The organism is Aquimarina sp. I32.4 (genome assembly GCF_002924285.1).
Classification (GTDB): domain Bacteria; phylum Bacteroidota; class Bacteroidia; order Flavobacteriales; family Flavobacteriaceae; genus Aquimarina.
In genome coordinates this window covers 1-40932 of the sequence record NZ_PGUB01000044.1, presented here as the reverse complement: position 1 = coordinate 40932, position 40932 = coordinate 1, and the positions used below count along the sequence as shown (strand labels likewise).

Here is a 40932-nt window from a genome sequence, read left to right as displayed (position 1 = left end):
GAAATTTAAAATACAGCATAAAGCTAGTAAGAATCAACCATATTGTCAATATTTAAAATCCTATTGCATAATTCAGGATAATTTTACTTTATCTTGTTTGGGTAATAAGTTAAACACCAATTTGGCAATCAAATCAGCTTCCAAAGTATACTCAGCGATAAAACGTTGAATACGTCTTAAAGAAGAACTAGTGTTAGCTGTAGTGTCAAAAGCATTTGCCAATTTATCAAAGGTTACAGATTGTACTTTACATAAGCTACTAATAAAAAGTGCTATTAGCTTTATGTGAGCTAGATTTATTTTTCCTTGAAAATGAGTGTTGAGAACAGAAGTTAATTCACTATTTTAGTAACAGCATTGGTTTTCTCCATTAGATAAATAGGTCGAATTATTTATTTAATATATTGAAAATCAATGCTTTATCTTAATAAAACCATGCATATTTTACTGATAATCAAGTAATTATATTTTTGTCATATACTGTGAAAAATCTTTCTTATTTAAAAAAGCCCTATCAACCTTGCTGATAGAGCTTTTTTACAATTAACACTACATTACTATGAAAAAAATTATTTATTACCTAGTACAACAACCTTGCTATATTTTGCATTAATTGTAATCATTTTATCTGTACTACGAGTTTTCTGAAAACCATTTATAAAAACATTTCCAAAATTATTTCTTGTATTTATTTCTAATGTTTTAGGTAAAGAAATTATACTTTGTGTTCCATTATAAGATAGATTTAAAGCCGATTTAGGTAACATGAACTTTAAATCGCTATTCTGAACTGCTAAATCAAGAGTAGAGAATGATTCTCCAAGACTGGCTATAGTAATCACTCCAAAGCTTCCTGATATTGCTCCATTCTCACCTAGTTGTTGAATATAAATATTACTAGAATCTGTATTAGCAAGGAGGTTTTTAGCTTTTTGTATCCTACAGTTCTTAACATAATTCAAAATCAACCTTCCGTCATTCCATTGTTTAATAAAAACAGGAGAATAAGCAGCCTTAATAAAAGTTTGTTTACCATCTATAACATTGCCCATAAGTTTGGTATGAGACAGAGATGCTTTTAAATTATTAGTCTTCTCTGCTAATTGCACATCTCCATGACGAATATTAAGCTTTAATTTAGCCTGTTTTGGCATATATACTTTTATTATCTTACTACTACTATTTGTAGTTGCTTTACTATTGCTATACCTATATACAGTAATATTAGCCGTTCTTGGTTGCTGTTCTCCTATATCCTGTATTAATTGTGATGCCCAAGCGTCCATTTGTTGGCCATATTGTTTACTCCATGTTTCTAAACGTATTTCTACTTGACCTGATGGAACATTTGATTCTTTTGCAAACTGCTTAGCCCATTTTTGTTTTTCTTTACTTATATCGTCTTTAAATTTTTCACGTATCTGGTTTTCCCATTGTGCGATATACTTTTCATTACTTTTATTAACTCTTTTATCCTTATAAGTAACATTAGATTGATTTTCAGAAAGAGCATTTGGCATAGGGTTTTTAGCCATATTTTTCATAATAGGCTCTAGCATACTGGTAATCATTGGTTCCAGCATTCTCAATTCTTGCAGATTTCTATTCGCTCTAGTATTACTAGAAGTCGTCACACTCCTACTCCATAAATTACCTGCTGTAGAATTAATTGTAACTTGTTGATCATCTCCTAATACACTTACTTGCCAACTATCTAGTATTCGTTTACTATTTTCATCAGAAAGATCTCCTTCTAAGTATGCCTCTACTACTATTGTATTTTTATTCCATGTTTCAAAAACAATATTAGTATGACTAGTATTAAGATTTACAGTGACATCATTATCAACTACAAGTTTTTTGCTCAACTTGTCTTGTCTGTCTTGCGCAAACAATCCTGTACAGCACAGCACCCCAATTGTAACAATATTAAGCTTGTATCTCATTGTAATTTTGGTTTTCAATTCGCTCTAATTCTTTTAGTTTATCTTTTAATCTATTCAAAAGGGATAATCGTATCGTTAAATTCTCCATCATTGCTTCTACACTCTGTACATTAGGGCCTACCTCTATCAATTCTTTATTGAGTTGTTGGTATTCTTTATCCAGATTGTTTAATCGTGTCATAAAACTTTCTACAAGCTCTCTATTAGAATCATCTATTGTTATCTGAGATAATTGAAATTTGATACTGGTAAGTATACTATTTTCGACTTCTTCATATTCTGGAGATATTTCTGCCAAAGGCGAAGTCTGTTTTGTTAATATAATTGACGAATTTTTTACTGATTCGTTATCAACATTTACTACCTCAGTTCCTTCAGTATTATTTATACTTAACTGATTATATGTTAATAATGACACAGAGAATATAACAACAATACTAGCAGCCATATTAAGCCAATGATATGTAAACTTTCTTGTCTTTTTAGGCAACTCTTTTTCTAATCTAGACAAAAAACGTTGTTCATGTCCTTCTTGTATGCGCTCAGAAGGGATATGTTTATCCTTTTTTAATAACTCTCTAATATCCTGTGCCATCTCTCAAATGTTTTAATTGTTCTTGCAATTGTTTTTTACCTCTATGTACTAACGTTCTTGAAGAAACGGGTGTTATATCTAATATTTCACTAATTTCATTATGGTCATACCCTTCTATCAAAAACAGCATGACTGCATATTTATATTTTTCTGGTAATGTTTCAATTGCTTTTTTCACCTCATCTACAGTAACAGAGTCAGACACAGACCAGTCATTCTGCTCCTCTACTGTTGACATAATCTGCTCATTAATTGCTACCATATTCATTTTTTTGGCTTTTAGCATATCTATGCTTTTATTAATTACAATTCGTTTCAGCCAAGCACCAAAAGTAACATCCCCTGTAAACTGATGAAGCCTTGTAAATGCTTTGATAAAAGACTCTTGCATAGCTTCCTCTGCCTCGAATGGATCTTTAAGAAACCGCAACGCTACATAATACATACCATCACAGTATTTATTATAGAGTTTCATTTGCGCTCTACGATCATTAGTCCTACATTGTTCTATTAGCTCGCTTTGTAACAAACTTTCTTAACTTTTGGTTAGTGATTATTTTTCAAAAAAATCGTCTTTTCAATGGTATTCATTTATATAGACGGAAACACATATTCTGTGTTGCAAAATTAAGTATAAAATTTACGTTTATTTAATAATTTAAGTCATCCCAAACTGTTAGCCATACAAAGTAAAGATCTCTCCTATAGGGTCTCCAGTTTTTTAAACATTAATAGTATCAAAGAGTCATAAGGTAGAGTTATACTTAATAAACCTGCCATAAAGGGAAAAATATTATTGTGTCCTATATACAATTCTATCTATAGAATATGTAAATTTTACCTTTAAAAATGTTATATTTAAGATTAAAAAGAAATCATGACAAAACTTCTAAAACAAACTGCATTTATTGTATTAGGGTTAGTGATAATTGGATTTGCAGGGATGTATTTTCTAAAACAAAATACTAAAAAACACAGTCCAGAAGAGACCATTACTCATACCGCAAAAGGAACTGATTTCACTGTTTTTTATAACCGTCCTTATAAAAAAGGTAGAGTAATTTTTGGCGATCTTGTTCCGTTTGATCAAGTGTGGAGAACTGGGGCTAATGAAGCAACTACTTTTACTACTAATAAAGATATACAGGTTGATGGCACTATCCTAAAATCAGGAACTTATACTTTATGGACCATCCCAAATCCAAAATCATGGAAAGTTATTTTCAATAGTAAAAAATATGATTGGGGAGTACATATGAATGGTACGGCAAAACGAGAAGCTGAATTTGATGTACTTACTGTCGAAGTGCCCGCGCACCCATTACTCAATATAGTAGAACAATTTTCTATATATTTTGAAGATATGAATGAATTTACAACTATGTATATTGCTTGGGATAGAACCGTTATTGCCGTTCCTATCAAAAGTTAACTTCTAGTAGATCTGTAAACCTTTATATCGAATATATGAGTTTACAAAAAGGAATGCATAACTTTGTCATAAATCTATCTATTCAGTGTCTAGTAATTCTGCCAAAAATACTACCCCTTTATCAAAAGTACCTTCTAGTACTAGTAATCTGTCTATTAACAGGTTTAAAAAACTACAGCAAAAAGAAATTTTAGTTGATTCAATTTTTAAATCGATTGTTACCAATGATACAGCAGCGTTAAGCAAAGGGATTACATTGATAGAAAGTACAAAAAAGAGTCATCTACAAAAGGGGCAACAACTTATAGAAATGTGCCTTCCTCATGCTAATAACTCTGTAAGAATAGGTATAACCGGAGTTCCTGGGGTAGGTAAAAGTACATTTATAGAAGCTTTGGGGAACTTATTACTAAAGAAAGGAAAAAAAGTTGCTGTTTTGGCAGTAGATCCTAGTAGTTCTATCTCACATGGAAGTATACTGGGTGATAAAACCAGAATGGAATCACTTGTGCAATCCCCTAATGCATTTATACGCCCTTCTCCTTCTGGAAAATCTTTGGGAGGTGTTGCCCAAAAAACCAGAGAATCTATTATTCTATGTGAAGCTGCTGGATATGATGTAATTATTATTGAAACTGTTGGCGTAGGACAAAGTGAAACCGCTGTACATAGCATGGTAGATTTTTTTCTATTACTAAAACTTGCTGGCGCAGGTGATGAACTACAGGGAATAAAAAGAGGAATTATAGAGATGGCAGATGCTCTTGTTATCAACAAAGCAGATGGAGATAACCTAATTCCTGCTAGAAAAGCCAAAAATCAATTTAGAAAAGCATTACACCTTTATCCACTTGCTCAAAGTAGTTGGTCTCCAGAAGTACTTACATGTAGCGCTATAGAAGGTACTGGTATCGCAGATATCTGGATAATGATTCTAAAATACCTTGATATTACTGCCAAAAATAGTTTTTTTGAAGAAAATAGAATCCAACAAAACAAATTTTGGCTATTACAAACTATAGAAGAACAATTGAAAACTTCTTTTTATAATCATCCAAAAGTTAAAGCCGTTTTAGATACTCAAACAACAGCTGTACAACAACATAAAATAACTCCTTTTGCCGCTGCTAGATATCTATTGGATATAAGTAAAAAATAACTCTCAAAATAAAATCGCTGTGTAGTGTGTCATTCTAATGCGACTAAAAGCTAAATTCACTTTATATACAGAGTAACAAATTGGTAATTTCTACCAACTCTCAATTGAAATTACCTCCTAAAATTATTTCTTTTCACTCCATACTTCAAAATAAAATTCAGATCACAGTCGTTTCAATTCAAAATTAGTATTACTTCTAATGAAAACGGTATACATACCCTAATCCTAGCTCAGAGAAATCAGCTTGCCCAAGGTTTGCATTAATATGTGCAGCCAGAAAAAAATTGTTTACAGGAGATTTATACGTATTAAACAAATAATACTTTATTCCTAATCTACTAGATATAGTACGTTTTACTTTATAATACCAATCTAACTCTCCTAACTTGGTATATTTATCATTATAAAACTCTCCTTGACTTAATTGCCAATCTATTTTATAAAAAGGTTTATAAATATTGAACCCAAAATCAAATTCTATTCCTACATGCCCCAGTAACAATTCACTAGTTACAAAAACCCCAAAATTGGTAGCATACCGATAAGGATGTTTTCTAAAACGTGGTACTTGCTCACTTATAAGTTCTTTATTATCATTTATATGATCATAATAATGCTCATAAAACCGATAATACCCTCCTACTCCAAATTTATAAGTTCTATTAATAATTTTACCCATAGATAGTGCTGTAGAATACACTTCTTTTTTATCATTAAAAATTCGAGAAAGTACATTTTGGCCAATTCCAGTTCTGAAAGAAAAATAGTACTCTGAAGATTTCTTTTTTGTTACATTTTGTTTCGCATTCTCATCATTAATATACTGAGGATTATTTCCTATCTGTGAAGATAAACTGAGCAAAAACGAATTAAGTCCTTGGTTAGGTAATCTTGTATGGCCATTAGAAAAATGAGTATATCCTAATCCTATGCGCCAATCCATCTTCTGTCTCTTTACAATATCGTAATATAAAAATGATCTAAAAGACCAATTAACATCTGTAGTAATAGCTCTGTTAAATGGATTTGTATCAGCGTCATATTTTGTATCTAAGTACGATACCCCCATTGCAATGTTAAAATTCCATCTTTCTGAATACTTTTTAAACAAATCTACTTCTACAAAAGGCATAATAGTATATGCAAATCCTATTTTTTTTGTATTTCCAAAATTAGTAACACCTAGTGAAACTCCTGTCTTTGGATATCCCAACTCAACAGCCCATTGCTGATCAGACCCCATACTATGCATCCCCATGCTAACAAAAAAAGAGGTTTGCAATTTAGTTTTAGGAAAATCAGTATTTGCTTCCATTGTTTTCCCTATAAGAACTTCGGGGGTTATAAAAAGTGACTTCTTGTTTTTTACAGTTGATGTTTGTCCTCGTAATTGTACTCCAATAAATAACAGAAATAGATAGTATCTCGTTTGCTTCATGTATATTTTGTATCAGGTATCTAGGTTATTTTTCTCTATATTCATTACCCGATTGTTTACATAATTACTCATTATACATACTAAAGTCTTATTTCTCATATTGATATAATCTACTATATAATTATTTGGATAGTTTTTCTTTTATGTGTCAATCAAGGGTAAATCACTACTCTTTAGTCTTTTCTTTTTAAGGAATAGTTCCTATTTCGTTAAATTTCCATTCTCCTTTTATTTTCTTAAACTGAAAACTATGTTGTCCTCCTTCATGATAAAGTGTAGGTTCTGTTGTAGTCACCAAAACTTCATAATGGGCTACCTCTTCTATTTCTCTTTTATAAAAAATTGTTTTCCTTTCTTTTAATATTTGTACAAATACTGTATTAAAAATTAAATCATAGTCATTTTTTATAAAATCATCTATCGAAATATAGATATCTTTTGTATAAAGAGTAGTATACCATTCAGGGTCTGTTTCCCTTTTTTTATCCAATTCTTCTTGTTCTATGATTGTATTTTCTAAACACAAATAACAGCGTATCGATTGATTAGAAAGAGTTTTAAACCCACTTTTATCTTGTCTGGCAATAATATTCAAAAACTTTTTCCAAACCTGAGTAATATCCTCTGTTTCATCAACATGTTGGCTCGCATCTTTTGATGGTATAAAAGATGAAATTAATAGTGATAAAAACAATACAGAAACTATTTTTTGAATTCTCATTAAGGTTTTTATAGATAATTGCAGGAAATCACGTTCAAATAATTGTAGATTAAAAAATATGCTGATCAAGTGTATTTTTTAATCTATACTTACTTTTAAGTTTTAAACTTATAAAAATTTGATGTTATTACAAAAAGAAAACAATATCAAAAAATCACCTACAACAATATTTTATGCAGATTTCAACCTATGAGGCAATTGAAGATCATAGCTACAAAAGTAGCTATCATAAAATTATAACAATATAACACAGCTTACCAATAAAGCATTATTTATCGCTTATATCACCGATTTCATCTTTACTCATTTCTTTGGGAATAGCACTTATTTTTGTGTCGTTTTCATCTTCTTCAAAACTCTGCATCGTATCTGCCAATCGTTTACTTATTTTTACCAAATAAATTGTATCCTCTGTTCTTACCTCAACAGCTTCGATAGCCTCATTATACTGATTTTTGAATAAAATAATATCCCTATCACTATATCCATCAGGAAATTTATCTACCAAAAGATTTAAAATATTTTTATTAAGTTTCTTGTAATCAACAATCATTCTTTTCATAGTTAGTAGGTTTAAGAATTAGTTTTATATCTTAAAATAATAGTGTCCTCTATTATAAACTTTGTAGTGTCTTATTTAAAACTTACTTCTAGCAATTTGAACTGACCGCACACCTATACTTATGCTATATGATTTCTTATTACAAGTCTAAATAAAAAAAATGAAACTTTCAGAAATATCATTCAAAAAAACCAATTATTTTTTTGGAATTTTACTTGTTAAAAATCATAATTTTCACACTAAAACCAAGTAATGTCAAAACTTTTCAGGACATTTATAATGGTATTCTATTATTACAAACACAAATAGACAATAATACACCAAACTTATACTTATGAAAAACAGCCTGTTATACATATCTTTGGGCATATTAATCTTCTTTTCTTTTTTTTATATTTCTATACTCTCGAAACTTACAATGTAATAGAGGTTTTCTCTATTTATATTCGTGAGCGATTTGGCAGATTCTACCTATGGCTAGGACTACTTTGTGTTTTATTACTTATTATTTTAGCTTTTTCACCTTGGGGAAAAAGACGATTAGGAAAACCTTCAGACCAACCTCAATTTTCCAGATTGGCTTGGATATCTATGCTATATAGTGCTGGTATGGGTGCAGGGATCTTATTACGCGCTGTGCAAGAACCTGTTTTTATGGCACATAACCCTCCTATTAACACAGAAACTAACCCCAAGATTATTGCATTAGAATACACTTTTTATCAATGGGGATTTACTGCTTGGGCATTCTATGCTGTATTTGCTATTATTATAGGATACTATCTATTTGTAAAATCTCAAAAGGTATTATCTAGTAGTGCATTTTTACCTATTCAACAACTGACTACTTCAAACAGATCTAGAAATATTATTTTTGGAAGTATTGATGTTCTAGCAATTCTTACCACAGTATTTGGTTTGGTAGCCGCTATTGGGCTAGGGACTACTCAAATACAAGGTGGATTAAATCATATTTTTGCGAAAGATTTTGGCCTCAATACCACTATTCTTATACTGGTCATTATCTCAGTATTAGCATTTATCTCTGCTTTTAGAGGAGTCAACAAAGGAATTAAAATCATCTCAACCTGGAATATCTATATTACACTAGGCTTATTGTTTTTTGTCTTTATACAAAGTGATATTGTATCAATCATCAATCATTTTTTTATTGCCTTGTATCATTATATAATTGATTTTATTCCTCTTAGCCTAGCTTATGGCCAATATGATCCAGGAGAAAAATTTCTTACAGACTGGACCTATTATTATTGGGCTTTTTGGTTGGCATGGGCTCCTTTTACAGGAATTTTTATTGCACGTATCTCCAAAGGCCGTACCATGAGAGAAGTTATTTTAGGAGTACTTCTTATACCGAGTTTGGGAACATTTTTTTGGTTTACCACTTTTGGGCATTCTGCTTTTGATATTATTGAGGATTTTGGAACGTATCAAGGACAATTTGACAATCTGTTTAGTTCTATTTTTGTCTTTTTTGAGCACTATCCTTTGCAAGGTTTCATCAATATACTCACCCTTTTATTATTAATGAGTTTTTTGGTAACCTCTCTAGATTCTGCAATTTTTGTATTGAGTATGTTTACAGATAATGGTAAACAAGAACCATCAAAAAAACACCGCCTTTTATGGAGTAGTATACTCACTATCCTATGTATTGGCATTCTTCTCTTAGGAAATGTAAAAACAGATATCAATGTATTAATCGCTATGCAAAAGTTACTTATTATTACCTCCTTGCCCTTTTCTTTATTAATGGTGATAATGATTGCATTATTTATATGGTATTATAGAAAAAACATAAGAAATTAGTAACCTCTAATAATATGTTATTTTCGACGTTATGTTATGTCGGTATACTACTATATGGTAAAGACAGTTTTACAAAAAAAATGGACCAAAAAGTTCTTATATCTATCATGTGGAATCGCTTTTTTGGCATTATGCTTTTACGCAAGTATCTATTTTGGATTATGGGGGGAATTACCCAACAAAGAACAGTTAAGCTCTTTGAAACAGGCAGAAGCCACTCAAATACTTGACAAGGACAATCACCTTATTGGTAAATATTACATCTATGATAGGCAACCAATAACGTATAACGACCTACCACAACATCTTATAGACGCCCTTATTGCAACAGAAGATGTACGCTTCTATGGGCATACTGGAGTAGACAATACAAGCCTATTACGTGTGTTTTTTAAAACTATATTACTCGGCAATAAATCCTCTGGAGGCGGAAGCACAATAACTTTACAATTAGCAAAAAATCTTTTCGGAAGAAAAAAACATCCAATACTTAGTACCGTAGTTAATAAAATTAAAGAAGCATTCATTGCCAAAAGAATTGAGAATATTTATTCTAAAAGTGAAATTATCACCCTATATTTTAACACAGTCCCTTTTCCTGATAATACGTATGGAATTGAAAGTGCTTCTCAAAAATTCTTTAATAAATCTACTTCTCAACTCACTTTATCTGAATCTGCTACACTTATTGGATCACTAAAAGCTAATCATAGTTTTAATCCTAGACTCTTTCCTGAAAGAAGTCAACTCAGAAGAGATGTTGTATTACAACAGATGGTAAAATACAATTATATAAGCGCCAATCGATCCAACAGAGCAATGAACCAACCTATCGTTTTGGATTATCAATATTTTAATCATGACCTTGGCCTAGCTCCTTATTACAGAGAAGAGGTGAAAAAAGAATTAACCAAGGCTTTAGAACATCGTAAAAAACCTGATGGTAGCGCATATGATATTTATAATGATGGATTAATTATACACACTACTTTAGATTATAAAATGCAATTTTTGGCAGAAAATGCTATGAAAGAGCATATGAAAACTTTACAGTATGATTATGAAAAATCATATGGTAGTGATGCTCCTTGGAAAAACAATCCTGATCTTATCAAAAATGCAGTAAAAAACCTTACCGCCTATACTACCTATAAAGAGCAAGGACTTACCGAAAATCAAATTAAGGATTCCCTTTCTGTAAAAAAAGATATTGAATTATTTGAGTGGGATGGTAATATTACTAAAAAAGCATCTTCTTTAGATAGTCTACAACACTATTTAAAATTTCTTAATACGGGTATGATTGCTATAGAGCCAACAACAGGTGCTGTAAGGGCATACCTTGGCGGAATTGATTACCGTTATTTCAAATATGATCATGTCTCACAAAGTGAACGGCAAGTAGGGTCAACTTTTAAACCTTTTGTATATACCACTGCTATAGAAAATGGTATCAAACCCTGTTCTTATTTCTCTACAAAAGAAATTACATATACAAATTTAGAAAACTGGACACCAAAAAATGCTTCTATAGAAAATGACCCGCATCTTAATTTTACCTTAGAAAAAGCACTAAGTAATTCTGTAAATACTATAGCGGTAAAAGTATTAAACAAAGTAGGCATACCCAATGTTATTGATCAAGTAAAAAAACTTGGTATTACAACTGCTTTATCTCAAAACCCTGCAATGGCCTTGGGTACAGATGTTATCAAACTTAAAGAGCTTGCGGGAGCATATTCCAGTTATATAAACCAAGGAAAAAATACAGTTCCTTTTTACATTTCTCGTATCGAGGATAAAAACGGGCATACCATTGCTTCTTTTACTCCTAAAATAGCAGATACTGTTGCGTATAGCGAGTATACAAGATTGGTCTTATTACAGATGATGAAATCAACAGTAAAACAAGGTACCGCAACCAGACTCAAAACTTATTACAACCTTGATAATGATATTGCGGGTAAAACAGGAACAACACAAGACAATAAAGATGGGTGGTTTGTTGCCATTACTCCAAATCTAATTATTGTTACTTGGGTAGGCAATGATAACAATATAGGTTTTAAAACTACTGCTTTGGGCCAAGGAGCCAATACCGCATTACCTATTTTTGCAAAATTGTATCAAAAAATGAATCAAGACCCATATTTTGATCCTATTACCAAAAGTAAATTTGAGGAAACCCCGCCAGAAATCATGAAAGATCTGTCATGCAAACCAGAAAAAAGAGATAGTTTTTTCAAAAGGATTTTTGGTAAAAAAAGGAAAAAGAAAAGGTTTTAAACTTTTTACCTAGCAGCACCAGTATCACCATATTTTTGGATTAAAAATGTATGTAGTTTATATGCTAAGGTTCCAAACAAAATTCCAAAAACCATTCCTGTAACTACATCACCAGGGTAATGAACTCCTAAATAGATTCTACTATAACTTACAACAATAGCCCATACTACCATAAATGGGAATATATATTTTAGATATTTACGTAAAGTTAATCCTGCAAAGAAAGCCAATGCCATAGAATTTGCTGCATGCCCAGAAAAATACCCATGTCTTCCACATCTTTCTGCTATTATACGTGTAAATTCTGACACCCCAGCTGCTCCACATGGTCGTGGTCTCATAACCAATACATTTTTAAACAAATTTGCCGTTTGATCAGCTACTGCGATTAATAATGCAACAACTACCAAAGTGATGATCGTACCTCTAATTCCAAAATATTTATAGAAAAAAACAAGAAGTATTAGGTACAAAGGAATTTGATAGAATTTTTCAGTCATAAATAACCAAAACCCATCCCACATAGGAGATCCAAGGTTATTGAGATATAAAAAAAGGTCTTTATCTAGTTGTATAAGGTCTTCCATTATAGCGTATTTATTTGTTTTTTATTCACCATATCGTTCTATCTCACGATCATAAAAATTATTGGCTTCTATAAACAAATTTTCTGCCTCACTCAATAATTCTTTCTCATCATCTTTATCAAACTCTTCTAGCCATTCAACTTCATCATTTTGCAGATTAATTATAAATCTTGGAAACTCGGTATGAATTACGAAGATGGCGTCTGGATAATCTGTATTATCACCTAATAAAAATTTTGGGAAGTCCATAATGAATACTTAAAATTACAAAACCTCAAAGGTACTTTTTTTGGGGAATCCAGAAAATTATTATGTAATTACTATTCAATTTTAATTTCTACTCTATTATTTGATTCTGGATCAAGATTTGGATCTTTATCAACTATAGGGCTTGTATTTCCTGCAGCAATGACTTCTATTATAGATTCATCTATTCCTTTTTCTATAAAATACTTTTTCACATTACTGGCTCTCATTCCAGACATAATTTCATTTTCAAAAGACGAACCTGCATCGTCTGCATGCCCAATAATCTTTACAGATTTCACTTTGAATATACTTACATATTGTATATAAGAATCTAATGCTTTCTTGATTTCTTTATATGCTTCGCTTTCACCTACCAAAAATTCTATAGGAGAAAAATCAAGTGCCATATCACATACTTGTCCAGAAGTTAGATTTTTGGTATCCCTCATTTCCATTAGCAATACATCATCGATAAAATAGTACGCTGTATCAAAACTACCTCCTTTTACAGATTTCCCTTTAGGGCTATCAGCAAAATATCCTAATGAAATATATTTTTCAGTTCCTTTTGCTCTATACACTCCACAAACCTTGGACCACCCTTTTGTATTACATACCATTTTTGATGATTGTACATGTAAAGGGTATTTTGAGGTTGTAGTAATTTTTGGGACTCTTGCTGTAAAATAAGAACCTATAGACGAAGTACATGAATTTGAGATCCCTTCTCCTAAGGAGACATACATGTGAAAATAATAATATTTTCCTTTTGATAAAGGTTTTTTTAGTTTGGCAGTTACTCCTTCTTTATAAGGCCCTCCTGCAATATACATCCCTACTTTTCCTTCTCCTGTTCTAGGTTCCTGCTCACCAAATTGTTTTAAAAAATTAGGAGATTTATGAATAAATCTAATCTCTTCTAATCTTGGGTGATAAGCATCTGGCGAATTGATTGCTGATTTCCAATCTTTAATAATTCCAAAATTCTGCATCTCCATTGCCATTCTAGAAATAGCTACATTGGTAGTTTCAAAACTGGGATTAGGAATAAGGTTCTGGGTTTTACTATGAGTAAAGTTTTGGCCTGTACTACTTTGAGCAATCAATAGAGTGAAGATAGCAAGCAGCAGACAAAATTTAGAATTTGGGACTCTCATCTTTTGTATTCTGTTTTTTTGGAAAGATAGTTAATTATTCGTTAATACCAAATAAACGTATTAAGTATAAAAAAGGTATTTCATCATCCTTTTTTTATTTAAAATTTCTATAAAAACATGCTGACATATACCTATAAACAGCAGAAATAACGCGTTATTTTTTGTGAATCAACTTCTTGGTTAATATATTAAATCTAGCATATAACAATACTGCAGAGGCTGAAAGACCTGCTAATAATCCTATCCAGATTCCTGAGCTTTTATATGTTGTATATAATCCTAAATAATAACTAATAGGAAATCCAACAACCCAGTAAGCGATAAATGTAATCAGCGTTGGTATTTTTACATCTTGTAATCCTCTTAATGCTCCCAAAACTGTTACTTGTATTCCATCAGAAATCTGAAACAAGGCAGCAATTACTAATAATTTGGCCGCAATCACGATGGTTTCTGTATTGTCTGTAAGGTTTTCTGCTTCTTTAATATCTAGATAAATTTGTGCTAGTGGCTCATTAAATAAAATAAAAATCAAAGCAAATACAACTTCTATCAAAAAAGTTAATAAAAATATAGAAATCGCAATTCTTCTTAAATCTTTGAAATGCCCAAGCGCTTTTTGATTTCCTACTCTTACCATAGCAGCTACATTTAATCCCATTGCTACCATAAAAGTCATAGACGCAAGATTTAATGCGATTTGATTTGCTGCTTGCGGTTTTTCTCCCAAAATTCCAGACAACCAAATAGCCGCAGTAAAAATAGCTACTTCAAAAAACATTTGTAATGCCGATGGAAAACCTAACGCTATAACCTTACGCATCATTTTACTTTCTAAAACAAAAATTTTGATCTGTGTAACATACGGTTTTGATTTCTCTTTATCTCTTAAGAAAATCCATAAAAAAATAACCATTACAAATCGCGACACTAATGTACCTACCGCTGCTCCTACAATTCCCATTTTTGGAAATCCAAACTTTCCAAAAATCAATAAATAATTTAAAATTATGTTTACCAAATTGGCTATCAATGTTGCATACATAGGTATTTTGGTCATTGATAATCCATCAGAAAATTGTTTTAATGCTTGAAAAACTATTAACGGAATTAAAGAAAATGCTACTAGATCTAAATAAGGTATCGCAAGCTCTACAACTTGTGCTGACTGTTTCATTGAATACATCAATGGTTTTGCCAACAAAATCAGTAAAAATAATATAGTACCTAGAGTAGTACACAAAACCAAACCATGTTTGAATGCAGATTTACCAGTATCAAAATTATTGTTACCATCTGCTTCTGCTACCAATGGAGTAATTGCAGTAGAAAAACCAATTCCCAAAGACATAGCAATAAACATAAAACTGTTCCCTAGAGATACTGCTGCCAATTCTGTGGTTCCTAATTGTCCCACCATTATATTATCAACCAAACCTACAAAAGTATGCCCAAGCATACCCAGCATTACTGGTGCTGCCAATTTTAAATTATATCTAAATTCTTTGGTGTATTGTTGTAGCATTTTACAATTTTGAGAATGCAAAGGTATCAGAACTCTAAGAATTCAAATTATTCTTATCGTATTTTTAACGTTACCTATGATTATTTAAATTTTTTCTAAAGAAGAAATCGAGGTTATCTTCTATAGATATCTAAACTTATTCTAAGACTTATATATTCTATACAATATCATCGACACGACTAGTAGAATTAGCTATTTATCTACTGTAAGCTCATTATCATTAGGGATATCATATTCATTACATGTTTCCTTTTTTTGTTCATATGTTTCTGGGGTGACTTCTACCCAATATTCATCTCCAAAAAAATTAAAGAAATAACGTTTATCGACATAGAGTTCAAACGCCTCTTCTACCTTAAAATAACTACTATCCAAAACTTGGTTACCTAGTGTATCTTTATGGGTAATAGAGGTATATTTTTCTTTGAGATAATGCACATACACCTCTTTATTACAAAAAAGAATATGTTTTGGTTCTCCTGCTCCTTCATCCCAATTAACATCTCCTCTATCTACAGTAAAACTATAGGTGTATTGATGTGTAGAATTATAGATATGCTTGGTCAAAACGCCTTTATAACTTGTATTTTTATTTATTTTCTCTACAACCAGATGCTTCCCGTTTTCTAATATTTTTTTGGTCTTATCTACTTTTGTAATCGTTTTTGAAGTACAGTTACCAAACAGTCCTAGAACTAATACAAAAAAAAGTACTTTATATACTTGGTATATCATTTTACTCCATATTTATCAAAAAGATATATTAGACTCGTCATGGTTGCAGCTCCTAATTCTAATTCTCTTTTATTCACAGCTTCAAAAGTATCATTCTTGGCGTGATGATAATCAAAGTATCGTTGTGAATCAGGCCGCAATCCTGCCAAGACCATTCCTTCTTTTTTTAAGGGCCCTATATCTGCTCCGCTTCCTCCTTTAGCAAAAAAGTGAATTAAATAGGGTTCAAAAAGAGGTTTCCAACCTTCTATTTGTATAAAATTTTCTTCATTACAATCAAAAGAGAACCCTCTTGGGGTAAACCCTCCTGCATCACTTTCTAAAGCAAAGACATGATTTTCTTTTTTGCTTTCAGCAACTTTTGCATATTTTTTACCACCACGTAATCCATTTTCTTCATTCATAAACATCACTACTCTAATAGACCTTTTTGGTTTGTATCCTATCTCTTTAAATAATCGTAACACCTCCATAGATTGTACAATTCCAGCTCCATCATCATGAGCCCCATCACCTAAATCCCAGGAATCCAGATGTCCTCCTACTACCATATATTCATTAGGGAATTTTGCACCTGTAATTTCGCCAATTACATTATAAGATTGTACATCTTTCCAGGTACGGCAATTCATATTTAAACTAAATTTAATCTTAGGGTTTAATTTAAGCATAGAGCTTAATAAATCTGCTCCATTGGTACTAATTGCGGCAGCAGGAATTTTATCAATGTCTTTAAGATCTCCATAACTCATTGCACCTGTATGCGGGAAATCATCTAATCTCAGGTTCATAGAGCGTACAATCACCCCTACTGCTCCAAACTTTGCTGCTTCTGCCGCTCCAGAGTAACGTTGATCCACGCATCCTCCATATGCTCTGAATGTTTCTATAAGATCTGCCTGCATTGGTCGGTTATAAAATACTATTTTACCTTCTATCGCGGCTGTTCCTAGTTTTCTAAGTTCTTCTACACCTTGTACTTCTACTACGGTTGCTTTTATTCCACCTATCAATGTAGGTACAGATCCTCCCAATGCACATATAGGTACATTTGTTGTTTTACCTGGCTCTGTTTCAATATAGGCAAATTCTGTTACTCCTCTAGTCCATTTGGGTACCATGACTGGTTGTAACCACACTTTATCAATGCCTAGCTTTTTTAATTCTTTTTCTCCCCATTCTACCGCTAATTGCGCATTTACAGATCCAGATAATCTTCCGCCTATCTGATTTGATAAATAATCTAGCCATGCATAACTCTTTCCGTTAAGCAGAGAGGTCGTATATATTTTTTTTAATATAACCGAATCTTCTTTGGCATCATTTTGCGCATATCCATTTAATGATAAGATAACAAAGACAATGGGGATGATTATTTTTAACATACTATGTGTTTTATCTTTTTTATTCGTTTTCTAATTGTTGTTTATACAGACCCAGATTTGCTTTTGTTTTATCATCTAATTCTGGTTCTTGTATATCATCGTATTCTCGCAATGTATCATATAGCGTTTTTGCTACAATATATCTTGCAACAGGTTTATCATCTGCTGGAATTACATACCATGGTGCATGGGGCAATGATGTTCTATTAATAGCATCCTGATAGCAAAACTGATATTGATCCCAAAGTTTACGTTCTTCTAAATCTCCTGCAGAAAATTTCCAGTTTTTCTCTTTTTTTTCTAACCTGCGAAGCAATCTATTTTTTTGTTCTTCTTTTGATAAATGCAGGTAAAATTTATAGATCAATGTACCATTATCGGCAATATGCTTCTCAAAACTCCTGATCTGTTCAAAACGTTGATCCCAAAAATCATCATTTATATCGTCAACTGTATCTATCTGAGGGATGTTTTCTCCCATTATATATTCTGGATGTACTCTTGTTACCAACACATTCTCATAATGTGTTCTATTAAAAACTCCAAATTTACCACGTTGTGGCAGAGCTATATAATGTCGCCATAAATAATCATGCCCTAATTCTCGTTCTGTTGGAACCTTGAAACTATGTACAATTATACCTCGAGTGTTGAAATCCTTAAACACTTCTCTTATCAGGCTGTCTTTTCCTGCTGTATCCATTCCTTGAAGGCATATTAGCACAGCATATTTACCATGAGCATAGAGGGTATCTTGAAGTTCTCCTAGTTTCTCTCTAGTTTTTTCAAGTTCTTTTTCTATTTTTTTTTCGTTCTCTCCTAGGTCTAAAGTAGTCGGTATTTTGGATAATTCTACGGTTTTTGATACCTTAAAATCTTCGTGCGCTATCTTCTTCATATCATGATTTGTGTTTGCCTCCGAAAGATACTAAAGTTTTAGATTTGTAGGAAAATAGTTTCGTATTCTATCAATTTATAGGATTAAACTTACTCCTCAATATATTTATCTGGCATTAAAATCATAGCTAAAACCTATAAGGAATGTGTCATACCTTCTGCCTAAACTTTTGATATTAAGCTCTGCAAAAATATGTACTGGTATTGTTATTTGATGTAAAGCTCTTAATTTGATCTGTCCGCCATGATTAAAATTGCCTGTTCTAATCCCTAAAAAGGCTTTATCTTCTATGGTCTCAAAAAAGCTAGAATCATTACCTATATACCCCATCCCTGCGGTAATCGTAGTTGGATACCAATTAAATAAGATTAAATTTACTCCTACTGCCAATTCATTATACCCCTCATACGCATCAGTTGCATTTATGGCAAATGAGCGATTATACTCTCCTATAAAAGTGGTATAGCAATTAAAGGAATATTCTACCCTTCCTCCTAAAGTCAATTCATTTGCTACTCCAAAATTTTTTGCTACTACCAAACCATAATTAATTGCTCCTGGGTCATATTGAGCAGATATAGTGTTGCATATAAATATTGTTGTGATTAAAAATAAAATTCTTTTCATTTATTTAGAGGCATATCTATTTTGGTCGTTCAACAAGATGAATTAATTACAATCAATAATTAATTATAATTCAAAATTCATATTACGAAATGATTAATTATCTCCTAATTATTTTATATCAAAAAACTATTGAATAACTAATAGTTACTTAGCCGCAAATAACTTTACATCTTCTTCACTTACTTCTTTACCACCAAGAATGATCAAACGCTCTACAACGTTACGTAACTCTCTAATATTACCTGTCCAATCATATTGCTGTAATTGTTTTATCGCTTTGTCAGAAAACTTTTTAATAGGAGATCCTTGCTCTTTTGATATTTTTTTTGCGAAATATTCTACTAGCAAAGGAATATCTTCTCTTCTATCATTTAGAGCTGGAACTTTTATCAAAATCACTGCTAATCTATGATATAAATCTTCTCTAAATCTATTCTCTGCGATCTCTTTTTTCAGATCTTTATTTGTGGCCGCAACTACACGTACATTTACCTTTATGTCTTTATCACTACCTACTCGCTGAATTTTATTTTCTTGTAAAGCTCTAAGTACTTTTGCTTGTGCAGAAAGGCTCATATCTCCTATTTCATCCAGAAATATAGTTCCTCCATTGGCTGCTTCAAATTTACCAGCACGATCTTTATTTGCAGAGGTAAAAGCTCCTTTGACATGTCCAAAAAGCTCGCTTTCTATTAATTCTCCAGGTATAGCCGCACAGTTTACTTCTATCATTGGTCCTTTTGCGCGATCACTCTTTTGGTGAATCCAATGTGCTACTAACTCTTTACCTGTTCCATTAGGCCCTGTAATCAAAACTCTTGCATCCGTAGCAGAGACTTTTTCGATTATATTTTTAATATCAGAAATCGCTGAAGACTCCCCTATCATTTCATAATTCTTAGATACTTTTTTCTTCAGCATCTTATTCTCTACTACTAATTCTTTACGGTCAAGAGCATTACGTACTGTATTAAGTAATCTATTTAAATCAGGTGGTTTAGAGATATAATCAAAAGCTCCTAATCGCATTGTATTTACCGCTGTATTAAGATCACCGTGACCAGAGATCATAACCATAGGAATTTCTGGTTTTATCTTTTTTACAGCTTCTAGTACTTCTACTCCATCCATCTTTGGCATTTTGATATCACAAAGAACTAGATCGTAATCCTCTTTTTTTATTTTTTCTATTCCAGCAAGTCCATCTTCGGATTCAAATACTTCATATTCATTATTTTCTTCAGATAAAATTTTCACAAGAACTCTTCGGATTGCCGCTTCGTCTTCAATTACTAATATTTTTGCCATTATATTTTTAGTTTTATTCCGCTTCGCAAATAAAATGTATTTTTATTATTTATAGACAATACATCATTTTGATTCTTATCTCGTAAGCGAATTTCATTACTTAATGTATATCCTGCATAGGTGTAGAACAATAAGTGTTCCGTAAAATAATATTCATATCCTAATGAACTCAAAAAAGTAAGCATTGATGCATTTTCTGCTATCTTATTATTTCCATTCGCATCTGTAAACACTCTATTACTTTGCAAATTACCATAAAAACGATCTAATCCTACAAATGCCTGAAGTGTATTTTTTTCATTAAAAAAATATTTTATACTTGTTTTGGGTGTACCTATAGAATATGACCAACTAGGATGAAATCTTTTAAAATAATTAATGATTGGTAACGGGAAGTTGAGACTTGCAGGGGTTGTATATTTTAGCCCTATGACCAATCCTGCTGTTTTTGGTGCTTCTTTATTTTTATAACTCTTTACAAAATATACAGATCCCGTATATCTAAAATCATCACTTTTTACTCCTGACTCTTCAAAATTAGATGAAATTCCTATTCCTGCCTTGACACCAAATCGCCAGTTATTCTTCATCTTAAAAGTATACCCTAATTCAATACCTGCAGTATGAAAGTTATTGATCTCTTCTTGCGTATTGAATAGCAGCGCATCCTTTATTTGTAAATTATTAAATCTATACTGCGGACTAATCACAAGGTAGGTTCCTTTATCATCCATTTTTATAGGGTAATTTGCAGAAACTCTGAATCTACTATATACATTATCACTTTGCGCCTGTGGGACATATGTATATTCTATTCTTGCCAAATTAGTACCTTGACATCGCATCGCCTTACAACAGCATAAAAAAACATATATAAAAAGCAGAAGATTTTTTATCATTTTTGTAGCATCTGTATCCTTTTTATCATTCTTTTATAATAGTAACTTCTCGTTGTGGGAAAGGAATATTTATATTATGCTCTCTGAATAAACGATCTATTTCAAATCTTATTTCACTTTTGGGTATTCCTGCCAAAAAACTATTATCTATAGTAAACATTAATTGAAAATTGAGTGAACTATCTGCAAAATCTGTAAACAGAACTAGTGGAGGAGGTTCTTTTAAAACATTTGAATTAGACAACGCAGCTTTTGTCAACAAATCTTTGACCAATTGAGTATCACTACCATATGCAACCCCAACAGAAACTGATTCTCTGGTTAAGGTTCCATTCTGTGTCCAATTATATAAAGAGGAGGACATATATTTATGATTAGGTATAATCAAGACCTTATTATCTATTGTCACCGCTCTGGTAGTCCTAAGCTTTATTTCTTCTACTCGTCCTACTTTGCCCTCTAACTCAATAATATCACCAACATCAACAGTTTGGTCTATAAAAATAATTACTCCCGAAAAAATATCTTGAATAAATGTTTGTAACGCCAACCCAACACCTACTAATAACGCTGCAGAAGCAGCAAATATCCCCGTAATATTAAATCCGATACCATCAAGTGCAAAAAAAATAACAATTAGATACACGAAATATTTTGAAAAAGAAAAGACAGATTCGAACTTCAATCGATCTTGTCTTTTCATTCTACGGGTAAAAAACCTTTTGGTAATTTTGAGAATAACCGAGGTTATTACAAAAACGATAATTACAAAAAGTAACAGCCCTACGGTGAGTATAAAAGGATGTTCATCTGTTCCGAAATGAAAAATTTCAAAATTCAGAAAATCCTGCATCATATTCCATACATTTTTAGGGATCACCTCTTTTACATGATCTGTAATATCTTCTTGCATTATTTTAATATTTCATCCATTTAAATAACTCTTTATAGGTTGGTTTTTTACCATACATAAGTATTCCTACTCTATATATTCTTCCTGCCAGCCATGTTATAAAGATAATACTTCCTATCAACAGTAACATCGAAATCAAAACTTCCCACCAATGAACTCCAAAAGGGATACGCATTAGCATTACTATAGGAGAAGTAAGTGGTATCATAGAAAACACTGTTGCTACAGTTCCATGAGGGTTTTCTATAACTGAGAAAAAACCTACATAGATTCCTAACATCAATGGCAAAATGATAGGCAACATAAATTGTTGTGAATCTGTTTCACTATCTACTGCAGCTCCAATAGCCGCATAAATAGAGCTGTATAAAAAGTACCCGCCTATAAAATAAATCAAAAATGATATTAGCAATGTTAATAGAGGAAGTTTTTTTAGTTCAAATAAAATTTCTGTCGCATTTGCTACTATTCCTCCTTGTTTTTTTTCTAATAATTTTAATGCTTCTTGCATATTATCAGGATCTAAATCTAAATCAATAAAAAGACCTGCTATGAACATTAGAACCCCTCCTAAAATTACCCAGATAGTAAACTGAAGAATTCCTGCAAAGGATGTTCCCAGAATTTTTCCCATCATCAATTGTAAAGGCTTGACTGAAGAGATAATAATTTCTATAATACGATTTGATTTTTCTTCTATTACAGATCGCATTACCATATTACCATATATAATAATAAACATCATTAAAAAATACCCCGCAGCACCGCCAAAGATCATTTTGATATAACTAGACATTTTTGATGTTTTCTCTCCTGAAAAGTTTTCCAGTCGGATTTCTACTTTTGCTTTAGAGTTCTCTATTGCTTCAATATCCAACCCTTTCTCTATAAAGTTCTGATTGGTTAATTTTGTAGTTATAATCTCTTCTATTGTATTGAGAATAGATATACTTGGTGCTTCATCAGAATAAAACTGTATAGATGAATTTTGTTGATTACTCATACTGCTTTTAGGTATATATAGCAATCCGTCTAGTTTTTTTAGCACTACAGAATCTTTTGCATCGTTGAGACTAAGATGACTGTAATCAAGATAATCAATAGCATCCGAGTCTTTAAAGTCTTTTTTAAACAATCCCGTTTCATCAAAAAATACGACTTTGCGAACCTCATCATTATTAAGCGTTGCCAACCAAGCGATTAAAGAAACCATAGCTACCATGATCAAAGGACTAAGAAAGGTCATAACCACAAACGTTTTGTTGCGAACACGCGCTATGAATTCTCTTTTGATTATTAATTTAAGGTTACTCATTATCTGTAATAGTTTTTATAAATATCTCGTTAACTCCTGGGATTACTTCATTAAATCTCATGATCTGACCTTTATTTGACAGATATTGCAATAATTCATTTGAAGATAGATTATCATCCAATGTTATCTTCATCTTAAGTTGATCATCTATTGTTTTAAAATCTGCAGGTATTACCTTAAATTTATCTTGCAATTCAGCATATACTTGTATCGAATTATCCGCTAATAACCCAACCTCAAAAGTATTGGTCTTATATGCTTTCTTAATATCTGTTACTTTTCCTTCTAGTATTTTCTTTGATTTATGGATCAGAGCAATATGATCACACAACTCCTCTACACTTTCCATACGGTGTGTAGAAAATATAACGGTTGCTCCTTCTTCTCGCAATTGCAATATTTCATCCTTGATTACATTTGCGTTGATAGGGTCAAAACCACTAAATGGTTCATCAAATATCAGTAGTTTTGGTCTATGAAGAACGGTAACAATAAATTGTACTTTTTGAGCCATCCCCTTAGAGAGTTCTTGTATTTTTTTGTCCCACCAGTGTGTAATATCAAATTTATCAAACCAATATTTTAGGCGTTCTTTGGCTTCTCTTTTACTCAACCCTTTGAGCTGTGCGAGATATAATGCTTGCTCTCCTACCTTCATAGATTTATACAAACCTCTCTCTTCTGGCAGGTAGCCTATATCTTTGACATGATGTAGTTGTAGTGGTTCATTATCCAGAAGTACACTTCCTTCATCAGGCAATGTTATTTGGTTAATGATTCTGATTAATGTCGTTTTACCTGCTCCGTTAGGACCTAGTAATCCAAAAATGCTTCCTTTTGGTACTTGTATTGACACATTGTTTAATGCTGTAAAGGTTCCAAATCGCTTTGTAGCTTGTTGCACCTCTAAAAGATTAGCCATAGATAATAAAAATGTAAGTTGTAGTTTATATAAGACTCGAATGATACGAAAAGTTAAATACTTATACTAATTATGACATAAATTAATGAGATAAAATAACACACAGTTAATGGTTTCTTATTGCCCTAATACTTTTAAATTAGTATTTTTCATAGAAAACAAAACCCACCCTGAATACAAGTATTAAGGATGGGAAAAAAATTGCTATGAAAAAGAAAAATTATCACTAAATGCGCTAGTGATGTCTCAAATATACAAATTTTTCTTAATCAAACGTTAATAGATTTAAATGATTCTTAAAGGATCTTTTTGATTGTATTCTTTAAGAAAACATATCTTTTACTTTTTCAAAAAATGATTTTTCACCACTATCAGGAGTTGGTATAAAGTGATCATCTTTTGCCATTTTTTCAAAAAACTCACGTTGCTCTTTGCTCAATGTCTTTGGTGTCCAAACATTTACGTGCACCAAAAGATCTCCTTTACCATATCCATTAATACTAGGAATCCCTTTTCCTCTCAATCTCAATATCTTACCACTTTGCACTCCATCTTCAATCTTAATACGCACTTTACCTGATACCGTATCAATCTCTCTTGATGATCCCAAAACAGCTTCAGAGAAGCTTATATATAAATCATAATGTAAATTATTACCTTCTCTTTGCAATTCAGCATGCTCCTGCTCTTCTATTGCTACCAAAAGATCTCCTGCGATACCATTACCAGACGCTTCATTACCTTTTCCTGATACTTTGAGTTGCATTCCATCTTCTACTCCTGCAGGAATTTTGATGTTTACTGTTTCTTCAACCATTTTCAACCCTTGTGCATCTGCATCTGATGGTCTGTTGTCTATAGTTTGCCCCGCTCCATTACATGCTGGGCAAGGTGAAGATGTTTGCATTCTCCCTAAGATCGTATTTGTAATTCTGGTAACTTGTCCAGCTCCATTACAGGTAGTACAGGTTTTATAAGTAGTTCCTGGTGCCTGAATTTTACGTTTTACTTTGATCTTTTTCTCAACACCATTCGCAATTTCTTCTAGCGTAAGCTTTACTCTTATACGAAGATTACTTCCTTTGGACCTACGTTGTCCGCCGCCGCCAAAACCACCAAAGCCGCCACCAAAACCACTACCAAAAATATCACCAAACTGGCTGAATATGTCATCCATATCCATACCTCCGCCTCCACCGCCAAAGCCGCCACCTTCAAAAGCTTGATGACCATATTGATCATAACGTGCTTTTTTATCAGGATCACTTAAAATCTCATAAGCTTCAGCTGCTTTTTTAAACTTTTCTTCAGCAGTTTTATCATCTGGATTTTTATCAGGATGATATTCTATTGCTTTTTTCCGATAAGCTTTCTTTATCTCTGCCGCGGTAGCACTTTTGTTTATCCCTAATATGTCGTAAAAATCTTCTTTCATAATTTTTTATTGACCAGTCACCACTTTAGGGAAACGTATTACTTTTTCTCCTAGTGTATATCCTTTTTCTATTACGTCTACAATTTTACCTTTTAGATCATCGCTTGGTGCTGGAATCTGGGTAATTGCTTCATGATTATCTGCATTAAAAACATCTCCTGCTGATACTTCTACTTCAGTAAGTCCTTTACTTTTCAATGCTTCTTTTAATTTATTATGAATCAATCCTACTCCTTCTACTAAGGATGTATCTTCTGATTTCTCTATTTCTTTTAGAGCTCTATCAAAATCATCTAACACTGGCAACATAGATTGTATAACATCCTGACTTGCTGTCTTGAATAGCTCTACTCTCTCCTTAGAAGTTCGTTTTTTATAGTTTTCAAACTCTGCAAAAAGTCTTAAAAACTTATCTTTTTCTTTTCCTAATTCTTCTTTGAGTTGTGCTTCTGTATCTATTACCTCTTCTGTTTCTGTCTCTTCAACAGTAGTATCAAGTACCTCTTCTACTTGATCTTTTACATCTTCAGCTTTTTTATTTTTCTTACTCATGTAACTCGTACCTTTTTATACGTTTTTGTTTTGAATCTGCAAAAGTACTGCCATTTTTGAATTAATGTCATAATGTCACAGGATTTTTTAGTATATATTTAAGAGTATTATTTTTTATAAAAAATACTTTTGAACTAATTTTTTAAATTAAAAAACGAATACTTATGAAAATTAGATTTATCAGCGCACTTGCTATTGCCGCTTTGGCAATATCTGCTTTCTCTTGCAAAGGGGAGAAAAAAAACGAAACAGAAGCTACCTCTGCAGAAGAGGTTAAAGAAGCTCCTGTAGAAGCTGTTACTTACACTGTAGACGTTGCATCAAGCTCTATAGACTGGGTTGGGTTTAAACCTACAGAAAAACATACTGGTACAATAAAACTAGCTAGTGGAACACTTACAGCAAAAGAAGGCGTATTAGAGAGTGGTTCTTTTGTTATTGATATGACATCTATAAATGTTACTGATCTTGAAGGTGATGACAAAGCTGGATTAGAAGGCCATCTTAAGGGTGAAGGTGAAGGAAAAGAAGATCACTTCTTTAATGTTGCCAAATATCCTAAAGCTACTTTTGAGATTACAGGAATTACAGAAAAAGAAGGAAAAACATATCTTGAAGGTAATTTTACATTAAAGGATATCAAGAAAAATATTTCATTCCCTGTTACAACATCTGTTGAAGCTGATGCAATTACCTTAACTACAGAGGCATTTACTATTAATCGTACAGATTGGGGTGTAAATTATGGTTCTAAATCTGTTTTTGAGAACTTAGGTGATAAGTTTATAAAGGATGATATCGAATTAAAGGTAAGCCTAAAAGCAACTCCTAACTCTTAAGCATAGAGGTTTTAGACTAGAAAATTAAGATATAAAAAGAGCTTGAATTTTATACAAAATTCAAGCTCTTTTTATATTTAGTAATCAAGAAAACAGAGACAATAACATCATCATTCTTCCACAAGAACTTCTATTGCCTGAGTTATGTTGCCAAATTCAAAATGAAAACCTGAATTCATAATCTTATCACTACAAACTCGCTGACTAGAGAACAACAAAATATACATTTCTCCTAGTATTAATTTCATTACAAATCTGGGAACAGATGGTAATACTATCTTTTTATTATATTTTCTTGCGATTGTACGTGTCAATTTTTTATTAGAAATAGGATTGGGAGATACTGCATTATAAACTCCTATTAATCTCTCTTTTGCTATAAAAATAAACATACATGCCAAATCTTTTACATGTATCCAGCTCTGCCATTGTTTACCATCGCCAAAAAAAGAGCCCACGCCCAACTGTATAGGCTTTGCCATTTTTGGGAATGCCCCTCCTTTCTCTGATAAGACTAATCCTATACGAAGTATACTTACATCAATCCCAACTACCTTAAATTGCAGAATAGCATTTTCCCATTGCGCAACTACCTCTCCTAAAAACCCTGTATCTTTTTTATCACTATCTTCCATATAATAATTCTGAAAAGAATCAGGGTAAATTCCGATGGCACTTGCTGAGATAATATGGCGAACATTGTGTTCTATATTTTGTAAGGTCTTTAAAATAAGAGAAGCTGTAAGAGTTCTACTTTCTATGATTTCTTTTTTATAAGAAGACGTCCATCGTTTTGCTACTGTTGCACCAGCAAGATTTATAATTACTTCTACACCTTGAAAACAATTAGTATCAATTTCTCCTTCTTTGGGATTCCAGTAAAAGCCTCTATAATTAGATAATGATTGTAATTTCTGCTTACTTGTACTGAGATAGTTAACCTCAAAATTTGACTGATGGCAAAGACTTACTATTTCTTGACCTATCAAACCAGTAGCTCCTGTAATTAAAACTTTCATCGTATCAATATTTGGCCACAAAATAATGTCACCTTATTACAAAACCTATTTCTTTATTATAGTTTAACAATCGTTTACTCATTAAAGAAGATTTTAATACTTCAGAATTAAAGGTTCTTTTCAAACGAATACTTCTTAGGTTTATCCGCAAAGTAGTTTATTTCTCTTATTCTTTTTTGGTTGCTCTAAGCATTTCTCGTTTCCCTGGTGGTCCTGGTAGTCTTTCTACTACAAAACCAACCTCTTGCATAGCACGTCTCACACTCCCTTTGGCTGAATAAGTAACCAGAACTCCATTTGATCTAAGAGCAGTGTACATTTTTTTAAAAATATCTACTGTCCATAATTCGGGTTGAACCCTTGCACCAAAGGCATCAAAATAGATAAGATTAAAACAATCATTATCGTTAATCTCAGCAAATAATTGCTTACGCTTGGTAAGAGTAAAAGTAGATGACACTGCCTCTTTTTGCTCCCATTTTGAGATATGCATGGTATCAAATATGCCTTCTTTTTCTTTTACAGAAAGTATTTCTGGGTACTTCATAAGTAAAGCCTCATCATATTTCACAGGATATGCTTCTACCCCTACATAATCAATCATTTGATTGATTATCTCTGCTTCTAGAAAAGTTATAAATGCATTAAGTCCCGTACCAAATCCAATTTCAAGAATTTTTAACGGATCATATGTATCTTTACCTAAAACATGATGCAACCCTGTCTCTATAAAAACATGCTTAGCTTCATTAATCGCTCCGTGCTTAGAATGATACTGCTCATTTAGTTCAGGCAAATGAATAGTTTTTGAACCATCTGCTGTAGTAACAATTTCTCTTTGTATCTTTCTTTCCATTATTCTTTTATCAAAACTCCTTCTGCCACAAAAGAATATGTTCGTTTTGGCTTAGTAATATTAGCTATTTCCTCTTCTGTTTTACCTGCATCACTCGCAAAGTGCTTTTGATCTTCTACAGACATTTCACTTACAAATGCCTTCCCTTGAACAATAACGGTATCACTTTCTATATCTTTAGGTACAAAAAATCCATAGTCTCGAAATTTCACCATCGTCTCCTGATCATTACCCAAGGCAACCCTCATCCAACATCCTTTTACTTTACAAACACTATTCACTGTGCCTGTAAAAGAAATATCTATAGAATCTCCTTCTTTTAAATCATCATAGGTATCCGTTATAGCATTGGTATTGTATATTTTATCTGAAGCTATTTTTTCTCCAAAACTCTTATAATTTTCTATAGAAATATCTGAGGTAGAGAATGCATCTTTTTTTAGTACTGAATTGCAACTAATCAGTACTAAAATAGCAATAAGGAATAGTATATTATTTTTCATATTTTTTCAATATCTGAATGTTTTGTAAAATTAAACATTTTTAGAATTCTTATTTTAATAGAAAAAAGTATTTTTGTAGGGAATCTCATGTGGTGTTAGTATTACCATGATTTTCAGACAAAAAATATAGACGCTAAATTTACAATTGTATTGATACTTTATTTTTTCAATAATTAAAGTATTCAAACAGAATAAAAACATACGAAAAGTAAGAATCTAATCAATATTTAGAATTCTTGAGTTTTTAAATAAATCTAGCATCAAATAATCAAAAGTTCTAAACGTATGAAAAACACAATTCCTCAAACCTTAAAAATCACTAAGGCAAGCGAGTCTAAAATAGGGCAGGTAGATTTTGAAAATCTTGATTTCGGAAAGATATTCACTGATCATATGTTTGTCTGTGACTATGCGAATGGAAAATGGCAAACGCCAGAAATTATTCCTTACGGACCACTAACAATGGATCCTTCTGCACGTGTTTTTCATTATGGACAGGCTGTTTTTGAAGGTATGAAAGCTTATAAGGATGACCAAGGAGATACTTTCTTATTCAGGCCTGATGAAAACTTCAAACGTATTAACAAATCAGCCGAGCGTTTAGCTATTCCTGAATTTCCTGAAGATTATTTCTTTGAGGGGCTACACACCTTATTAAAACTTGATAATGACTGGATAAAATCTGGTTTTGGTAATTCTTTATATATACGTCCATTTGTTATTGCAACACAAGCTAGTGTCTCTGCTTCTGAAGCTGATGAGTATAAATTTATGATCATATGTTCACCTGCACAATCTTATTACAGTGGTGATGTAAGTGTTTTAGTAGCCGAAAAATTTAGCCGTTCTGCTAGTGGTGGATTTGGATATGCCAAAGCTGCTGGTAACTATGCAGGGCAATTTTACCCAACAAATCTTGCCAAAAAAGAAGGTTACCAACAGATTATATGGACAGATTCTAATGCTCATGAATATATGGAAGAGGCTGGAACTATGAATGTATTCTTTAGGGTTAATGACACACTTCTTACCGCTCCTACAAGTGATCGTATACTTGATGGAATTACACGAAAAAGTTTGATCGATATTGCCAAAAAAGAAGGTATTAATATAGATGTAAGACCTGTAAAGGTGAGTGAAATTATAGCCGCATCCAAAAACGGAAGTTTAAAAGAGATTTTTGGAGCAGGAACTGCTGCAGTAATAAGTCCTATAAAATCTTTTGGCTATAAAGGAGCGCATTACGAATTAGAAAAACAAGAAAACTCTTATGCATCTCATTTCAAAAAAGCTTTGATGGATATACAATATAATAAAGCCGAAGATTCTTTTGGATGGAGACAGAAAGTATAATAATGCTAGATGCTAGATGTTAGAAAACTATAACATCATTTTTTAAATACACAAAACTCATGAATATATATTCGTGAGTTTTGTGTATTTATAAGTAATACGGTTTTTACCAGACTTACTTATCTAATATCTCTTTTATATTAGGTTTGAAATAATTAGGGCCTTTTAGCACCTTACCATCTTCACGATAAATTGGCTGACCATCTTCTCCTAATTTACTCATATTACTACGTTGAATTTCATTAAACACCTCTTCAATCTTATGTTGCATCCCGTGCTCTATAATTGTCCCGCATAATATATACAACATATCACCCAACGCATCTGCTACCTCAACAAGATCATTATTTTGGGCTGCTTCAAAATATTCTTCATTTTCTTCTTTCATCAAATTAAATCGAAGTGTATTCTTAGCTTCTCCCAAATCTGCAATGGGTTCATTTTTATACCCAATATTAAACGAAGTGTGAAATTCTTGTACTGCAGCAATTTTATCTTTCATCAGTATATTTTTATAGATTATCTTTGCCGTAAAAATAGCAAAATATGTTTAGTCAAGGTCAGTTAGTATTTGCAGGATTTTTTGTGGTAGCTTTTATTATCATAATGGTTTTTAGCTACAGAAAAGATCTAAAACTACATCGCAAATATTACAGGGGAAGCCTTTTTATTCTTGTAGGTTTTATTATCTTTATTTTATTGCTGTTTGCACTAAAAACGTATTTACACCCCTAATCATCTGTAAACCCCTATAGTACTTTTACCGTCTAAAGTGCTATTATATTACAAAATTACTGCATATACTATACAATACACTACAAATATACCGTGTATTGGGTATAGCTTGATGTTCTTTTTTTTGAGAGTTTTGAAGTAACTAAATAACTTTAAAATTTTGATATTATGAAACTAAATGAGCATTTATTTTTAGTAGTAGACTCTAATTATAACGATTACCAATCAATTCATGTTGGTATTCTTCAAAACTTTGTTATTGCATGTAAATTTAAATTTCATTCAGATACTACTTTTGAAATTACACATGGAAAAATTATCTTAGTCAATAAGGGAACAAAACGAGAAGAATATCATTTAGAAAATAGTATTGGCACACAACAACGTCGTAAACCTACAGCTCCTGGTAAAATAGAATTTGAAATTTTAACCAACCCTCTCAAAGATCCTAATACTGCATATTCTTCTCCTAAACAAAGTACTTGCATTAAAAAGAAGGGTAATGTTTTAAAGCCAGAAAATATCATAGATATCACTATTCCAAATACTTTTTACATTACCAGAAAAAATGGAAAAAAAGAAACCTTTTTCCTAGATTTAGGAAATCACATCTGTAAGTTTTATATTATATAACAATTATTATAAAGCATTTTTCTATAAATAATGTACAAATCACATTTGTTATTAATTATTTTTCTATCTATCGGAAAAAGTTTTTCTCAAAACAAGAATGTTTTGAGAAAAACTTTTTTACACATTAAAGATTATCAAATAGATGAGGCAGAAAAAATAATCACATCTGTTAACCAATCATCAGAAAAAGAACTTTTAATATGGAACATAGATCTCCTAAAGAAAGGAACTCCTTCTAATACAATTTATGGGTACAATAAAACTTCTACTCATATAGGTAACGTTTTAAGATTGATACAAATTGGTGATCAGTATTTATTACATGATAAAACAAAAGATTCCTTGGCTTATCAAAAATATCAAGAAGCTTTAGAACAATCAATATCTATTAAAGACTCTTCTTTAGTTTGTTTTTCTACCAGAAAGATCATCGAATTACTCTACAAAAACAGGAAGGTAAAAAATCTATTTTCAAAGTACTTTGAAATCTATCAAGAATACACCTCTAACAATAGTGACAAAGCCACTTTAGAATTCCTTAAAACAACCGTTAATGCCAGTTTATTACAAAAAGAACATATAGCAAATTACAAAGAGATAATCCCTATCGTTAAAAAAAGCAATAATCGTTATATAGAAGGAAAGATTTATCTCTTAATTGGTGTGAACTTTGCTCATTTTAAAAAGAAAAACGATAGTGCCTTGTACTATTACAAGAAATCGTTAAAGCTTTTCAAAAACATCCCTTATAACTATGCTAAAATAGAGATGTTTGGAATTAACACCAATATCGGTATTACATACACAAATAACAATGAACACAAAAAAGCTAATAAATATTTTCAAAAAGCATTAAAAATTAAACTTCCAAAAAATAATTTTTTAAAACAATCAAAACTCTCTTCTCTATTATCTATAAATTACAAAAATTTAAAAAAATACGATAGTGCTTTTTTTTACAACAATCAATTCATCAAATATTCAGATTCCCTGAACGAATATAAAAAAGCGATTACTCTTAATGAACTTGAAACCAAATATCAAACTGAAAAAAAAGAAAAACAAATTATACAACTTCTAAATACCAACCTTAAATCTGAGGCCAGCAGAATACGCAACAGAAATCTATTAATAGGCTCTCTTTTTGTTTTAATAGTTGCAACAATCATAGCACTACTTATACATAAAAACACCAAACGAAAACAACGTATTGCAGAACAAGAACGTGAACTTGAAATTCAAAAAACCGAAAAACTACTTAAAGAACAGGAACTCACTGCCATTGATGCAATGATCTCGGGACAAGAAAAAGAGCGTCAACGGCTTGCTAATGATCTTCATGATAATCTAGGAAGTACCCTTGCCACGGTAAAGCTTCACTTTCAACATTTACGAAACAATAAAGACAACCCTAAAATCAAGAATATAGAAGAACTATACTCTAAAACAGACAACCTACTAGAAGAAGCGTATCAAAAAGTAAGAACCATCGCCCATGAAAAGAATAGTGGTGTCATGGCACATCAAGGATTATTACCTGCAATCAAAAATCTGGCTAAAAAAGCATCTAATGGGAAACATTTACAAATCGAAGTACAAGGATATGGACTCGAAGAGCGACTGGATAACACTTTAGAAATTTCAATTTTTAGAATCATCCAAGAACTAATTACTAATATAATCAAACATGCCGACGCAACAGAAATTCAGATTTCTCTAACCAATCATGATTCTCTACTTAATATTATTGTAGAAGATAACGGTAAAGGATTTGATGCCAAAATATTACCAGAAAAAGACGGAATGGGGTTAGCAACCATAGAAAAACGCATAGAACATCTAGAAGGAACATTTGAAATTGATTCTACTATTAATAAAGGAACAAATATCATCATAAATATACCCATATGATAACCGTGGCTATCGCAGAAGATCACCAGTCTCTAATTGATGGGATTGAATTACTTCTTAAGTATGAAGAAGAAATTAGTATTGTTGGCGTAGCTAATGATGGTGAAGCATTACTCACTATCGCAAGACGAAAACAACCCAAGGTGATATTAATGGATATACGAATGCCTAAAATTGATGGCATTGCCGCTACCAGAATCATAAAAAAGGAATTGCCTCATACCAAAATTATCGGTTTTTCTATGTTTGATCAAGAGGATGCTGTGCGACAAATGATAGCTGCGGGAGCATCTGGATATTTACTAAAAAACTCTCCTCTAGAAGAAGTATTAACAGCTATCAAACAAGTTGTTGCAGGAGAAACTTATTTTGATGCTGCTATCAATCTCTCACTTTTTTCTAAAGATGCAAAACAACCCTCAAAAAAACAGTTATTATCCAAAAGTGAGCGAGAAATTCTAACTCTTATCGGTCGAGGAAAAACCTCTTCAGAAATTGCCGCAATACGTTTTAATTCTGTATCAACTATAGAGACTCATCGCAAAAATATCATTCGCAAACTTGGCTTAAAAGGTAAAGGTGAATTACTACGCTATGCCATCGAAAAAAAATACGATTTCTAGATCATTTCGCTCCTCAAAAAATGATAAATATACCCTGCTATGGGTATTTTTTTGCACTTGATTGTGAGGTAGATTTGAGATGTATCTAAATAACTACAATCATGAAAAAAGCACTAACCATTTGTTTTATATTAATTACCCAATTAGGAACATGTCAAGAAACACCTACTTCTGATCAAACCATTTCCAAAATTACAGAGCAAATTAGTAAACAAATAAGATCAGAATTTCGTCAAAAAAATAACGAAAGTATCATAGGTAAACATTATGAATTTACTGAAGAAACAAACGTATTTGAACACAAAATAAAGTTTGATTTAACCGAAAAAAAAACCTTATCAACACAAGATATAGAACTAAATAAAGGCTACATATTCAACAACAAACTACTTTTAGCAAAGGTTGGTTGGGTTTTTACTGTTGTAAAAAATCTTCCCAATAAGGTTATAATACAAATTATAAACAAGAAAGAATATATAGAAAAATTTTATTCGATTTCTAAAGAGAAATTAAAAAAAAATTCTCAAATATATAATGGTGATAAACCCAAAAGAAGCTTTGTATCTAGTGCCATAACAATTCCAATAAAAGTGAGATTTGGCGATAATAAAGAGCATGATGAAAAGAAAAAATATTTCGATTTTGAAGGGAATACAAATGTAGGCATTACCGCAGGCTTTAGAGATCGAATAAATAATAATGGTAAAAATTATATCAGTTATTTAGGAGGTTTGAGCATCGCATCTGCCAAAATAACTCCAGAAACAGCTGAAATAGATTCAGAAACTAATGCAAGTATCTTAACTCCCTTTCTAGGAATATTATATGAATATGATGATTTTCAAATCGGGACATTCGTTGGCTGGGATCATATTGGCGGTAAACTAGGGAAATCATGGGTCTATCAAGGTAATGCATGGATAGGGTTCGGCATTGGATACAATATATTTACATCAAAAGATAGTAATGGATCTTAATTTTATCATCAAACAAGAAGAGGATATCTGGTTTTTCAAATATCCTCTTCAATATATAAAATAAAATTTTCTTAGTTCACTTCAGGCAAAAAATTATAGTTTTTACTATATTCTAACATCTGCGTCACAAAACCTTTTGGTTGAGTTACATTGATCTTAGTAATTTCTCCTTTTTCATTGGTTTCTGGCACCAAAACAGGGTTCACAAAACCACTATAAGGAGCAGATGTAAATTGCTCGTTACGTTTCAATACCTCGGCATGTATTGCCTGATCAACTTTCACACCATAACCTTCTACCAAAGCTTCTGCCGCTTTGTAATCTCCTTCAGACTTAATACGTTGTGTTTCACGCAATAAACGCCCAAAAATCTCACGTAACTTGGTATAATCATTAATATTAAAATACGTTTTCCCTTCTCTGGTAACTTTCTCTATTACATTATCTTTCTTTCCTTGCTCAAAAGCCCAACCACTTACCCATTGGCGGTTACGCATATGCGCTTCTTCTACTTCATCTCCTAGGCTCAAACGAATTAATTGTGTCATCAATCCATTTCTGATATATCCATCATAGGCAGCTTTACCTGTTTTCTCCCAATCTTCTACCAGCTCAAGTTCTTGTAACTTTGGATCCATCAAGTAATATAGTCCAACTAAATCAGCACGACCTTCTTCCATGGTAGAAGCATAATTTTTTAACGTTTCTTTAGTTTCTCCTACTCCAGGGTTTAATTGTCCAGAGGCATGCCCTATTACTTCATGTAATGCTGTATGCAATTTATCTGCCAACTGACCATATTTTTCCTCTAACTCAAATTCTTCCTTATCATGTACAAACTCTTTTAGCCTTCCTGAACCTCCTGCATTGCTATACGCTTCTATTATGTTCCCTAAGGAAACAGATTTTGATCCTACAGCAGCTCTAATCCAATTGGCATTAGGCAAGTTAACTCCTATCGGAGTACTCGGTGAAGCATCTCCTGCCTCTCCTGCAACTGCTACTACTTTATAAGAAACTCCTACGACACTATCTTTTTTATGTGCATCCATCAATGGAGAATTATCTTCAAACCACTGTGCATTTTCTGATAATACAGACATCTTTTTTGACATATCAAAATCTTTGATTTGCACAACAGTTTCATAAGAACCTCTATATCCTAATGGGTCATTATACACCTCTATAAAACTATTGATGTAATCAATATTCCCCTCTGTAGCAGCTGTCCATGCAACATTATAATCATCCCAGGTTTGCAAATCTCCTGTTTTGTAATATTGGATCAATAAACCAAGTGCATCTCCTTGTGCCTTGTTTTCTGCTACCTCTTGTGCTTTTTCTAACCACTTGATGATTTCATCAATCGCAGCTCCATATAGTCCTCCAGATTTATATACTCTTTCTTTTAATTCTCCATTCTCTTTTACTAATTGAGAATTAAGCCCATAGGATAATGGTTTTGTTGCATCAGGAGATTTTTTCTTAGCATAAAAAGAAGTTACATCATCGTTTGTCACCTCTGGCCCATAAAAATTCACGGCAGACAGAGCTACATTATCTACTCCTTTTGCTTGGTTTACTTTTTTAGCATCTTTATCATTAAAAATCACTTCATACACATCTTTAGACACCTCAACTCCTGTAGCAGCAAGCAATGAACTAAAGTAGTCTTTACTGAATTCAGGTTTGATCTTACCATTACTATAATGATGGTGTATCCCATTAGAGAACCAAACACGTTTTAAATACGTTTCAAAAGTTTTCCATTCTGTCGCATTTTTATCTCCTTCATAAGAAGTATAAATTTTCTCTAATGCTTTACGGATAGTAAGATTATAACGGTAATTTTGATCCCACATAATATCTCGTCCACTTAATCCTGCTTGAGTAAGATAATATACTAGTTTTTGTTCTTTCAAAGTAAGGTTCTCCCAACCTGGTATTTGGTACCTCAAAACCTTGATATCTGCAAACTGCTCTACTACGTAGTCAAATTTTTGTACTGTTTTTTCTTGTTTTTGCTCTTGCTTTTCTTCAGTTTGATCAACTTGATCCTTTGCATTTGGATCTTTTTTACATCCAATCATCAAAGTTACGATGGCTGCAAAAAAAAATATTCTGTCGAGTCTCATTTATTCTATTTTATTGTTTTGGCAAATGTAACAAAATAAAGGATGTTAAAATTGATTATATTAGCTGACCAAACAATCTAATTTAACTAAACATGAAAATAGTAAAGTATTTATTTTTTCTATTATTATTAGTAATTATTGGTGGTGCTGTTTATGTATCCACAATTGATGGTGAGTTTCAAGTAGAGGAAAGTAGAGTAATCGATGCTCCTGATGAATTATTATTTAGCACGATAAACGAATATAAAACTTGGGATAAATGGGGGCCTTGGATGGATGAATCTGATGATTTTGTCATGGAATATCCTGATAAAACTAGTGGAGAAGGCGCTTATTACAATTGGAAAAGTGAAACACAACCTAATGGTAAAATGGAAACTAAGAAAGTTTCTCCGTTTTCCAGTATAGACCAACAACTCACAATGAACGTACCTGTAGTTGGTAATATTTATAGTGATGTATATTGGAAGTTTGAAAAAATAGAAGGTAAAAAAACCAAGGTTACATGGGGTACTAAAGGTTCGCAATCATTTATGCAAAAAATGTATGGTTTGACTCAAGATAGCACAATGGCTCAAATGATAAAACCTATGTATGCTCATGGGCTTAAAAATCTTGATGTTTTCGTAAATGAAAAAATGAAAAAATATTCAATCAATGTTGATGGGGTAACCGAACATGGTGGTGGTTTTTACATGTATAGTGCAACAGCCGCATCAATCGCTGTTATCCAAGAAAAAACAAAAGAAATGCTTCCTGCTGTTTCTATGTACATGAAAGAAAATAATCTTCCTCAAACAGGTATGCCTTTTACTCTATATAACGAGTATAACACAGACCATGGAACAGCAATTTTCTCTATAGCTATTCCTACAAGAGATAAAGTACTTACCCCAAAAGAAAGTTCTATCCTTTGTGATTTTTTACCTAGGCAAAAAATTGTAAAAACTACTTTAAAAGGAGATCACAATAACTTAAAAGAAGCTTGGAATACTGCTTATAAATATATTTCAGAAAACAACTTAGAGCTCAATACAACTTCTCCTACCTTTGAGGTTTATAGAGTTCAACCTTCTTTGCAACCAAATCCTGCAGAGTGGATTACCGAAATTTACATCCCTATACTATAAAAGAAGATTATAACAAACTAATGAAACAACTATTTTTGGTATTTATTGGCGGAGGTACAGGTAGTATACTACGCTATCTTATAAGTAAATACCTCAATAGCTCTACTACTGGTATCCCATACGGAACTTTTACTGCAAATGTTTTAGGTAGTCTTTTTATAGGAATCATCTTAGGCCTTGCCCTAAAAAACAATACTATATCTCAAAACACCGTTGCTCTTTTAGCTACTGGGTTTTGTGGTGGATTTACCACTTTTTCTACTTTTGCTTACGAAAACCACATGCTACTTAAATCAGGTGATTTCTTACATTTTTTAATCTATGCTCTTGGCTCTTTTATAATTGGGTTTTTATTTGTTTTCTTAGGAATGTTTATTGCCAAGTAAACTACTTCGGGATAAATTCACGAAGCATTCGTTTGAAACAAACCTTTAATTTTGAAGCAAAATTCAGGGCATTAAAACCTCACTTAGTGAGCAAAACCTTTGACTCGATACATTCTCATTAATCTTATTATTCTAACCAGTAAAAATACTGAGTTAGTCATTTATTTTTGGCATCACCCCCTTTGTACTTTATAAAAAAAATCTGATATACCACATTGATTTATAACTCTTCTAAAAATAGCTTTTTAAATATTCTTTAATTTCCAATCTATTGCTTTTTATAATTCACTCAATATTAAAAAAGCTAAAATATTAAATTCAAATTCCTAAAAAAACAACAAAATAAAAAATACCCTCTATTTTAATAGGGTAAAAAATATATTTATAATAAAAATAAACATATTAACCCTATAAAAAATAGGGTTAAAAATAATTTTACATAATTTAATATGCAATTAAAAATTAATACTCACATTAATTCTTTACATATTATGGAAATCAAACATATCACAAATTCATTTAAAAAAAACTCTCTTATTATTATTTTCTTTTTAAGTTATAATGCATTCACCCAACAAAAAGATACCATATCATCTTTTGAAAAAATAACATCAAGAATACATCTCTCTGGATCAATCGATGGGTATTATCGCTACAATTTTAATAACTCTAATACTAATTCTATAGCTCCAAAAACTTCTTTTGTTAATCAAAGTGGTTTTGCATTAGGTATGGCTAATGGGGTGTACGACAAATTTCCCTTTTTGTTAAAATTTAGTATTTTTATTAGAAACATATTTAATGGATATAAAGACTCAAGCCTCGTTAATCTTCGACAAACATTTTGAACAATGGTTATCTGATCCTTCTCGTATGGAGAATGGATATCAATACGAATCTACGTACGCTGCAATGATGTCAAATGTTGAGCAAGAAGTTTTACAATTATCTGTTGGTCGTGTTCCCAAGAGCAAGAACTTAAAAAAAAACTTCAAACCAGATTTGGAAAGATAGAATCCTGCAAGTCTCATGTTATTGCTCAATCTCCAGGTTTTATGGGTATTAGTAGTTTGGCTCAAGAAACCATGTGCTATATGGGTCAGTATTTGGTATTTAGTGAAGCAGAAGATGTGATCAATAATTTGACAGGTGCAGGGGTCAATGCCAAGCAAATAGAGCGTGTTTGCCACAAATATGGACAATGGATTGAAGATGCTGATAATGCGGTTATCAAAAATCTGGTTTATAAAGAATATGAATCAGGTAAAGCGGATGAACTTCATTATGTTAGTGTAGATGGGGCTATGTACCTAACAAGAGAGGAAAGTTGGAAAGAGAGTAAGCTAGGTAGACTAT

At 31.9% G+C, this 40932-nt stretch carries 41 protein-coding genes; 14 read left to right on the top strand and 27 right to left on the bottom strand.

All coding sequences use genetic code 11. From position 1 onward, the window contains the following. Positions 1–72: 72 nt before the first annotated feature. The 4 genes from CVD18_RS22975 to CVD18_RS11505 form a co-directional block, all read right to left on the bottom strand. Positions 73–222 carry a hypothetical protein gene (locus tag CVD18_RS22975; protein ID WP_199185072.1) on the bottom strand — a complete coding sequence of 50 codons (150 nt, stop codon included), beginning with the start codon at positions 220–222 and terminating at the stop codon, positions 73–75. Between the two features lie 347 nt (positions 223–569). Then, entirely contained in the window at positions 570–1946 is a 1377-nt protein-coding gene (locus CVD18_RS11515; RefSeq protein ID WP_103865591.1) for a hypothetical protein, read from the bottom strand. Then, entirely contained in the window at positions 1930–2541 is a 612-nt protein-coding gene (locus CVD18_RS11510; protein ID WP_103865590.1) for a hypothetical protein, read from the bottom strand. The genes CVD18_RS11515 and CVD18_RS11510 overlap by 17 nt, the downstream gene beginning before the upstream one ends. Beyond that, positions 2525–3070 (bottom strand): RNA polymerase sigma factor, encoded by a 546-nt coding sequence (locus CVD18_RS11505; RefSeq protein ID WP_233194534.1) that lies wholly within the window; start codon positions 3068–3070, stop codon positions 2525–2527. The genes CVD18_RS11510 and CVD18_RS11505 overlap by 17 nt, the downstream gene beginning before the upstream one ends. 348 nt (positions 3071–3418) lie before the next feature. On the opposite strand from CVD18_RS11505, the gene CVD18_RS11500 reads away from it, so the two are divergent. Continuing rightward, a complete protein-coding gene (locus CVD18_RS11500; RefSeq protein WP_103865589.1) occupies positions 3419–3973 on the top strand; it encodes a DUF2911 domain-containing protein in 555 nt (184 codons plus the stop codon). A gap of 85 nt (positions 3974–4058) precedes the next feature. Then, entirely contained in the window at positions 4059–5132 is a 1074-nt protein-coding gene (meaB, locus tag CVD18_RS11495) for a methylmalonyl Co-A mutase-associated GTPase MeaB (RefSeq protein ID WP_103865588.1), read from the top strand. 196 nt (positions 5133–5328) lie between these two features. On the opposite strand, the gene CVD18_RS11490 is transcribed toward meaB, so the two are convergent. The 3 genes from CVD18_RS11490 to CVD18_RS11480 form a co-directional block, all read right to left on the bottom strand. Next, a complete protein-coding gene (locus CVD18_RS11490; protein WP_103865587.1) occupies positions 5329–6570 on the bottom strand; it encodes an acyloxyacyl hydrolase in 1242 nt (413 codons plus the stop codon). A 187-nt stretch (positions 6571–6757) separates the two neighbouring features. Beyond that, positions 6758–7291 (bottom strand): hypothetical protein, encoded by a 534-nt coding sequence (locus CVD18_RS11485; protein ID WP_103865586.1) that lies wholly within the window; start codon positions 7289–7291, stop codon positions 6758–6760. A gap of 268 nt (positions 7292–7559) precedes the next feature. Further along, a complete protein-coding gene (locus tag CVD18_RS11480; protein ID WP_103865585.1) occupies positions 7560–7853 on the bottom strand; it encodes a hypothetical protein in 294 nt (97 codons plus the stop codon). 315 nt (positions 7854–8168) lie between these two features. Between CVD18_RS11480 and CVD18_RS11475 the strand changes: the two genes are divergently transcribed. Together CVD18_RS11475 and CVD18_RS11470 are read left to right on the top strand one after the other, a co-directional pair. Next, positions 8169–9683: a BCCT family transporter gene (locus CVD18_RS11475; protein ID WP_369858597.1), complete on the top strand. Its 1515-nt coding sequence runs from the start codon at positions 8169–8171 to the stop codon at positions 9681–9683. A gap of 54 nt (positions 9684–9737) precedes the next feature. Further along, positions 9738–11969, top strand: a complete 2232-nt coding sequence (locus CVD18_RS11470; protein ID WP_103865583.1) for a transglycosylase domain-containing protein — start codon at positions 9738–9740, stop codon at positions 11967–11969. Positions 11970–11974: 5 nt separating this feature from the next. Here CVD18_RS11470 and CVD18_RS11465 read toward each other — a convergent pair whose 3' ends face one another. The 15 genes from CVD18_RS11465 to CVD18_RS11395 form a co-directional block, all read right to left on the bottom strand. Further along, positions 11975–12556 carry a phosphatase PAP2 family protein gene (locus CVD18_RS11465; protein WP_103865582.1) on the bottom strand — a complete coding sequence of 194 codons (582 nt, stop codon included), beginning with the start codon at positions 12554–12556 and terminating at the stop codon, positions 11975–11977. A 21-nt stretch (positions 12557–12577) separates the two neighbouring features. Then, positions 12578–12805, bottom strand: a complete 228-nt coding sequence (locus CVD18_RS11460; RefSeq protein ID WP_103865581.1) for a hypothetical protein — start codon at positions 12803–12805, stop codon at positions 12578–12580. A gap of 71 nt (positions 12806–12876) precedes the next feature. After that, entirely contained in the window at positions 12877–13962 is a 1086-nt protein-coding gene (locus tag CVD18_RS11455) for an OmpA family protein (protein WP_103865580.1), read from the bottom strand. Positions 13963–14116: 154 nt separating this feature from the next. Beyond that, the gene (locus tag CVD18_RS11450; protein WP_103865579.1) at positions 14117–15487 is read right to left on the bottom strand and encodes an MATE family efflux transporter; all 1371 of its coding nucleotides are present in this window, start codon (positions 15485–15487) and stop codon (positions 14117–14119) included. Positions 15488–15679: 192 nt separating this feature from the next. Then, positions 15680–16222, bottom strand: a complete 543-nt coding sequence (locus CVD18_RS11445) for a hypothetical protein (RefSeq protein WP_103865578.1) — start codon at positions 16220–16222, stop codon at positions 15680–15682. After that, positions 16219–17607: a M20/M25/M40 family metallo-hydrolase gene (locus CVD18_RS11440; protein WP_103865577.1), complete on the bottom strand. Its 1389-nt coding sequence runs from the start codon at positions 17605–17607 to the stop codon at positions 16219–16221. Before CVD18_RS11440 ends, CVD18_RS11445 begins: the two co-directional genes overlap by 4 nt. Before the next feature lie 19 nt (positions 17608–17626). After that, positions 17627–18505 carry a PPK2 family polyphosphate kinase gene (locus CVD18_RS11435; RefSeq protein WP_103865576.1) on the bottom strand — a complete coding sequence of 293 codons (879 nt, stop codon included), beginning with the start codon at positions 18503–18505 and terminating at the stop codon, positions 17627–17629. 105 nt (positions 18506–18610) lie between these two features. After that, a complete protein-coding gene (locus CVD18_RS11430; RefSeq protein WP_103865575.1) occupies positions 18611–19132 on the bottom strand; it encodes a hypothetical protein in 522 nt (173 codons plus the stop codon). Between the two features lie 144 nt (positions 19133–19276). Then, complete coding sequence (locus tag CVD18_RS11425) at positions 19277–20440, bottom strand: sigma-54 dependent transcriptional regulator (protein WP_103865574.1); 1164 nt, start codon at positions 20438–20440, stop codon at positions 19277–19279. Continuing rightward, complete coding sequence (locus CVD18_RS11420; protein ID WP_103865573.1) at positions 20440–21285, bottom strand: DUF6268 family outer membrane beta-barrel protein; 846 nt, start codon at positions 21283–21285, stop codon at positions 20440–20442. The genes CVD18_RS11425 and CVD18_RS11420 overlap by 1 nt, the downstream gene beginning before the upstream one ends. Before the next feature lie 79 nt (positions 21286–21364). Further along, positions 21365–22252 (bottom strand): mechanosensitive ion channel family protein, encoded by an 888-nt coding sequence (locus tag CVD18_RS11415; protein ID WP_103865572.1) that lies wholly within the window; start codon positions 22250–22252, stop codon positions 21365–21367. 4 nt (positions 22253–22256) lie between these two features. After that, positions 22257–23567: an ABC transporter permease gene (locus CVD18_RS11410; RefSeq protein ID WP_103865571.1), complete on the bottom strand. Its 1311-nt coding sequence runs from the start codon at positions 23565–23567 to the stop codon at positions 22257–22259. Next, positions 23560–24489, bottom strand: coding sequence for an ABC transporter ATP-binding protein (locus CVD18_RS11405; RefSeq protein ID WP_103865570.1), 930 nt, complete (start codon positions 24487–24489; stop codon positions 23560–23562). The genes CVD18_RS11410 and CVD18_RS11405 overlap by 8 nt, the downstream gene beginning before the upstream one ends. A 322-nt stretch (positions 24490–24811) precedes the next feature. Next, positions 24812–25924: a molecular chaperone DnaJ gene (gene dnaJ, locus CVD18_RS11400; RefSeq protein ID WP_103865569.1), complete on the bottom strand. Its 1113-nt coding sequence runs from the start codon at positions 25922–25924 to the stop codon at positions 24812–24814. Positions 25925–25930: 6 nt separating this feature from the next. Beyond that, positions 25931–26476 carry a nucleotide exchange factor GrpE gene (locus tag CVD18_RS11395; protein WP_103865568.1) on the bottom strand — a complete coding sequence of 182 codons (546 nt, stop codon included), beginning with the start codon at positions 26474–26476 and terminating at the stop codon, positions 25931–25933. A 164-nt stretch (positions 26477–26640) separates the two neighbouring features. Between CVD18_RS11395 and CVD18_RS11390 the strand changes: the two genes are divergently transcribed. After that, on the top strand, positions 26641–27315 hold the full coding sequence (locus CVD18_RS11390) for a YceI family protein (RefSeq protein ID WP_103865567.1): 675 nt from the start codon (positions 26641–26643) through the stop codon (positions 27313–27315). A gap of 110 nt (positions 27316–27425) precedes the next feature. Here CVD18_RS11390 and CVD18_RS11385 read toward each other — a convergent pair whose 3' ends face one another. From CVD18_RS11385 to CVD18_RS11375, 3 genes are all read right to left on the bottom strand, one after another. Then, complete coding sequence (locus CVD18_RS11385; protein ID WP_103865566.1) at positions 27426–28334, bottom strand: TIGR01777 family oxidoreductase; 909 nt, start codon at positions 28332–28334, stop codon at positions 27426–27428. Positions 28335–28500: 166 nt separating this feature from the next. Next, complete coding sequence (mnmD, locus tag CVD18_RS11380) at positions 28501–29178, bottom strand: tRNA (5-methylaminomethyl-2-thiouridine)(34)-methyltransferase MnmD (protein WP_103865594.1); 678 nt, start codon at positions 29176–29178, stop codon at positions 28501–28503. Between the two features lie 11 nt (positions 29179–29189). Beyond that, positions 29190–29693 carry a DUF4920 domain-containing protein gene (locus CVD18_RS11375; protein WP_103865565.1) on the bottom strand — a complete coding sequence of 168 codons (504 nt, stop codon included), beginning with the start codon at positions 29691–29693 and terminating at the stop codon, positions 29190–29192. Positions 29694–29978: 285 nt separating this feature from the next. Between CVD18_RS11375 and CVD18_RS11370 the strand changes: the two genes are divergently transcribed. After that, positions 29979–31046: a branched-chain amino acid aminotransferase gene (locus tag CVD18_RS11370; RefSeq protein ID WP_103865564.1), complete on the top strand. Its 1068-nt coding sequence runs from the start codon at positions 29979–29981 to the stop codon at positions 31044–31046. A gap of 115 nt (positions 31047–31161) precedes the next feature. Here the strand turns inward: CVD18_RS11370 and CVD18_RS11365 are convergent, their stop codons facing one another. After that, positions 31162–31548: a nucleoside triphosphate pyrophosphohydrolase family protein gene (locus CVD18_RS11365; RefSeq protein WP_103865563.1), complete on the bottom strand. Its 387-nt coding sequence runs from the start codon at positions 31546–31548 to the stop codon at positions 31162–31164. Positions 31549–31949: 401 nt separating this feature from the next. Here CVD18_RS11365 and CVD18_RS11355 point away from each other — a divergent pair, with 401 nt between their 5' ends. The 4 genes from CVD18_RS11355 to CVD18_RS11340 all read left to right on the top strand — a co-directional run bounded on the left by CVD18_RS11355 (position 31950) and on the right by CVD18_RS11340 (position 35925). Next, a complete protein-coding gene (locus tag CVD18_RS11355) occupies positions 31950–32414 on the top strand; it encodes a hypothetical protein (protein WP_103865561.1) in 465 nt (154 codons plus the stop codon). A 102-nt stretch (positions 32415–32516) separates the two neighbouring features. After that, positions 32517–34325, top strand: coding sequence for an ATP-binding protein (locus tag CVD18_RS11350; protein ID WP_158250441.1), 1809 nt, complete (start codon positions 32517–32519; stop codon positions 34323–34325). Further along, entirely contained in the window at positions 34322–34948 is a 627-nt protein-coding gene (locus tag CVD18_RS11345) for a response regulator transcription factor (RefSeq protein ID WP_103865559.1), read from the top strand. The genes CVD18_RS11350 and CVD18_RS11345 overlap by 4 nt, the downstream gene beginning before the upstream one ends. A gap of 101 nt (positions 34949–35049) precedes the next feature. Further along, a complete protein-coding gene (locus CVD18_RS11340) occupies positions 35050–35925 on the top strand; it encodes a hypothetical protein (protein WP_103865558.1) in 876 nt (291 codons plus the stop codon). 71 nt (positions 35926–35996) lie between these two features. On the opposite strand, the gene CVD18_RS11335 is transcribed toward CVD18_RS11340, so the two are convergent. Then, complete coding sequence (locus CVD18_RS11335) at positions 35997–38060, bottom strand: dipeptidyl peptidase 3 (protein WP_233194533.1); 2064 nt, start codon at positions 38058–38060, stop codon at positions 35997–35999. A 92-nt stretch (positions 38061–38152) separates the two neighbouring features. Here CVD18_RS11335 and CVD18_RS11330 point away from each other — a divergent pair, with 92 nt between their 5' ends. From CVD18_RS11330 to CVD18_RS11315, 4 genes are all read left to right on the top strand, one after another. Continuing rightward, positions 38153–39190 (top strand): GyrI-like domain-containing protein, encoded by a 1038-nt coding sequence (locus CVD18_RS11330; RefSeq protein ID WP_103865557.1) that lies wholly within the window; start codon positions 38153–38155, stop codon positions 39188–39190. A gap of 20 nt (positions 39191–39210) precedes the next feature. Continuing rightward, entirely contained in the window at positions 39211–39576 is a 366-nt protein-coding gene (gene crcB / locus CVD18_RS11325; RefSeq protein WP_103865592.1) for a fluoride efflux transporter CrcB, read from the top strand. Positions 39577–40377: 801 nt separating this feature from the next. Further along, positions 40378–40590 carry a hypothetical protein gene (locus CVD18_RS22355; protein ID WP_103864000.1) on the top strand — a complete coding sequence of 71 codons (213 nt, stop codon included), beginning with the start codon at positions 40378–40380 and terminating at the stop codon, positions 40588–40590. 41 nt (positions 40591–40631) lie between these two features. Next, a partial coding sequence (locus CVD18_RS11315) for a hypothetical protein (RefSeq protein WP_199185036.1) occupies positions 40632–40932 on the top strand: 301 nt, incomplete at its 3' end.

Bases quoted from the DNA above. Each gene is read 5' to 3' on its own strand.
- CVD18_RS11375 (WP_103865565.1), bottom strand. From the start codon at position 29,693: ATGAAAAATAATATACTATTCCTTATTGCTATTTTAGTACTGATTAGT.
- CVD18_RS11510 (WP_103865590.1), bottom strand. From the start codon at position 2,541: ATGGCACAGGATATTAGAGAGTTATTAAAAAAGGATAAACATATCCCT.
- CVD18_RS11390 (WP_103865567.1), top strand. From the start codon at position 26,641: ATGAAAATTAGATTTATCAGCGCACTTGCTATTGCCGCTTTGGCAATA.
- CVD18_RS11515 (WP_103865591.1), bottom strand. From the start codon at position 1,946: ATGAGATACAAGCTTAATATTGTTACAATTGGGGTGCTGTGCTGTACA.
- dnaJ (WP_103865569.1), bottom strand. From the start codon at position 25,924: ATGAAAGAAGATTTTTACGACATATTAGGGATAAACAAAAGTGCTACC.
- CVD18_RS11395 (WP_103865568.1), bottom strand. From the start codon at position 26,476: ATGAGTAAGAAAAATAAAAAAGCTGAAGATGTAAAAGATCAAGTAGAA.
- CVD18_RS11465 (WP_103865582.1), bottom strand. From the start codon at position 12,556: ATGGAAGACCTTATACAACTAGATAAAGACCTTTTTTTATATCTCAAT.
- CVD18_RS11365 (WP_103865563.1), bottom strand. From the start codon at position 31,548: ATGAAAGATAAAATTGCTGCAGTACAAGAATTTCACACTTCGTTTAAT.
- CVD18_RS11410 (WP_103865571.1), bottom strand. From the start codon at position 23,567: ATGAGTAACCTTAAATTAATAATCAAAAGAGAATTCATAGCGCGTGTT.
- CVD18_RS11425 (WP_103865574.1), bottom strand. From the start codon at position 20,440: ATGGCAAAAATATTAGTAATTGAAGACGAAGCGGCAATCCGAAGAGTT.
- CVD18_RS11385 (WP_103865566.1), bottom strand. From the start codon at position 28,334: ATGAAAGTTTTAATTACAGGAGCTACTGGTTTGATAGGTCAAGAAATA.
- CVD18_RS11440 (WP_103865577.1), bottom strand. From the start codon at position 17,607: ATGTTAAAAATAATCATCCCCATTGTCTTTGTTATCTTATCATTAAAT.
- CVD18_RS11500 (WP_103865589.1), top strand. From the start codon at position 3,419: ATGACAAAACTTCTAAAACAAACTGCATTTATTGTATTAGGGTTAGTG.
- CVD18_RS11335 (WP_233194533.1), bottom strand. From the start codon at position 38,060: ATGAGACTCGACAGAATATTTTTTTTTGCAGCCATCGTAACTTTGATG.
- CVD18_RS11455 (WP_103865580.1), bottom strand. From the start codon at position 13,962: ATGAGAGTCCCAAATTCTAAATTTTGTCTGCTGCTTGCTATCTTCACT.
- CVD18_RS11460 (WP_103865581.1), bottom strand. From the start codon at position 12,805: ATGGACTTCCCAAAATTTTTATTAGGTGATAATACAGATTATCCAGAC.
- crcB (WP_103865592.1), top strand. From the start codon at position 39,211: ATGAAACAACTATTTTTGGTATTTATTGGCGGAGGTACAGGTAGTATA.
- CVD18_RS11405 (WP_103865570.1), bottom strand. From the start codon at position 24,489: ATGGCTAATCTTTTAGAGGTGCAACAAGCTACAAAGCGATTTGGAACC.
- CVD18_RS11355 (WP_103865561.1), top strand. From the start codon at position 31,950: ATGAAACTAAATGAGCATTTATTTTTAGTAGTAGACTCTAATTATAAC.
- CVD18_RS11490 (WP_103865587.1), bottom strand. From the start codon at position 6,570: ATGAAGCAAACGAGATACTATCTATTTCTGTTATTTATTGGAGTACAA.
- CVD18_RS11430 (WP_103865575.1), bottom strand. From the start codon at position 19,132: ATGAAAAGAATTTTATTTTTAATCACAACAATATTTATATGCAACACT.
- CVD18_RS11470 (WP_103865583.1), top strand. From the start codon at position 9,738: ATGGTAAAGACAGTTTTACAAAAAAAATGGACCAAAAAGTTCTTATAT.
- CVD18_RS11415 (WP_103865572.1), bottom strand. From the start codon at position 22,252: ATGCAAGAAGATATTACAGATCATGTAAAAGAGGTGATCCCTAAAAAT.
- CVD18_RS11420 (WP_103865573.1), bottom strand. From the start codon at position 21,285: ATGCGATGTCAAGGTACTAATTTGGCAAGAATAGAATATACATATGTC.
- CVD18_RS11340 (WP_103865558.1), top strand. From the start codon at position 35,050: ATGAAAAAAGCACTAACCATTTGTTTTATATTAATTACCCAATTAGGA.
- CVD18_RS11445 (WP_103865578.1), bottom strand. From the start codon at position 16,222: ATGATATACCAAGTATATAAAGTACTTTTTTTTGTATTAGTTCTAGGA.
- CVD18_RS11450 (WP_103865579.1), bottom strand. From the start codon at position 15,487: ATGCTACAACAATACACCAAAGAATTTAGATATAATTTAAAATTGGCA.
- CVD18_RS11435 (WP_103865576.1), bottom strand. From the start codon at position 18,505: ATGAAGAAGATAGCGCACGAAGATTTTAAGGTATCAAAAACCGTAGAA.
- CVD18_RS11480 (WP_103865585.1), bottom strand. From the start codon at position 7,853: ATGAAAAGAATGATTGTTGATTACAAGAAACTTAATAAAAATATTTTA.
- CVD18_RS22355 (WP_103864000.1), top strand. From the start codon at position 40,378: ATGGATATAAAGACTCAAGCCTCGTTAATCTTCGACAAACATTTTGAA.
- CVD18_RS11345 (WP_103865559.1), top strand. From the start codon at position 34,322: ATGATAACCGTGGCTATCGCAGAAGATCACCAGTCTCTAATTGATGGG.
- CVD18_RS11330 (WP_103865557.1), top strand. From the start codon at position 38,153: ATGAAAATAGTAAAGTATTTATTTTTTCTATTATTATTAGTAATTATT.
- CVD18_RS11370 (WP_103865564.1), top strand. From the start codon at position 29,979: ATGAAAAACACAATTCCTCAAACCTTAAAAATCACTAAGGCAAGCGAG.
- CVD18_RS11485 (WP_103865586.1), bottom strand. From the start codon at position 7,291: ATGAGAATTCAAAAAATAGTTTCTGTATTGTTTTTATCACTATTAATT.